The organism is Nocardioides donggukensis (genome assembly GCF_014842875.1).
Lineage (GTDB): Bacteria > Actinomycetota > Actinomycetes > Propionibacteriales > Nocardioidaceae > Nocardioides > Nocardioides donggukensis.
The window spans coordinates 564,571-620,217 of the sequence record NZ_JACYXZ010000003.1 but is presented as its reverse complement, the minus strand read 5'-3'; the positions used below and the strand labels follow the sequence as shown (position 1 = coordinate 620,217).

Sequence of the window (55,647 nt, the reverse complement as noted above, 5' to 3'; positions counted from 1 at the left end):
CGTCAGCGGGCTGCGGACGTGAACCTCTCCCCGGAGGACCTGGCGATCGTCAGACGCCGCGCGGCGGCCGGATGTGCGGTCCTCGGGCTGCGCTACCGCGACGACAAGGCGACCGGGACCCGTTTCGAGACCCTGCGCGAGGAGCTCGGCGAGCAGTTCCTGTCCGTGGAGTTCGGGGGCAAGGGGCACTCGGTCGTCACCGAGCACCGACAGCAGGAGGCCGTCGACCGGATCCTGGCGTTCTTCGACGAGCGTCTGCACCACTGAGCGGCGACCGAGGTAGCGCGCGCCTGCGTCGCGGCACCTGACCCGACCGGGCGTCCGGGAACCGGGGTCGCCCCCTAGTGCGGCGCCTTGGTGGTGCGGGGGATGCTCGAGGTGAGGGAGAGTCCTGGACGGGCGAGCGGCGGAGGGCCCTGATGACCGCAGACCACGACCCACGTCAGCTCGGCCGGGCGTTCCGGGCCGAGGCCATCGATGAGGCGACCCTCCAGCAGATGGTGCAGATCCTCGACGCCCAGGACGCGGCCCCGGCGATCCGCCGGCTCCGGGACTGGGCGCTCGCCGCGGCCGCCGTACGCCGCGGGGAGCGGGTCGTCGACGTCGGCTGCGGCACCGGGACGATCTGCCGGGCGCTCGCCGGACTGGTCGGCCAGAGCGGGCAGGTGGTCGGCGTCGACCCGAGCGCGCTCATGCGCGGCATCGCCGAGCAGCGGGCGTTCGAGGGCGCGGTCCGTGTGGAGTTCGTCGACGGCAGCGCCGGCGACCTGCCCCTGCCGGACGGCGGGACCGACCTGGTGTGGTGCGAGCGGGTGCTCCAGCACGTCGACGACCCGCAGGCCGCCCTCGTCGAGATCGCCAGGGTGCTCAGGCCCGGTGGTCGGGCGCTGGTCCTCGACGCCGACCACGAGACCCGGGTGCACTCCGACGTGGACCCCGATGTCGCCGCTGCGATCAACCGCTCGTTCATGGGGCAGGTCGCGAACCCGAGGTCCGCGCGGCGGGTCCCGCGATTGGCCATGACCGCCGGCCTCCTCGTCGACCCCGATGTCGGGTCGTCGGCCGTCGTGATCTCGCAGGAGATGCTGCTCGAGACCCCGCTGCTGCCGATGGTCGCCGACCAGGCGGTGGCCGACGGCGCGGTCAGCCGCGCCGAGGCGGACGCCGCGGTGGCCGCCCAGCACGAGGCGGCCCGCCAGGGTTGGGCGTTCGCGTCGGTGACCGTCTTCGCGTTCCTGCTCCGCAAGCCGGAGGGCGACTGAGCCGGACCCCGAACAGGCTGGTGCTCAGCCGAAGACCGCCTCCGCCCACTCCGGGTGGTCGATGAACGGGTTCCGATTGCCCTGCCAGGTCTCGAAGATCCGGTCGTTGCGGCGCATCTCGAACGGGCTCGGCGGGTCGCCGGCGTTCCATGCGAGTAGCACCGAGAGACGTCCCAGGTAGGGGGGAGAACCCTCGTCCTCCCCGGCCGACGGTCAGCCCAGGGCGGCCCGGCAGGCCTTCTCGAGCCGACGGTGGCGGCGCCACCGGGCCAGCACGCCGAGCGGCGGTGGGAGCCCCACCCGGGCCGGGGCGGAGTCGGCCGCGAACCGGGTGCCGTCCCACGTGCCCGGCCAGGACCACTGGCGCCACCGCTCGAGGTCCGGGAAGGACAGGTCCTGCCCGAACAGCACCGCCGGCCCGCCGCCCGGTGGGTCGGCGTCGACCGAGACCTCCGGGTCGGCCGACCCGATCAGGTCGGACACGCCGGCCACGGCGGCCGTCAGCGGCCCGTCCCCGACCACGAGCAGGTGGTCGGTGACCGTGGAGCGTGCCCGGAACGGGTGCGCGGCGGTCACGGAGAGGTCGACCAGCACCCGCGGCAGCCACCACCAGTGCTCGCGACGCAGCAGCGGTGAGTCCGCCAGCAGCCGGGACGGTGGGTAGCCGCGCAGCTCCTGGTCGAGGAGCTCGGAGCTGAACCGGAGCCCCTCCCGGTCCTCGGTCACGGTGGGCGTGCAGCGCAGCAGCATCGGCTCGAAGCCGGTGCCGGTCGAGCGCGGCTCGGTCAGCGTCAGCAGCACCTCGTCGGCGCCGCCGATCGAGCGGGCGACCGGCGCGTCGGCGTACGGGAAGGCCAGCACCGGCCCGGACCCGCCCACCAGCGGGACCACCCCGCGCACGTGGATCGTGCCGTCGGCGTCCCGCCACGCGACCTCGGCCACCGAGGCGGAGCGGACCGCGGTCAGGACGTCGGGCATGGGGTCAGGGTAGGGGCTCCGCCGCGCCCGCCGCGCTCACGGCTCGACCGGCGGGGTGGTCTCCGGACGCTCGCCGCGCGACCTCCTCGACCGCGGCGCGGTGGGGCGGGACCGCTCGTCGCGCCAGACCGACCGCCCGGCGCTCGGCCCGTTGCCAGCCGGTCGGCGGCGGGCGCACGATGGCCCCGGCGCGTCAGTCTCGGATGTGCACCGTGCCGCCCGTGCATCCTGATGTGCCGTGAGGAGTGCGACGTGCCCGCCATCGTCATCGCCGGCATCAGCGGAGTGCTGTTCTTCCTGGGCTACCGCTACTACTCGGCGTACCTCCAGACCCACGTCTACGGGTGCGACCCGGCCTACGTCACGCCGGCGCACCGGTTCACCGACGGGGTCGACTTCGTGCCGACGAACAAGCACGTGGTCTTCGGTCACCACTTCACCTCCGTCGCCGGGGCCGCGCCGATCGTCGGCCCCGCCATCGCCGCGTTCTGGGGCTGGGGGCCGGCGCTGGCGTGGATCCTGGTCGGCACCATCTTCGCGGCCGGCGTGCACGACATGGGGTCGCTGGCGGTCTCGGTGCGGCACGGTGCGAAGAACATCGGCACGATCGCGCACGACGTCATCAGCAAGCGGGCCCGCACCCTCTTCCTGCTGATCATCTTCTTCCTGCTGACGCTGGTGAACGCGGTCTTCGCGGTCGTCATCGGCAACCTGTTCGTCGCCAACCCGGGCGCGGTGATCCCGATCTTCGTGGAGATCCCGCTCGCGATCGGGATCGGGCAGTACATCTACCGCTCCCGCTCCGCGGCGCTGGTGCCGTCGCTGTTCGGGGTGGTCGGCCTCTACCTGCTGATCTGGGTCGGCCAGGAGGTGCCGATCGACCTGACCGGCTTCGCCGACGCGATCGGCGTCGACAACCCGCGCAACGTCTGGGTCGTGATCATGTTCGCCTACGCGTTCATCGCCTCCCGGCTCCCCGTGTGGATGCTGCTGCAGCCGCGGGACTACATCAACTCCCACCAGCTCTTCATCGCGCTCGGCGTGATCGGGCTGGGCATGCTGGTCGGCTGGAACACGATCGCGGCCCCGGTGGTCAACGACGTGCCGGAGGGCTCGCCGTCGATCTTCCCGTTCCTGTTCATCACGATCGCGTGCGGAGCCATCTCCGGCTTCCACTCCCTGGTGGCGTCCGGGACCACGGCCAAGCAGATCGACAAGGAGCAGGACGTCCGGCACGTCGGCTACCTCGGCGCGGTCGGCGAGGGCAGCCTGGCGGTCGGCGCTCTGCTCGCGGTCACCGCCGGCGTCGCCGCCACTCGCGCGGACTGGTCGAGCCTCTACCCGGACTTCGCCACCGCCTCGGACGGCGCGGTCGGCAACTTCGTCAACGGCGTCGGGGTCTTCGCCAACAACCTCGGCGTCCCGCTCGACCTGGCGGTGATCTTCGCCGCGGTCGTGGTGATCTCGTTCGCCGCGACCACCATGGACACCGGCGTCCGGCTGCAGCGCTACATCGTCCAGGAGATCGCCGAGATCGCCGGCTGGCAGAAGCTGGCCCGCAACCTCACCCTGGCCGGACTGGTCGCCGTCGCGGTGCCGCTGGCGATGGCTCTGCTGCCCGGCGGCGGCGATGCCGGCTACACGTTCGGCGTCCTGTGGCAGCTCTTCGGCACCACCAACCAGCTCACCGCCGGCCTGGCGCTGGCCGTGGTCGCGGTCTGGGTGACCCACCAGGGCCGGAACCCGATCGCCGTGCTGGTGCCGCTGACCTTCCTGCTGGTGATGACCTCGTGGGCGCTCATCGTGAACCTGAAGAACTTCGTCCAGGCAGACGAGTGGGTGCTGGCGCCGCTCGACGCGATCATCTTCGTGCTGGCCGTGTGGCTGATGGTCGAGGCGTTCCTCGCGCTGCGCCGCTCCTGGGGCACCGGCACACCGCTGGAGGGCGGCACCCCGTCCGACGACGCCGGCGCCGCGCGGGCCACGGGCTCCGGCGACCGGGCCGGCTGAGCGGCGGGCCGCGGTGACCCGGGTCGTGCTGGTCCGCCCGTGGGTCGACGCCCGGGCGGGCGGCGGCTGCTGCGGCGGCGAGGTGAGCGACGGCGTCTGCCTCGAGGGCACCCACGACACCGAGGCGGTGGCCTCCGACCCGGTCGGGGAGGCCTACCGACGACTACGGGCGGCCCTGCCCGACGTCGATGTGCAGGTGGTCGACGCCGGCAACACCGCCTGGCTCCTGCCCTCGACCTTCCGGGCGGTACGCCGCCGGGCCGGGGTCGCCGCCGGCCTCCGGGCCGCGGTCGGCTCCACCACGGCCGGCGCAGTGCTCGTCGACGGGGACCGGGTCGGTGACCTCGGCGACCTCGGGCCGGACGGCGTGGTCGCGGCCGTGCAGCGGGCGCTCGCGGCGACCGGTTGAGCAGCTCAGGTGCAGGCCCTCGGCACGCGGCTGCGGACGAGGGTGCTGGGGTCGCCGCCGTCGAGCCCGTCCACGCGGACCACCAGCCGGGCGCCGGGCCTCATGCCGCGGGTTCCTACGGTCAGCACCTGGCGCTGCTCGGCGGCCACGCTCAGCGACGTCCGGGCGCTGCCGACCCGGGTGCGGTAGTGGGAGGGAGTCGTGCTCCCGGAGTTGTCGAGCACCAGCCGGACCCGCCTGCGGTCGCAGCGGAGGCTCACGTCGCCGTCCGGGCGGTGCTGCAGGACCGTCGTGGGGCCGCTGCCCAGGACCACCTTCGGGTGCACGATGTCGCCGCGCTCGTCGATCTCGTGCTGCACCTGGGTGAACGCCTCCCACTCGATGTGGGCCAGGTCGGTGCTCCGGGTGACGGTCGACCCTGCCGGCAGCCAGATGCCGTTGGCGTCGGGGTCGCCGGTCGGCCCCCAGGTCAGAAGGAAGCCGTCGTCGTTGGGATTGGTCCAGGTCACCTGCCCGAGTGAGTCCTCGCCCTCGGCCGTCACCCGCTCGTAGATCTTGAACGTGGCCGTCGCCGTGTCCGTGAGGCCACCGGTGTCCTCGACCTGATAGGTCGTCGTCGTGGTTCCGATGAAGCCGGCCGGCGGCGAGAGCTCCACGACTCCCTCGAACCGGGACAGTGCGAAGTCGTGGGCTGGATCCGGCGGGCTCAGCACCGTCCATCGGAGGATGTCGTAGTAGTTGGCCTCGAGGGCGATCAGCTGGTGGCGGAAGTTCGTACCCGCCTCGACCCACAGCGTCGTGTTGAAGGTGAGGGGCGGGACGTTGTCACCTGGCTCCTCGGCGGACGCCGCGGCGGGGCCCAGGGGCGAGACGAGGACACACGCCAGGAAGGCGGCGAGCACGGCGCGGCTTCGGTGGGTCCGGGCAAGCGGATGCGGCGATGGCACGAGTGACCTCCCGGGACGGCGACGGCGGTGACGCCGATGCTAGGCAGGCCTGCCCCGGCGGCGCAGGGCTTCGGCAACCTTCGCCCGGCAGGGCCCGGGCCCGCTGCCGTACGGGATCGGTGGACCTCGGGTTGCACGGCCCCGATGGGACGTGCCGCCGCGACGGCCTCAGATCCGCTCCGCGAGCTCGACCAGGTCCGCGACCTCGAGGTCGGGCGCGGTGAAGGCGGAGGGATAGGGCAGTCCGTTCCGGTTCACCCAGGCCGAGCGCAGCCCGGCCCGGCTGGCTCCATCGGTGTCCCACGCGTGCACCGCGACCAGGACCGCCTCCTCCGCCGACACCCGGCAGGCGTCCAGCGCGTGCTGGTAGGCACGGGGGGCCGGCTTCCAGATCCCGGCGTCGTCCACCGACAGGAACCGCTCGAGGTGGTCGGTCAGCCCGGCCCGCTCCAGTAGGCCCTCGGCGACGCTCGCCGAGCCGTTGCTGAGGGTGACCAGCCGCAGCCCGCGTCCGGCCAGTGCGGCCAGCCCGTCGGCGACGTCGGGATGCACCTCGAGGCTCATGAACGTGTCCAGGACCGTGCCGGCGGCCTCGTCCGGGTCGGTGCCGACCCCGTGGGCGGCGAGCTGATGCCGCACCTGGTCGCCGACCAGGTCCGCGAACGCCGGCCGCTCGCCGTGCACGGTGAGGGCGAACCCGTCCCGCAGGATCGCCGCGAACCAGGCGTTCACGGCCGACCCCGGGAGCCCGACCTCCTCGAAGGCCCCCGCGAGCGGGGAGAGGTCGGAGAGGGTCTCGTTGACGTCGAAGATCACGACCTTGGTGCTCATCCACCCGACCGTAGCGCTCCGGGGGTGACCCGGGGAGTGCGGCGCGGGGTCAGTGCTGGGTCCAGGCCTCGGTCTGGGTCAGCCAGAGCAGGTAGGTCAGGGCCGGTACGACGATCACGCCGGCCAGCGCGACCACCACCAGCAGCCCCTGCAGGGTGGCCGCGGCACCGGCCGCCTCGACGATCGTGAGCTCGTCGACCAGCAGCCAGGGGTACTGCCCGGCGCCCCAGCCGAGGACGACCGCAGCGACGGCGGCCACCGCGGTGCCGCGCGCCACGGCGTACCGGCGCCGATGCACCAGCGCCAGGGTGGCCAGCCCGGCCACGGCGGAGACCACGATCAGCGGCAGCGCCCGTCCGGACAGGCCCGCGAAGAGGGTCGGCGCGTCCGAGCGCAGGGGGAGCAGCGCTGCGAACACGACGGCGCCGGTCACCACGCCGACCGCCAGGGTGCGGGTGCGCAGTGTCTCGGCGAGGGCCGGCCGCCCGGCCCGGTCCGCGTCGGCGAGGAGGAACGAGCCGGCGAGGAAGGCGCAGGTGCCGACCGCGATCAGGCCCCCGAACAGTGAGGCGGGGGTGAGCCACGACGCGAACAGGTCGCCCTGGCCCGAGGCCGGCACCCGCCCGGAGGCGATCGCGCCCGCGGCACAGCCGAGGAAGAACGGGGTCAGCACCGAGGACGAGGCGAACACCGCCCCGAACAGACGCGCCTGACCCAGCGTGGCGGCGTACTTGCGGAACGCGAAGCTCGCGCCCCGCAGCACGATGCCGAGCAGGGCCAGCACCATCGGCACGAAGAGCGTGCTCATCGTGGCCGCGAAGGCGGTCGGGAAGCCGGTCCAGAACATCACCAGCACGTAGATCAGCCAGACGTGGTTGGCCTCCCAGACCGGGCCGAGGCTGTGGTCCACCAGGGTGCGCAGCTCGGCGCCGCGACGGCTGCCGCCCGCGGTCAGGTCGAAGAAGCCCGAGCCGAAGTCCGCGCCGCCGAAGACGGCGTAGATCACGACCCCCGCGAAGAGGGCCGCGACCACCGCCAGCTCCAGGCTCATCGCCGGCCGTCCCCGGCCGGTGCGGTGAGGGCGTCCGGGCCGTACGGGCTCGGGAGGTCCGCCTCGCCGTCCCGCCAGCGGCGCGCCATGGAGCGGAGGACCACGTAGGCGGCGACCGTCATCGCCGTGTAGACCACGACGGTCCCGGCCAGGGTCCACCACAGGTACGGGTTGTCCGTCGCGGCGTCCTCGGTGCGCAGCACCTGCCAGACGACCCACGGCTGGCGGCCGACCTCGGTGGCGACCCAGCCGGCCTCCATGGCGATGATCGCCAGCGGGCCGGAGACCGCCACGAACCGCAGGAACCACCGGCTGCCGGTCAGGTCGCGGCGCCGCCAGCGGGCGACCCAGAACACGACGACGGCGAGCGCGAGCAGCGTCCCGATGCCGACCATCGACTGGAAGGCGAGGTGGGTGATGTTGACCGGCGGCACCTGGTCGGGCGGCACCTGGTCCAGCCCCGGCACCGGCTTGTCGAAGGAGTTGCGGGCGATCAGCGAGCCGATCTTGGGGATGTCGATCGCCCACCGCACCTCCCCGTCGATGAGGAGCCCGCCCAGGCGCAGGGGCGCCGGCTGCTCGGTGGTCTCGGCGAGCTCGAACGCCGCCAGCTTGGCCGGCTGGGCCTCCGCGACCCGCAGCCCCAACACGTGTCCGATCAACGGCTGGACCAGGGCCGCGACGGTCGCGAAGCCGAACGGGACGGTGAAGCCGAGCCGGTGGTGCCGGTCGGTGCGTCCGCGCAGCATCCCCACGGCGTACACCCCGGCCACGGTGAAGCCGACGACCATGAACGCGGCCACCCACATGTGCGCGAACATCAGGAACACGCCGTCGTTGAACATCGCCGCCCACGGGTCCACGTCGACGACCTCCCCGTCGACGATCCGGAAGCCGTCGGGGTTGTTCATCCAGGCATTCACCGAGAGCACCGAGAAGGTGCCGGCGACGCCGGCGAGGGCCATCGGCAGGATCGTCAGCAGGTGGGCGCGCGGGGGCATCCGTCCCCAGCCGTAGAGGTAGATGCCGAGGAAGATCGCCTCGACGAAGAACGAGAGCCCCTCGAAGGCGAACGGCAGGCCGAGCACGTCGCCGAACGGCCCCATGAGACCCGGCCACAACAGACCCATCTCGAAGCTGAGCACGGTGCCGGAGACCGCGCCGATCGCGAACAGCACCGCCGACGACTTGGCCCAGCGCTGGGCGAGGACCAGGGCCTCGGCGTCGCCCTTGACCACGCCGCGCCAGTGCAGCACGAAGATCATCGCCGGCAGGGCGACGCCGAAGCAGGCCAGGATGATGTGCCACCCCAGCGAGAGCGCCATCTGCTGCCGTGCGGGGAGCAGCCCGGACGGCGCTTCGCTCGCCAGGACTGTCAGGAGTTCCGGGGTCAGGCCCACGCCCCGAATCTACGCGCGTGGGCGCGGTCACACCCGGTCGGGGCGGTGCTCTCAGGAGGCCGTCGGTCCGAGGCGCCGGGCCCGCGGGTCCAGCGCCAGGACGGCGCCGAGCACCACGGCGACGCCTGCCGCGGCCTCGCTGACCGCCGCGCCACCACCTGCCACGAACACCGCGCCCAGCACCAGCAGGTCGCCCGTCAGCAGGGCGACCAGGGCCGCCAGCCGGGCCCGGCCGACCAGCAGGATCCGGAGCGCGCACAGGCCGACGACGACCGCTCCCGCCAGGGCCCGCCAGGTGCCGGTCTCGCCGCCGCCCGTCTGCGGGTAGACCAGCATCTGCGAGACGAAGAGCCAGACCGAGGCGGCCGCCAGTGCCACACCGCCCACGGGAGCCAGGGAGGCCCGGAGTCCGGGCTGCCCCGCGAGCGCCGTACGCCGCTCCGCCTCGGTCTCCTCCACGTCCTCACGGATCGTCGGGCCGGTGTAGTGGGCGTCCGGTCCGGGCGCCTGGACCTGCCGGCCGTGGACCACGTCGGCGGCGAGGTCGCCGGCCGAGCCGTGCCGGGTCGTGTCGTAGAGCAGGCCCCCGCGCAGGCCGGCGGCGGCGCCGACCGCGAGGACGACGGCGCCCACCACCGCCCAGGGCCAGGACAGGAGGACGACGCCGGCGCCGGCCAGCGCCAGGCCGACGACCATCGTGGCGAGGCCGGCCCACGTCCAGCGAGGTCGGACCCGGTGCGTGGGCCCGGTCAGGTGGGAGCGCTTGGTCGGGTCGGTCATGGTGGGTCCGGTACCCGTTTGCCGACCGACGGAACCGGTTACCGGATGGTCGGACGCGACGAAAGGAGCACCCACCGTGTCATCGAAGAAGCCGCTCAGCCCACGCCGTACCGCCGGACGCGTGCTCGGCGTGGCCCGCGACACCGCCTACTTCGGGCTGGGGGTGACCGCCCGGGTGGGTGCCTCGGCCGTGAACCGCGCCTCGGCCCTGCTGGGCCGCGAGGAGGTCACCGTCACCGCTCCACCCGTGGAGCCGATGCCGCCGGCTCCCGTGCCCACCCCGGGGCCGCCGCCGGCGCCCGGACCCGCTCCCGCTCCCGACCCGGGCCCTGAGCCGGGGCCGATGCCGGTGCCCGGCCCGGAGCCGGTGCCCGCACCCGACCCGGTGGGGGAGGCGCTGGCCGCGGAGGCGCGCGCCGCGTCCGCGTCCGCGTCCGCGTCGGACGACTCTGCCCTGGAGGGGGACCTTGAGGGGGACCTGGTGACCCCGGCCGGCATCCCGGCGGCGGACCCGGCCGTCAACCCCGACACCGCGGAGGCCGACTTCCACCAGCAGGACACCCCGCCGCTGCTGGACGCCTCCACGGTCAAGTCGGTCACCCACGAGTCGGACGTGCTTCGTCGCGCGGCGGATGCCGGTCGAGGCTGAGCGACCGGGCTCCACGGGCGAATAATCGCCGCACCCTCGGTGTTGCACCGGTGAGGGGTGGAGACCGTCCCCGCCCGGATGCGAGGTGTCTCCCATGGACATCGCACTGTGGGTGATCCAGATCCTGCTGGCCGGAGTCTTCGCCATGGCCGGCGGCATGAAGGTGTCGCAGCCCAGGCAGAAGCTGGCGTCGAGCCAGCCGTGGGTGGAGGACTTCTCCTCGCGCACGGTGCGCCTGATCGGCGTGGCCGAGCTGCTCGCCGCGATCGGGCTGGTGCTGCCGGCCGCCGTGGACGTCCTGCCGGTGCTCACGCCGTTGGCGGCGACCGGCCTGGCCGTGCTCATGCTGCTCGCCGCCAACACGCACCGTCGCCGGGGTGAGACCCCCAACATCGGCGTCAACGCGGTCCTGCTGGTGCTGGCCGTCATCGTCGCGTGGGGACGGTTCGGTCCGTACTCGTTCTGAGGCTCGGGTCTCCGGACCGTCCGGCAGCCCTGACACAATGACGCCGTGATCCTCATCGACCCGCCGCAGGTGCCCTGGCGGGGCCGGATGTGGTCGCACCTGGTCTCGGACACCTCTCACGAGGAGCTGCACGAGTTCGCCGCGGCCCTGGGTGCGCCGGCCCGCGGCTTCGACCGGGACCACTACGACATCCCGGAGGAGTACTACGACGCCGCGCTCGAGGCCGGTGCCGAGCCGGTGTCGAGCCGGGAGCTGGTGCGGCGGATCACCGAGGCCGGACTGCGGCGCCGCAAGACCCGCTGATCGGCCGAGGGGAGGACGTTGGCCGGCTCCTGCCCCTGTCCAAGAGCCGCAATTGCGGCCGTCTGACATGGAATCGCGTCGAAAACATGTCGAACGGCCGCAATTGCGGCTCTTCGGCGCGGCGGCGATCTCCACCGGAGCGCCGCGGCCGGCCGGGTCACGCCAGGTCGTGCTCGAACGCGTACGCCGCGGCGGCGGTCCGCGAGGTCACCTCCAGCTTCGTGAAGATGTTGCTGAGGTGGCGGGCGACCGTCTTCTCGCTGAGCACCAGCTCGGCGGCGATCCCGGCGTTGCTCCGGCCGGACGCGACCAGCCGCAGCACCTCGGCCTCACGGCTGGTCAGACCGCCGGGCAGGCCATCGGGGGTGAGCAGCCGGTCCACCTCGGCGAGGTCGGGCCGCGCCCCCAGCTCCACGAGGGCCCGCCGGGCGGTCGTCAGCTCGGCCCGGGCCGAATCCCGGTCGCCGAGCGCCTCCAGGGCTCGGCCCACCAGAACCCTCGCCCGGGCCAGCTCGAAGGGACTCCCGATCGAGGACCACGCGGTCGACGCCTTGCGCAGATAGGGCAGCGCCCCCGCGGGGTCGCCCTCGGCCAGCTCCACCGCCCCGTGCGCCGTGGCGGCCGCGGCCAGCAGACCCGAGCAGCCGAACGCCGCGGCGGTCTCGTCCAGCTCCTCGGCCAGGCCGCGTGCGACGCCCGGCTCCCCACAGGCGAGCAACGCCTCGATGGCGCCGGGCAGCAGTCGGGACCGGGGCACCGACCCGGCCGTCTCGCCGAGCAGCCGGAGGACGGCGGCGCGGGCAGCCGCTCGACGACCCCGGGCCACCCACAGCAGGGCCAGGCCGGGTTGCGGCTCGTAGCCGTGGTCGGCGGCCCGGTCGTAGCTGGCCTCGGCGGCCTCGAGGTCGCCCAGCAGTCGTTGTACGTCGCCCCGCTCGGCCAGCGCCAGCCCGGCCGCGTCTGCCGAGGGCGAGGCGAGGTACCGCTCGACGGCGAGGTCGAACTCCTCGATCGCCTCGCGCCAGGCGCCGTGCAGCCGCATGATCTGACCGCGGTGGACGGCGCATTGGCCGGTGAACAGCACCAGTCCCGGCTGCTCCAGGCACCACCGGGTCAGGGCTGAGGTCCACTCGGCGGCCCGGCCGAGGTCCGAGACCTCCTGACAGCCCTCGATCATGACGCAGTACACGTGGCCGGCGAAGACCGGTGACACCTCGCCGGAGGCGACTCCTACCATCGCCTCGTCGAAGAGCGACAGCCCCTCGGGCACTCGTCCGGAGAGCAGCGTGAACCGGCCGACCGATGCCAGCCCGGTGAACAGGAGGTCCGGGTCCCCGAACCGGCGGCCGTGCTCGGCGACCTGCTCGGCACACGTCATGGCCTCGGCGAACTCACCGGCCGTGAGGTGCCGATACATCCTCAGCAGCGCGACGTACCCGCGCTCCACGGTGTCTTCGTCCAGCTCCTCGAGCAGCCGCTCCGCGCGGCCGGCCCAGGCCCGCCCCAGGGTCGGGTCGCCTCCGGCCGAGAACACCATGCCGAGCCAGAACGCGCAGCGGACGGCGCCGGCCGTCTCGTGGGCCTCCGTCCGGGCGGCGAACAGCTCCTGCAGGGCCGCCACCGTCTCGTCGTACCGGCCGAGCAGGTGCGCCGCCGTCGCCAGACCGGTCAGGTCCTCGGGGTCGAGCCGGTCCGGGTCAGCCGCGGACCAGGCCTCGAACGCCGCCGCCCAGTCGCCGCGCTCGAAGGTCTGCCTGGCCCGCTGCAGATCGTCGAGCACGCCCATCGCGGCACCTCCCTCCCGCCGAGGATACGGCGGGCACGGCCTCATGCGGCCCGGTCGACGCGGCGCACGGCCGCAGGGTCGCGACCCGCGACGCGGTCGACGATGCGGTCGGCGACGTACGCCGCGTCCCGGCCGATGCCGGGCAGCATCATCGAACTGAACGAGTACTGGAAGGACAGGCCGCAGAAGTACAGGCCCGGCTGGCCCTCCACCTCCCCGCGCATCTCGACCGGCCAGCCGTCCTCACCGAGGATCGGGAGGTGGATCCAGTCGAACGTTTGGCGGAACCCGGTCGCCCAGACCACGTTCGCCACCTCGCGCGGCACGCCGGCCACCACCGGACGGCCGTCCACGACCTCCTCGACGCGGTCGGTGACCCGCTCGACACCGCGCCGGGCGAGGTCGGAGCGCTTGACCCGCACCATGGGGCCGCCGTGGACGCGGACCAGGGGCATCTCCTTGCGCCCGATCGGGGTGCGTCGGGTGAGCACGTGCCGCCAGGCGAAGACGATCAGGGGGAACACCAGCCGGGCGTGCAGCGTCTCGATCCGCAGCGGGATCTGGCCGCAGTCGCGTCCCGCCAGCGTCGTCCGGTGGGTCAGTGCCACCTCGTGGGCGATGTCGGTGCCCGAGTGGGAGGCGCCGACGACCAGCACCGGGCCGTCGCGGAGCTGACCGGGTCGCCGGTACTCACTGGAGTGCAGCTGCAGGATGTCGGGGTCGAGCCGCGTGGCCAGGTCCGGGATCGACGGGGTGCGTCCGAAGCTGCCGGTGGCGACGACGACGTTGCTGCAGCGGTAGGTGTCGCGGCTGGTGCTCACCTGGTAGCCGCCGTCGGGTGCCGGGTCCAGGCTCTCCACCCGGACGCCGAGCCGCACCGGGAGCGCGAAGTGGTGGGCGTAGTGCTCGAGGTAGTCGGCGAGCTCCTCCTTGCCGGGGAACGACCACGGCTTCGCGGGGAACCTCAGGCCGGGCAGGCCGTCGTACCGGGCGGGGGAGTAGAGCCGCAGCGAGTCCCACTGCTGCCGCCAGTTGTCGCCGATCCGGGTGTTGGCGTCGAGGATCACGAAGTCGCGGCCGAGCCGCTGCAGGTGGTGGCCGGTCGACAGGCCGGCCTGTCCGGCGCCGATGATCACGGTCTCGATGTGGGTCGTCATGGCTGCTCCTCGGAGGTGCGGGAGCAGTCACGCTAGGAGGGCCGGACGGGTCGTCGCGTCGGTCGCACGGCGCATCCACGGTGCGAGGGGATGGGTGGTTCTGCCCATGCCCGTGGGGTGGGGGTGGTGCGCGGCCGGCATCGGCCGAGCTGTCGAACGGCCGCAATTGCGGCCGTCTGACATGGAATCGCGGCAAAAACATGTCGAACGGCCGCAATTGCGGCTCTTTGGCAGAGGGAGGGGCGGGAGCAGCGGCCCTCAGCCAGCCTGTCGGCGCAGCTCCTCGAGCTCGCGGGCGAGGTTCGACCGCGCCGGCTGCTCCCAGTGCCGCTGCCCGTGTGCGGTGCGGAACAGCCGACCGTGCCCGAGCAGTTCCTCGAGGATCGCGGCCCGCCCGCGGGCGAAGTCGGCGTCGGGGATGTGCGCGTACTCCGCGCGCACCCCGGCGACGTACTCCGCGTACCGCTCGTCGCCCGCGGCCAGGATCGCCAGGTCCGCGTCGCACAGCGCCTCGCCGTCGGCGTCGCCCGGTGCCGGGTCGTGGGACTTCGTGAGCCTCACCAGGCGGGCGACCTCGGCCCCGTCGGCGCCGGTGCCGGCCAGCTGCTCCTGGGCGAGGCGGGCGCTGCGATCCTCGTTGTCCCCGGCTGCGTCGTAGACCGCGTCGTGGTACCAGGCGGCCAGGATCAGGTCGCGGTTCTCCGAGGCGCCCAGCTCGTGCAGACGGTCCAGGACCTCGCCGAGGTGCCGTACGTCGTGGTAGCCGCGGCCGCGCCGGTACGCCTCCAGCAGGCGATCCCTCAGGTCGGATCGGTCGGGCAGCGGCCAGGGCAACGGCATGGGGTCATTGTCCACAGATCCCGATCGGGGTCTTCCGCCACGCCGGAGCGGTTGCCTACGGTGTCAGGGACGCTGGGAGAGGGCGTCACCTCGGGAAGGTCAGCGCATGCGCGTACGTCGTTGGGGTGCCGGGCTGGTGTGGGTGCCGCTGGTCCTGCCGCTGATGCTGTCCGGCTGCTCGGACGCCGACGGCTCATCAAGCCCGAGTACGCCGTCGTCCCCCTCGCAGCAGTCGTCACCGTCACCCGACGCAACCCCGACCGACGAGGGGCTGTCGATACCGTCCGAGGCCGTGGGGACGGACGAGGCGAGTGCCAAGGCGTTCGTGCGCTACTGGTTCGAGGTGTTGTCAGAAGCCATGACGACGGGCGATACGAAGGCAGCCCTGGCGTTGTCAACGAAGCAGTGTCAGTCGTGCCAGTCGATCACAGGTCGCATCGACAACGTCTACAACAAGGGCGGGCGCCTGAAAACTGACGGGTGGTTCGCGGACCGATTCGTTCCCGACTCACCCTCGAAGCTGAAGACGCCCGCTTATTTCATCCGAGTTCGACAATCTCCGAGAGCTCTCATCAACAGCGACGGTGAAGTGGTAGATCGAACAATGCGAGAGGCGACTGCGATGAGGATCGTCCTGAAGCGGTCAAGCGGTGCGTGGCGTGTTAGCCGGCTGGACGTCATCCGATGAAGCGGCCAGTTCTCTGTTTCGCGATGACAACGGCACTGCTTGGTTTCGCATCGAACGCCATGGCGGACCCTGACGTCACAGCCCCCGACAACAACCTTCTGGTCAACGCCTCGGAAGTCGTCCCCGGTGCGACGACGATAGGCGCGCCGGGCGTCTCCCCGGTCTCGGATGCCGCCGTCCCGTGCACCCAGACGGTCAGCCCGACCTGCCAGACGTCAACCGCCTGCATCGCCGATGACACCTCGCCGACGGGCGGATTCGTCTTGTCAGCGACGTCGGACATCCAAGCGATCCTCGGCACCTGCACCCCCGCCGACCCCACGGCCGCCCCACCCGCCCCACCCCAGGTCACCGAGCCGATCGTCCGCCGAGCCCTCCGCCGCATCCCCCTCCCCGGCTCCTCGATCGTCGTCCAGCCCCCGGGCGGCCGGACGCTGGTCAACTTCGACACCCTCTTCCGGACCGAGGCCGCGCCACTCCAGCGCACGGTGCGCCTCCTGGGCCGCCGGGTGGACCTGGAGATCTGGGCGTCGTCGTTCACCTGGCGGCACGGCGACGGCACCCAGCAGGTGTCGACCTCGCCGGGTCGGGCGTTCGCGGAGGGAGTGTCGATGGACGAGTACGTCTCCCACCGCTATGCCGACGCGCAGGTGACCGTCCGCCCGGCCGTGGACACGACGTACTCCGCACGGTTCCGGGTCGATGGCGGCCCGTGGCAGGACGTGGTCGGCACCGTCACGATCGCCGGCGAGCCCGTCGAGCTGAGCGTGGTCGAGGGCCGCCCGACCTTGGTGGCGTCGTACTGACCGCGCGGCCCGGCCCTCGCGTCGTCGTCATGGGCGTCTCGGGCTCCGGCAAGTCGACGGTGGGGGCCGCCGTGGCCGACGCGCTGGGCGTGCCGTTCGAGGAGGGCGACGACCTGCACCCGGAGGCCAACGTCCGCGCCATGAGCGCGGGGACACCCCTCACCGACGAGAGCCGCGCCGGCTGGCTGGACGAGGTCGGGCGCTGGCTCGCCTCCCACCCGGCCGGTGGCGTGATCAGCTGCTCGGCGCTGAAGCGCAGCTACCGGGACCGGCTGCGGCGGCACGCGCCCGACGTGGTGTTCCTCCACCTCGCCGGGAGCCCCGAGCTCGTCGCCCGGCGACAGGCCGAGCGGACGGGGCACTTCATGCCCGCCCGACTCCTGCCCTCTCAATACGCCGACCTGGAGCCCCTCGAGGCGGACGAGGCCGGGTACGTCGTCGACGTGGCTGCCGGGCCGGAGGAGGTGGTCGAGGCCGCGGTCACGGCGCTCACGTCGGCCGGCTGAGCGCCTGGGGCTCGGTGCGGCCCGCCTTGGAGCGCTGGGGCACGATGACCCCGTGCACCTCCAGCCCCGACTGATCCCGACCCACGTGCCCGAGCACCCCGAGGGCGCGGTGCTGCTCCTGCACGGTGGCGCGGCGCGCGAGGGGCGGATGGCGGTCAGCCCGACCCAGCTCTCGGTGCTGCGGATGATCCCCATCGCCCGTCGCATCGCCAAGGCCGGCCGGGGACGGCTCGCGGTCTATCGGCTGCTCAACTCGGTGCGAGGGTGGGACCACGAGTTCACCCCGGTCCGGGATGTCGAGTGGGCGCTGGACTCGGTGCAGCAGCAGCACGGCGAGCTCGGCACCTGCCTCGTCGGGCACTCCCTCGGCGGCCGGGCGGCCCTGATGGCCGGCGGCCACACGGGCGTCCGCAGCGTGGTCGCGCTCAACCCCTGGGTCTACCCGACCGACGACACGGACCTGGCCGGGCGCCGGGTCCTGTTCGTGCACGGCACCGAGGACCGGATCGCCGACCCGGCCCGCGCGGAGACGGTGGCGCGGCGGGTCGCGCGGCGCACCGACGTGGGCTTCATCCAGGTCCCCGGCGGCAAGCACGCCATGCTGCGCCAGGGCGGCGTCTTCGAGCAGGCGGCTGCCGACTGGGCGCTGGCGACGCTGCTGGGCGAGCAGGTGCCGGCGCCGGTCGGGAGGGTCCTCGCCGGGGAGCCCTGGCTCACCCTCTGAGAACGGCGCTACGGTGGCCGGCATGGAACCCCGTCACCTGCTGGCCGACGCCTTCGGCCGCATCGAGGAGCTGTACGCCGACCTGGCGCAGGGCCTCGACGACACGACGCTGCACCACCGCCCCCGCGGCACCGGCAACTCGGTGGGATGGCTGCTCTGGCACCTCGCCCGCGTCCAGGACGACCACATCGCCGGGCTCGCCGGCGACAAGCAGGCCTGGCAGGACGGCTGGCGGGAGCGGTTCGACCTGCCGTTCGGCGACGACATCGGCTACGGGCACACCAGCGAGCAGGTCGACGCCTGTCGGATCGAGGACCCCGCCCTGCTCGCCGGCTACCACGCGGAGGTGCACCGCCGGACGATGGCGTACGTCGACGGGCTGGCCGCCGACGACCTCGACCGGGTGGTCGACGAGGCGTGGGACCCGCCGGTGACGGTCGCCGTCCGGCTGGTCAGCGTCGAGGGCGACTGCCTCCAGCACCTCGGCCAGGCGGCGTACCTCAAGGGCCTGCACAGCTGAGGGGGGTCGAGTGCTCAGGTGGTCGCCAGAGCCACCACCTGAGCACTCGACCGCACGTCAGCGCGCGCGGCTCCGCAGCGCCGCGCGCACCAGACCCGGCGGCGGGTTGGTGTGCGGCTCGCCGTCGATGACCACGGTCGGCACGGTCTCGTCGCCGCCGTTGACGCTGCGGACGTACGCCGCGGCGTCGGGGTCCCGCCAGATGTTCACCCACGACGCCTTGCCACCCTGACCGGCCAGCCCGACGCGCAGGGTCAGGCAGAACGGGCAGCCCGGACGCCAGTAGATCGCCACCCCGTTCTCGGCAGCGGCCCGGGCCTCGGCGAACGGCACCGAGGGCCGGCCGCGCAGCCGATCGAGCACGCTCACGGCAGCGGATCCGCCTCCGCGTAGCCGCCGACGGCCGAGGAGAGGGCGGCGAGGTGGTGGTTGCCGTCGCCGAGGAGGTGGTCGAGCGCGGTCAGGTGGCTGGTGTAGCTGCCGATCGAGTACTCCGCGGTCATGCCGATCCCGCCGTGCAGCTGGATCGCCTCCTGCCCGATGTGCCGACCGGCGCGGCTCACCTGCAGGCCGGCCCGCGCGGCCGCCTTCTGGGCGGACGCCGGGTCCGCGTCGAGCACCATCGACGCCCACAGCGCCACGCTCTGCGCGAGCTCGAGGGAGACGTACATGTCCGCGGCCCGGAAGCTCAGCGACTGGAAGGTGTTCAGCGGCACGCCGAACTGCTTGCGGCTGGTGAGGTACTCCGTCGTCGTGGGCAGCGCCACCTGCATCGCGCCCACCGCCTCGTTGGCGGCCGCGATCACGGCCGCCGCCGTGGCCGACTCGATGTGCGCCGTGGCGTCGCCGCCAACACCCAACGGGGTCGCCGGTGTGGCGTCGAAGCTGATCCGGGCGGCCCGGCCGCCGTCGTGGGTGGGGTAGCCGTCCCGGGCCACGCCCTCGGGGGAGACCAGGAACAGGCCGGTGCCCCCGTCCGGGAGCGCGGCGCTGACCACGAGCAGGTCGGCGCGGGCGCCGTGCGGCACCGGCTCCTTGACGCCGGTCAGCGTCCAGGAGTCCTCCGACTGCGTGGCGGAGACCGCGGTCGCGCTCGCCTCCCAGCGCGAGCCCGGCTCGGCGTGGGCGAACGCGAGCACGCTCTCGCCCGCCGACAGCGCGCCGAGCACCTCCGCCCGCTGCTCGGCGGACCCGGCCGCGGCGACCAGGCCCCCGGCGAGCACCACGGAGGTCAGGAACGGCTCGGGTGCCAGCACCCGGCCGAGCTCCTGGGCGACGATGCCGACCTCGATCGGCCCGGCCCCCATCCCGCCGTCGTCCTCGGCGAAGGGCAGACCCAGCACGCCCATCTCGGCGAGCCGGCCCCACAGCGCCTCGTCGAAGCCGGGGTCCCGCTTCACGGTCTGCCGGCGCTGCTCGAAGTCGGCGTACGCCTTGCCGACCAGGCCGCGCACGGCCTCCCGTAGGGCTTCCTGCTCGTCGTCGTAGGTGAAGTCCATGTCGTCGCCTCTCAGAGCCCGAGGATCGTCTTCGCGATGATCTGCCGCTGGATCTCGTTGGACCCGCCGTAGATCGACGCCTTGCGGAGGTTGAGGTACGCCGGGGTGGCGCGGTGCTGCCACTGCTCCAGCGACGAGCCGTCCCCGGCGCCGGAGGCCAGCGAGGCCGGACCGGCCAGGTCGACCACCAGCTCGCTCACGGCCTGCTGCAGCTCACTGCCCTTGAGCTTGAGCACCGAGCTGGCCGGGTGCGGCTTGCCGTCCGCGGAGTTGGCCACCACCCGCAGCGCCGTCAGCTCGAGCGCGAGCAGCTCGTTCTCCAGCTCCGCGATCCGGCTGGCGGTCATCGGGTCGTCGAGCAGGGACCCCCCGGCGTACGACGTGGCGCGCGCCCACTCCTTGGCCTGCGCGAGCACCCGCTTCGTGGAGCCGACCGGTGCGACGCCGACGCGTTCGTTGCCGAGGAGGAACTTGGCGTAGTCCCAGCCGTGGTTCTCCTCGCCGACGAGGTTCTCCGCCGGCACCCGCACGTCCTCGAACCAGACCTCGTTGACCTCGACCCCGCCGTCGATCAGCTCGATCGGGCGGACGGTGAGGCCCGGGCTGGTCATGTCGATGAGCAGGAACGAGATGCCGCGCTGCTTCTTGGCGTCCGGGTCGGTGCGGACCAGGCAGAAGATCCAGTCGCCGTGCTGGCCGAGCGTCGTCCAGGTCTTCTGGCCGTTCACCACGTAGTCGTCGCCGTCGCGGACCGCGGTCGTGCGCAACGAGGCGAGGTCGGAGCCGGCGTCGGGCTCGGAGAATCCCTGGGACCACCAGATGTCGAGGTTCGCCGTGGGCGGCAGGAACCGCTCCTTCTGCTCCTGCGAGCCGAAGGCCGCGATCACCGGCCCGACCATCGAGGCGTTGAACGCCAGCGGCAGCGGCACACCGGCGCGCTGCATCTCCTCGTGCCAGATGTGCCGGCGCAGCGGCGACCAGTCCTGGCCGCCCCACTCGGTGGGCCAGTGCGGCACGGCGAGCCCGTGCTTGTTGAGGATCCGCTGGCTCTCGACGATCTGGTCCTTCGAGAGCTCCTGGCGGCTGGCGACGGCGTCGCGGATCGCCTGGGGCACCTCGGTGGTGAAGAACGTGCGCATCTCGTCGCGGAACGCCGCGTCCTCCGGGGACAGCTCCAACTGCATCGCGGACTCCTGGGTCGGGGTGGGCAGTCCATCCCATCCTTCCCGATGCCGCAAGGCCGCCCCGGCGCGGCTCCCGGGGCGGCCACGACGGGCAGGTCGACCCGGCGACACAAGCAACGGGTCGGCGGTCGTGAGCACGACACTAGCGACGGGTCGGCGCTCCTGAGCACGACACAAGCGACGGGTCGGCGGAATGAGGGGGAGGGGCAGCGGTGTTGAGGGCAGCATGAGTCAGCTCTTCACGCCGATCACGCTGCGCGACATCACCATCCGGAACCGGGCCTGGGTCTCCCCGATGTGCCAGTACTCCGCCACCGACGGGGTGCCGAACGACTGGCACCTGGTCCACCTCGGGTCGTTCGCCAGCGGCGGCGCGGGGCTGGTGTTCACCGAGGCCACCGCCGTCGTCCCCGAGGGCCGGATCTCGCCCGCCGACACCGGGCTGTGGAACGACGAGCAGCAGGCCGCCTGGACCCGGATCGTCGACTTCCTCCACGCCCGCGGCGCGACCGCCGGCATCCAGCTCGCGCACGCGGGCCGCAAGGCCTCCAGCAAGGCACCCTGGGAGGGCCGCGGAGCCGTGCCCGACGAGGACGGCGGCTGGGAGCCGGTCGCACCGTCCGCTGTGCCGTTCCCCGGCCTGCGCGAGCCGCGGGCCCTCGACCGGGCCGGCATCGACGCGGTCGTCGAGGCGTTCGGGCGCTCCGCCGAGCGGGCAGTCGAGGCCGGCTTCGACGTGATCGAGGTGCACGCGGCTCACGGGTACCTGCTCCACGAGTTCCTCTCGCCGCTGTCCAACCACCGCGAGGACGAGTACGGCGGCGGGTTCGACGACCGGGCCCGGCTGCTGCTGGACGTCGTCCGCGAGGTGCGGCGCCGGGTGCCGTCCGGGACACCGGTCGTGGTCCGGATCTCCGGCACCGACTGGACCGACGGTGGCTGGGACCTGCCCGACTCGGTCCGGCTCGCGGGCCGGCTCGCCGAGGAGGGCGTCGACCTGGTCGACGTCTCCAGCGGCGGCAACGTGCTCGCCGAGATCCCGGTCGGCCCGGGCTACCAGGTGCCGCTGGCCCGTGAGGTCCGCACCGCCGGGCTCCCGGTCGGTGCGGTCGGGATGATCACCGAGCCCAAGCAGGCCGAGGAGATCCTGGCAACCGACTCGGCCGACGTGGTGCTGCTCGCCCGGGTGATGCTGCGCGAGCCGCACTGGCCGCTCCGGGCCGCGCACGAGCTCGGCGTCGCCGTGGGCGAGGGGGTCGCCTGGCCGCAGCAGTACCTCCGCGCCGCCCTGGACTGACCCGCGCCGCCCAGGACTGACCCGCGCCGCCCAGACCCGACCCGGGACGCTCAGGCCTCGGGCGGGGTCCGCAGCCGCTCCAGGCGGGTCCGCAGCAGCGGCACCCGGTGCGCGTTGCCGTGCAGCTCGACGTACCGCTCGCCGAACACCGCGAGCAGGGCGTCGTCGAGCCGGCGGACCGCCCCGGCGGGGTAGCGGTACCCCATCCGGGCGTGGATCGCGGTGCTGTCCACCGAGGCCAGCAGCGCGGCCAGCTCGTCGAGCGAGACGATCGCCAACTCCAGCAGCAGCCCCGAGATCCAGGCGTAGTGGTCGGTGCGCGACCAGCCGGCGTCGGCGTACTGCCCGGCCAGGAACGTCGCCAGCTCCTGGGCGCTGATCCGCGGGTCGACGGCGTCCGGCTCCGGGTGCTGGCCGGTCATCGACTCCTGCAGGCGGTCCCGGATCGCGGAGAACTCCCGGTCGGCGAGCTCGAGCAGCCCGGCCGCCAGGGTGAACCGCCGGTCCAGGTCGGGTGCGTGCTCGGCGGGGATGGTGCCCTTGTAGCGGATGTCGTGCTCGAACTCGGCCCACGCGTGCTGCAGCACGGTGCGCACCTGGACCGAGGCGGTCAGCTCGCGCATCCGCCCGGTGGCGGCCGGGGTGGGTCGCTCCGGGTCCAGCGCCACCAGGACGTGCCGACTGGCGTAGCCGAAGCGCCCCTCCCGGGCTGTCTCCTCCCCGAGGTCCCGGTCGTCGAGGATCCGCAGCTGGTCGGCGAAGACGTCGGCCACGGCGGCCACGTCGCTGTGCAGGTAGGTGACCACCCGGACCCCGACCTGGTCGGTGATGCCGGTCAGCGGGTCGGGGTAGAGCCGCACCCCGTCCACCCGGCGCTCGGCCTTCGCCGCGAACGAGGCCACGCTCTTCGCCCGGCCGGTCACGCTCAGGTAGTTGATGCCGGCGTCGTCGAGCAGCGTGGTCACCAGCCCGACGAACCCCTCCGTCGCCTCCTGCAGGGCCGGGTGCCGCTCGGCGTAGGTCCGCACCGCCCGGCGCACCGGCTCGGCCGTCGCCGGGTCCGTGACCACGCCGGACCCCGGGGCAGCGGCCTCCGTGCGGTGCGCGTCGCCCTCGCCGGCCCCCTCGCTCGTGGGAGCCTCCCGACCGCGGGGGACCCGCACGGTCGGCACGTGCCCGGCCGGGAGGGTCGGGGTGACCACGTAGCCGGTGGCCAGGTCGCCGTACGTCGTGGTGGCGTCGGGCCGCAGGTGCGCGAACCGGGCGACGTAGGCGCACACCACGGCGTCGACCTGGTCCTCGACGCGGCGCAGGTCGCTCTTGCGCTCGGCGACCTCGACCGCCTCGACCAGCGCCCGCCAGTCGGGGTTGCCGGCCAGTGCCATCGAGGGCTCCGCGGTGCCCAGCTGCTCGAGGAGCGTGGTCAGCCGGAGCAGCTCGGCCCGCAGCGCGGCCACCGACCGGCCCTGCTTCTGCTTGTACTTCAGGGTCCGGCCGAGCCGGAAGAGCGCCACCGTCGCCGGGTGCGGGTAGACCTCGACGGCCCGCCGCGCCGCGGTGGAGTCCGGGTCGAGGTCCAGGCCGAGGTCGGCGGCGAGCAGGGCGCCACGGGGTGTCCCGGCGAACTCCGGCTTGCCCGTGTTCGAGGGGTGCGCCCCCGCGTCGAAGCGGGCGAAGTCGCGGTTGAGCTCGGCCTCGCACACCCGGTTGCCGGTCGGGTTCGTCACCACCAGCGGGGCGTCGATGGCCACCACCACGGGACCGGCCGTCCACGGCCGGAGGACGGCCAGGATCTCCTCGTCGGTCCGCGCGGCCGAGACGTGCACGAGGGTGCCGGCGTCGTCGAGGACCGCCAGGCCGGTGGGGCTGCGGTGTCCCCAGGCGAGGTCCACGCCGACGTAGTGCATGCGCCCACCCTGCCCTGCCGCCGGGACGCACGCACGTCGCCGGTCCGCCGCCGCGCCGGAGGATGCGGCACAATGGGCTGCCGTGATCCCAGAAGACAACCGGTTCGAGAGCGACCCCGAAGAGCTGCTGCCCGAGGACCCGGGTCTCCCGGCGGACTGGGAGGTCGGGGTGCCCGACCCGGGCGACCCCGCCGACGTGGCCCGGCTGACCGACCTGCTGCGGGCGCACGAGAAGTCCGGGCGCGGCTGGGCCGACGCCTCCGAGGTCGACGTCCTGGTCGAGGTCTCCGAGCGCGGCCTGCGGATGCGGGAGAACGTCCTGGTCCGCGACGGGGACGGCGTGATCCGGGCCTGGGGCGGCGTCCACGACCGGTCGGTGGGGCGGATGCTCTACGTCCACGTCGTCGACCGCACCCTTCCCGACGACCTCGCCTCGCGCTGCTCGGAGGTGCTGTTCGCCTGGGCCGAGGGGCAGGCCCGTGAGGTGGGCTCGGCCCGCGGGCTCGACGTGCAGCAGATCGACACCGGTGCCTTCGCCGACGACGAGCGACAGCACCGCTGGCTGGAGGGTGCCGCCTACAAGCGGGTCCGGACCTGGTGGCAGATGAGCCGCCCGGTCACCCCCGACGAGGCCGACCTGGTGCCCTCTCCGGAGCGCTGGGAGCGCGAGGGCGTGGTGTTCCGGCAGGTACGCCGCGACGGTGGCGTCGGCATGCCGGACGAGGACGACCTGCGCGCCGTCCACGAGGTCCTCGAGAGCGCCTTCACCGATCACTTCAACTCCTCGGAGGAGACCTTCGAGGAGTTCGTGCACCGGGTCCGGGAGGACCCCGGCCACCGGTGGGACCACTGGTGGATCGCCGAGATCGTCGACGGCGACGAGCCGGAGCCGGCCGGCGCCCTGGTCGGGACCGTGCTCGACGGCAGCGACGGCCCGGACGGGTCCTACGTCTCCTACCTCGGGGTGCTGGAGTCGGCCCGCGGCCGGGGCGTGGCCAAGGGGCTGCTCAACACGATCATCGCCGACGCCGCCGGCCGGGGCCGGGACCGCGTGGGGCTCGAGGTCGATGCCGACTCGCCCACCGGGGCCGAGGGGCTCTACGTCGCGATGGGCTGGAGGACCAAGTACGTCACGGAGTCCTGGCACCGCGACGTGCCCCTCACCGACTGACGCTCGCGGCGGCGGGGGTCAGAAGCAGTCGCCGCGGCCGAGGCGGGAGAGGCCGGCCAGGTCGCCCGGCCCCCAGGTGAGCTGGCCGCTGTTCTCGGCGTGCATCAGCTCGCCGCGGTCGGCGACGTGGTCGAGCCCGACCAGGTGCCCGAACTCGTGGTCGATGATCGCCTGCAGCTGGGCGACGCCGCCGGGCCGGGTGAGCAGCCGGTCCGTGCTGGCGGTGTCGATGGTGACCGCCCCGGTGACGTACCGGGAGCGGCCGAGCTCGGTGACCGTCGCGCTCCCGCCCAGGCCGGCGACGTCCCCGGCCAGCCCGGGCATCTCCGAGGCGTCCGCCCAGGCGACCAGGACCGGCGAGAAGCCGCTGCCGTAGCGACCCGGGTCGCGGGTGCGGCGACGCTCCGTGGGGCGCTCGGTTGTCTCGTCGACCAGGGCGAACTGCAGGCCGCTGGCCTCGCTGACCGACCGCATGGCGGCCCGGACCAGGTCGAGGTGGCCGTCGGGTGCGCCGTCGGGGTTCACCGCCACCTCGATCGTGCGGCACGGGTCGTAGGCGACCGGGGCCTTGTCGCTGCCGGGCTGGGTGGCCAGGAAGGCGTAGCTGCCGTCCCCCTCGTCCAGCAGCGGCACCTCGACCAGCGGCGCCGGGCCCAGCCCGACCAGGGACCGGGCCTGCTGGGCGTCGGGGTGGACGGCGAGCACGCCGAGGACCAGCAGGCCGGTCGCCGCCATCGCCAGGAGGGAGCCTCGGCGTCGGCTCCGCTCACGCTGTCGTCGGGACCGCGGCGCCGTGCCCTCGGGCCGGGTCGCGCCGAGGCCGTACATCTCGTCGAGCCGGTCCAGCTCCTCGAGCCGGCGCAGCATCTCCCGCTTCCGGCGGGCCCTGGCCCACGACTCGAAGGGTCCCCGTCCGGAGCCCCGTCCCGAGCCCCCACCCGAGCCCCGTCCCGACCACATGGCGTCCATCGTGCCGCACGCGTCCGCACCGCGCGGCACCCGGCGGCGGATAGATTGGCCCCATGGTCAACGTCGGCAGGGCAGCGAAGGCGGTCGGCACCGGCACCCGGCTGGTGGTGAAGTACGGGCCGCAGGCCAAGATCGCCTGGGACAACGGCGGCCGCAAGGCGGCCGAGGCCACGGCGCGCAGGGCGAGGAGCCTGACCGCTCGACGCAAGGCGTTCACCCACGCCGCCACCGTGGTCGACGGCGCGGTGCTGCGGATCGCGCCGGGCGGCAGCACGGCGTACGCCGTCCTCAGCGGCGACCAGCCCGTGGCGGTCTACCCGCCGCAGGAGGAGTCGCTCGACACCCTCCTGGCGCACGCCGACCTGAGCCGCCGGGAGCTGCCGCGCGAGCCCGGTCGACCCGCCCTGAGGGGACGCAGCCGGGGTGACTGAGGCGTCGCTCCCGGGCACCGCGACGAACCTGTTCCTGGAGGGCGACAACCTCGACGTGCTGCCCACGCTGCCGCCGGGCAGCGTCGACGTGGCCTACCTCGACCCGCCCTACAACACCGGCAACGACTTCGCCTACCGCGACCGGCACGGCTCCGGGGCCGGCCGCCACGAGGCCTGGACCGCGATGATGCGGCCGAGACTGGTCGCCGTCCGGGAGCTGCTCGACGCGCGCGGGGCGGTGTTCTGCTCGATCGACGACAACGAGGTGGCCCACCTGCGGCTGCTGCTCGACGAGGTCTTCGGGGAGCGCAACTTCGTCGCCCAGGTCGTGGTCAACCTCAACCCGAAGGGCCGCCAGCTCGGCACGTTCTTCGCCACCTCCCACGAGTACCTCCTCGTCTACGCCCGGGACGCCGTGCGCTGCCGGCTGGACCCGACCTCGCCGCACACGGTCCTCGAGGCGGACTTCCCGCTGACCCTCGACGACGGCCGCCGGTTCCGGCACCTGCCGCTGCGCAACACCAACAAGAAGTTCAACCCGGCGACCGCCGGCACCCTGCACTACCCGCTGTGGGGTGACCCGGACACCGGCGCCGTGGGCACCGAGCCGTTTCCCGCCGCGCACGAGGTCTGGCCGGTGTTCGGCGACGGTCGGCCGGCCGTCTGGCGGTGGTCGGCGCCCCGGGTGCAGGCCCGGCCCGACGACCTGGTCTGCCGTCGGGTCGCCGGCCGGCTGGGGGAGCGGGTCGACGTCTTCCAGCGGGACTGGCTGCACGCCGGCCGCCGCAAGAAGCTCTCGACGATCTGGCTGGCCGAGGAGGTCGGCTCCACCGACACGGCGGTCGCCGAGCTCAAGGCGGTGGTCGGCCACGTCTTCGAGTCACCCAAGCCCACGGGGCTGCTGCGTCGGATCCTCGACTGCTACCCCGACGACGCGGTGGTGCTGGACTGCTTCGCCGGCAGCGGGACGACCGGGCACGCGACCGCCCTCGCCAACGCCGCCGACGGGGGCACCCGCCGGTGCATCTCGGTGAACTCCGCCGAGCCGACCCGGGCCGGCTCGAACGCCCACACCGCCGGCCTGCTGACGGTCAGCGCGATCACCCGGGCCCGGCTGGTCGCCGTCGCCGAGACCGTCGGCGGCGGGCTCGAGCTCGGGCGACGGCCCGGGTAGGGCTCAGGCCCGGGCGACGGCCCGGGCGAGGGTCAGGCGACCCCCGCCGCCCGCTCCAGGGCGCGCAGCTCGTCGTCGAGGTGGCCGAGCAGCCGCTGCAGGTGCGGGACGGTCCGCCGGCAGCCGGTGAGGCCGAAGCCCATCATCCCGTCGTACGACGTGCAGGTGATGTTGAGCGCCATCCCGTGGATCGGGATCGAGAGCGGGTACTGGCCGACCTGCCGCATGCCGTTGAAGTACTGCGTGGTCCGCGGCCCCGGCACGTTGGAGATGATCAGGTTGAACGGCGGCCGGATCAGGCCCTGCATCCGGAACAGCGGGGTCAGGATCGCCGGCGCCATGCCGACCGCGCTCATGGCCAGGATCTGCACCGGCGTCATCGACGACAGCGCCTCCTTGCCGTCCTTCATCGAGGTGTGGATCGAGCGCAGCCGGTCCCCGGGGTCGGCGAGGTGGGTGCCCAGCTTGACCATGACCGCGCCCACCGCGTTGCCGCCCTCCGCGGAGGCGACCTGCGACTGCTTGGCGTTCAGGCCGACCGGGACCATCGAGACCAGCGGCGTGTCCGGCAGGGCGTCCAGCTCCAGCAGGTAGGAGCGCACGGCGCCGCTGCACATCGCCAGGACCACGTCGTTGATCGTGGTGCCGGTCGCCTTGCCGATGCCGCGCATCCGCTCGATCGGCCAGTCCTGGGCGGCGAACCGCCGCGAGCCGGTGATCTGCTGGTTGAACAGGGTCCGCGGCGCGTAGAGCGACAGCGCCGAGGTCTCGTTGCGCACCCCGCGCCGGATCGTGCGGACCAGGGCGCTGGGCAGGCCGGCGGCCTCGGCGGTGAGGCCGAGTGCCCCGCGCAGCGCGTGCACCGGCACCCCGGCCAGGCTCGCCTCCGCCTCGGCGCGGACCCGGGCGGCCTTCGCGGTCCCGGGCCGGGCCGCCCACGGCGCCCGCACGGAACGGTCGTCGGGGTCGGTCGTCATCGTGCTCTGGAGCAGGCGCATCGCGGAGACGCCGTCGACCAGCGCGTGGTGCATCTTGGTGTAGATCGCCACCCGGCCGTCGCGCAGCCCCTCGATGTAGTGCGCCTCCCAGAGCGGCCGCTCCCGGGCCAGCCGGGTCCCGTGCAGGCGCGAGCACAGGTCCAGCAGCTCACGCACCCGGCCCGGCTTCGGCAGCGCGCTGTGCCGCACGTGGTGGTCGATGTCGAACAGCTCGTCCTCGACCCAGACGAACTGACCGGCGGTGCGGGCCGACCGGTGCGGGCGTCGCAGGAACAGCGGGGCGATCTCGTCCACCGCCCGGGTCTGCTCGTAGAGCTCCTGCACGAAGCTGCGGCCCGCGCCCTCCGGCTTCTTGAACAGCTGGAGGCCACCGACGTGCATCGGCATCTGCCGGTTCTCTGCGAGCAGGAACCCGACAGCCGTCGGGTCGATGGGCAGGACCACGTGGTGCCACCTCTTTCAGGTCGGTGCGGCGATCCTGCCCTCCGGAGCCGGTGATGTCGAGGGAATCCCCTCTTCCCCTGCGGGTCGGGAGCCGGTTGGCTTCGCAGCGACCGCCCACCACTCCTCGGGAGACCACATGAGCCACCTCCTCCGACGCACCCGCGCCGGTCTCGCCGCCGTACCGCTCGCCCTCGCCCTGTCCGTCGGCCTCGTGGGTCCGACCCCGGCCGTCGCCGCCGCCGGCGACTCCTACTCGGCCCCGCTCGACACGGCCATCGGCGACCTCAGGGTGGCCGCCGAGGTGCGCACCGGCTACAGCCGCAGCCTGTTCCCGCACTGGGTCGACGACGACGGGGACGGGTGCCACACCCGCAACGAGGTGCTGCTGGCCGAGGCCGACGACCCGCCGACGGTCACCGGCACCTGCACGATCACCGGCGGCCGCTGGTTCAGCTACTACGACCGGGTGTCGTGGTACCAGACCTCCGACGTCGACATCGACCACATGGTGCCGCTCGCCGAGGCGTGGGACTCCGGGGCCCGGTCGTGGACCACCAGCACGCGGCGCGCCTTCGCCAACGACCTCGGGGACTACCGGTCGCTGGTCGGGGTGACCGACAACGTCAACCAGGCCAAGGGCGACAAGGACATCGCCGGCTGGCTCCCCACCTACGACCGCTGCCGCTACCTGCGCGAGTTCGTGGCGGTGAAGCTGCGCTGGCGGCTCGACGTCGACACCGCCGAGCTGGCCGCGATGCGCGACCTGGCCGGCTCCTGCACGAACAGCACGATCACGGTGACCCGGGCGCGGTAGCCGGCGCCCGCAGGGCCGGGTCGTCTGGCAGGCTGGGGCCGGAGGAGGCCCGATGGAGGTGCGCACGGCAGGTCAGCCGCTGGACCGTGCCTGGAACCGGGGCCGGACCTCGATGTCCGGCCGGCTCAAGCGGCTGCGGGCCAAGTCCTTCCAGATCGTCCAGTGCGCGGTCGCGGCCGGGCTGGCCTGGTTCATCGCCGCCGACCTCCTGGGGCACCCGACGCCGTTCTTCGCCCCGATCGCGGCGGTGGTCAGCCTCGGCACCTCCTACGGCCAGCGGCTGCGACGGGTCGCCGAGGTGACGCTGGGCGTGGCGATCGGGGTCCTGGTCGGCGACCTGCTGGTGGCGCAGATCGGCAGCGGCTGGTGGCAGCTGATGCTGATCGTCGGGCTGGCCATGTCCTCGGCGTTCCTCCTCGACGGCGGCCAGCTCTTCGTCACCCAGGCGGCGGTCCAGTCCATCGTGATCAGCACGCTGATGCCGGACCCGGACGCGGGCTTCGTGCGGTGGACCGATGCGCTGATCGGGGGCGCGGTCGCCCTCGTCGCCGCGACCGTCGTGCCCGCGGCGCCGCTGCGGCGGCCCCGGGAGCAGGCGGCGATCGTGGTCCGCAAGATCGCCACCCTGCTGCGCACCGCCGCCGACGTCATGGTCGACGGCGAGGTGGACCCGGCGCTCGACCTGCTGGCCGACGCGCGCGGCACCGACTACCTGATCCGGGAGCTGCAGTCCGCGGCGGACGAGGGGCTCTCGGTGGTGGCCTCCTCGCCGTTCCGGGTCCGGCACAAGGGCGGGCTGCGCCGGATGGTCGAGCTGGTCGACCCGCTCGACCGCGCGCTGCGCAGCACCCGGGTGCTGGTGCGGCACACCGCGGTCTGCGCCTACCGGCGCCGTCCGATCCCGCAGTCCTATGCCCGGCTCGCCGTCGACCTGGCCGCCGCCTGCGAGGAGGTGGCCGACGAGCTGGACGCCAACCGGATGGCCTCCGCCGCGCAGGGGGCGCTGCTGGCGGTCGGCCGGGCCACCGCAGAGGTGGAGCGCACCGACGAGCTCTCCGCCGAGGTGGTGCTGGCGCAGCTGCGCTCGGTCGTCGTCGACCTGCTCCAGCTCACCGGCCTGGACTCGCTGGAGTCGACCGACGCCCTGCCGCCGCCCCGACACTGAGCCCGCCGTGGACTGGGTGCTGCACGTCGACCTCGACGAGTTCATCGCCGCGGTCGAGATCCTCCGCCACCCGGAGCTGGCCGCCGTGCCGGTCGTGGTCGGCGGTCGCGGCGACCCGACCGAGCGAGGGGTGGTCGCGACCGCCTCCTACGTCGCCCGGGAGTACGGCGTCCGGTCCGGGATGCCGCTGCGGCTGGCGGCCCGCAAGTGTCCGGACGCGGTGTTCCTGCCGACCGACCACGCGGCGTACGACGCGGCGTCCGTGCGGGTGATGGACACCCTCCGGTCGGCCTCGTGGGGCGGGATGCCGGTGCTCGTGGAGGTGCTCGGCTGGGACGAGGCGTTCCTCGCACCCGGGCCCGGGCACGGGGAGCTGGGCGAGCCGGAGGAGTTCGCGGACCGGCTCCGCGCCGCGGTGCTGGCCGCCACCGACCTGCACTGCTCGGTCGGGATCGGCGACAACAGGCTGCGGGCCAAGATCGCCACCGAGTTCGGCAAGCCGCGCGGCAGCTTCCGGCTCACCGGGGCGGACTGGTTCGAGGTGATGGGGGACCGGCCCACCGACGCCCTGTGGGGCATCGGTCGCAGGACGGCCGCCAAGCTGGCCGTGCTCGGGCTGACCACGGTCCGCGAGCTCGCCGACGCCGACCCGGAGGTGCTGGCCGCGGAGCTCGGGCCGACCATGGGGCCGTGGTACCGCCGGCTGGGCCGCGGCGTCGACACCAGCCCGGTGGACCCGACGCCGTGGGTGCCACGCGCGCACGGCCGGGAGACGACGTTCCAGGCCGACCTCGAGGACTGGGGTCGGGTCGCCGAGGAGGTGCGGGTGCTCACCGCGCGGGTGCTGGCCGACATCGACGCGGAGGGCCGCCCGGCGGCCCGGGTCGGCATCAAGGTGCGGTTCCGGCCGTTCGTGACGCTCACCCGCAGCCTGACCCTGCCGGAGCCGAGCAACGACCCGGAGGTGCTGGCCGACGCCGCCGTCTCCCTGCTGGACCGGCTGGAGCCGGGGCGGCCGGTGCGGCTGCTCGGCGTCCGCCTCGAGATGACCCCGCCGGCCTGAGCGCCCCCGCCGACGGTGACCGGCGCGGGCGCCGCGGCTACGGCAGACCGAGCGAGTCGCGCAGCTCGGCGACGACCGTGTCGACCACCGCCACCAGGTCGCCCCGGGTGCGCTCGGCGACGGCCCGCTGGCGCTGGTACGACGCGCCGCGGGCCGGGATGTCGGCGACCGCGCGCAGCTCGGCCTCGCAGTCGAGCCGGCGGGCGACCGGCGTCAACCGCTCCAGCAGGTCGTCCAGGTCGTCGGTGACCAGCCGTTCGTGCGAGGCGGCGTCGAGGATGATCACCGCGTCCAGGCCGTAGCGGGCGGCCCGCCACTTGTTCTCCTGCACGTGCCACGGCGGCATCGTCGGCAGCTCCTCGCCGGCGGCGAGCCGGTCGTCCAGGTCGACCACGAGGCAGTGCATGAGGGCCACCAGGGCCGCCATCTCGTGCTGGGTCGAGACGCCGTCGCACACCCGGTTCTCGAGCGTGCCGAGGTTCGCCGCCGGGCGCACGTCCCACCGGATCTCGTCCAGCTCCTCGACGACGCCGGTGACCAGCTGGTCGTGGACGAAGGCCTCGTACTCCGCCCAGGTGGTGAACTGGAACGGCAGGCCGGCGGTCGGCAGCTGCTGGAACATCAGCGCCCGGTTCGAGGCGTAGCCGGTGTCGGTGCCGGCCCACACGGGCGAGGAGGCCGACAGCGCCTGGAGGTGCGGGTAGGAGTTCAGCAGGGCCGACAGCACCGGCATCACCCGCTCCACCGACGGCAGGCCGACGTGCACGTGCACGCCCCAGATCAGCATCTGCCGGCCCCACCACTGGGTCCGGTTGATCAGCTCGGCGTACCGGTGCCCCTCGGTCAGGTGCTGGGCGGACCAGGAGGCGAACGGGTGGGCACCGGCTCCGAACAGGTCCACCCCGATCTCGCGGGCGGCCGGCAGCACCACCGCGAGGGTCTCGCGCAGGTCCGCCATCGCCTCCGGGACCGACTCGCACACGCCGGTCACCACCTCGACGGTGTTGCGGAGCAGCTCCCGGTGCAGCCGGCCCGGATCGGCGAGCCGGGGACCGGCCGTGGCGAACAGGTCGGAGGCGCAGTTGGCCAGGTCCCGGGTCTGCGCGTCGACGAGGGCGAACTCCCACTCCACCCCCAGGGTGTGACGCGCGGAACTGCGGAAGTCGATGCGCACGACACCAGCGAACCACACCCCGGGGCCCGTGGAACCATTGCCGCCATGCCCGACGCACGTGCCATCAACCTCACCATGGACCTGTGCCTGCGCATCGGTGAGCTGCTGCTGTCCTCCGGTGCCGGCGCGGCCGACGTCACCGCGACGATGGGCTCGATCGCGCGCCACTACGGGCTCCGCAACCCCGAGATCGACGTCACCTTCACCTCACTCTCGATGGGCTACCAGGTGGAGCCCGACGAGCCGCCGGTCACGCTGCTGCGCCAGGTCGTCCAGCGCGACATCGACTACGAGGACCTGACCCGGGTCGACCACCTGGTGCGCGACGTGCTCCGGGACGAGGTCGACCTCGCTGCGGCGCGCGCCACCGTGGCCCGGGTCAGCTCGTCGGGGCACCTGCGTCCGCGCTGGGCGGTCACCCTTGGCTGGGGGGCGATGAGCGCCGGGGTGGCGCTGATGCTCGGCGGCGGCGCGGTGGTGATGCTGATCGCGTCGTTCTCGGCGATGTGCATCGACCGGCTCCAGCTCGTCATGTCCCGACGCCGCCTGCCGCAGTTCTACCTGCAGGTGGCCGGCGGCGGCGTCGCCACGCTGCTCGCGGTGGCGGCCACGGCGCTCGACCTGGCCGTCGAGCCGTCGCTGGTGGTCACGGCGAACATCATCATGCTGCTCTCGGGCATCGGCTTCATGGGAGCGTTGCAGGACTGCCTGTCCGGGTTCTACGTCACCGGCGGCGCCCGGATCATCGAGGCGATGCTGGCGACGTCGGGGATCATCGCCGGCGTCAGCGGCGGCCTCGCGGTGGGCGAGCTGGCCGGGGTGGACGTCGGCCGGCTCGAGCCCGGGGCGCTCGACCTCAAGACCGCCGGCACGATGGCGCTGGGAGCCGCGATCTGCTCGGCGGCGTTCGCCTTCTCCGCCTACTCGCCGAAGCGGGTGATGCTGCCGATCGGCGTCATCGGCGGCACCGCGATGGTGATCGCCAACGCCGTCGAGCAGAACGGCTTCGGGCGCACCTGGGCGGTGGCCTTCGCTGCGCTGTTCATCGGCCTGGTCGCCTACGCGGCGGCCGGCAGCGTCCGCGTGCCCCCGCTCGTCGTGGTCGTCTCGACGATCGTGCCGCTGCTGCCCGGCCTCTCGATCTACCGCGGCCTCTCGCTGCTGGCCGAGGGTGGCGCGTCCTCCAGCGCCGGGATCCTGGCGATGGTGACCGCCGCGTCGGTGGCGATCGCGCTGGCGTCCGGAGTGATCCTGGGGGAGTACATCGCGCAGCCGATCAAGCGCGAGGCACGGCGCCTGGAGTCCCGGCTGGCCGGGCCCCGGCTGGTCGGACCGCTGCGGATGCGGTCGGTGCGCCGGCCTCGGCGCGCCCCGTGAGCCGTCCCTGACGTCGACCCGTCGTCAGTGTCGGGGCTCCGGCCTCGACCCGTCGTCAGTGTCGGTGGCTCAGGCCTCGACCCGTCGTCAGTGTCGGGGGCTCCGGCCTCAGGTCGCCGGCGCGGTGACCTGCGCCAGCCAGGCGGCCGCCGTGCCGTCGTACGGCGCGGCCCCGCGGGCGACGTCGGTGTGCACCCGGGCGCAGGAGCGGGTGGCGTGCACGACGACGGTGGCGGGGTAGCCGAGCTCGGTGCGGTGCGCGGCGAACTCGTCCTCGTCGTCGACCCAGACCCGGCCGGTGGTGCCGCGGACCACGTCCAGGTCGAGGTCGACCGCCCGCAGCACGTGGCCGTCCCACACCGGCGGTGTGGTGATGTCGACGTAGACCGCGACCGGTCCGCCCGCGGCGTGGAAGGTGGCCAGGTGGCCGCGGTCGGTGCCCGAGTCCCGGCCCGGCACGAGCACCACCTGGGCCACCGGGGCGACGTACTCGGCGCCGGGTCGCTCGAAGCGGGTGCCGGCCGCGACCCCGAGCCAGTCGCCGTGCGGGTCGCTGCCGAGGTAGCGGGTCGGGAACTCCCAGTGCGGCCGGTCCCGCCACTTCGTCATCACGACCTCGATCGGCGTCCCCGGCTCCATCCCCCCAGTCTGCCGACCCGTCGCTCGTATCGGCCTGAAACGCGCCGACCCGTCGCCAGTGTCGGGTCGGGGGCCGACACAAGCGACGGGTCGAGGTCAGCGGGCGGGTGGGAGCAGCCTCTTGCTGAGCCGGGCGACGACGTCCTGGTAGCGGGAGCCGGCCAGCTTGGCCGCGTGGTGGATGAGGTGCGCGTCGATCCCGACCAGGACCCGCGCCCGGTCGGCGGTGAATCCCCGGACGATGATCTCGGCCGCGCGGGACGGCTCCATCCGGGCCAGCCTCCGCTCGAAGAGCGCGTCCACCGCGGCGCCGTCCTGGCTCGCGGTCTTGCGCCCGTTGCGGGAGATCCCGGTCCTGATGCCCCCGGGGTGCACACAGGTGACACCGACGGGGTGGCCGGCGACCAGCATCTCCTCGCGGAGCGCCTCGGTGAAGCCGCGGACGGCGTACTTCGAGGCGTTGTACGACGACTGGCCGGGCATGCTGACCAGCCCGAAGAGCGAGGAGATGTTGACCACGTGCCCGTCGCCGGACTCGATCAGGTGCGGCAGGAACTCCTTCGTGCCGGTGACCACGCCCCAGAAGTTGATCGACATGATCCACTCGAACTGCTCGTAGGTCAGCTCCTCGAAGTCGCCGGTCATCGTGACCCCGGCGTTGTTGACGATCACGTTGACCCGGCCGAAGTGCTCGCGCACCGCCGCGGCGTACGACGCGAACGCCGGCCGGTCGGCGACGTCGAGGCGGTCCGAGCGCACCTCGTGGGCGCCGGCGGCCTTGACCAGGTCGACGGTCTCGGCCAGCCCGGCCTCGTCGACGTCGGAGATCGCGACGGCGGCGCCGCGACCGGCCACCTCCACGGCGACCGCCCGCCCGATGCCGGAGCCGGCGCCGGTGACGACGACGACCTTGTCCCTCAGGGTTCTCATGCGGGGGCTCCTTCTCGCTCGCGGACGGGGGCGGTGACCTCGTAGGCGGCGACGTCGAAGGCCGACAGCAGGCTGCGGAACGCGAACGTCGTGCGCGGCCACAGGGTGGTGTTGCGACCGTGCTCGTCGAGGTACCAGCTCGAGCAGCCCCCGGTGTGCCAGACGGTACGCCGCATCCGGCGCTGGAGGTCGTCGTTCCAGCGCTGCTGCGCGTCGCGACGGGGCTCGACGGTGGCGTACTCGTGGCGTCGCATCGTGCGCACGGCGTCGCGGAGGTACTCCACCTGCGCCTCGATCATGAACACCATGCTCGAGTGCCCGAGCCCGGTGTTCGGGCCGACGACCTGGAACAGGTTGGGGAAGCCGTGCACGGTGGTGCCCTTGTAGCCGGCCATCCCGCTGTCACGCCAGGTCTCGGCGAGGCTGCGCCCCTCGCGGCCCACGATGCGCTCGGCGATCGGCAGCTCCGTGGTGAAGAAGCCGGTCGCCACGACCAGCACGTCGACCGGGTGCTCGACGCCGTCGGCGGTGACCACCGCGTCGCCGGTGATCCGGCTGATCGGGTCGGTGACCAGGTCGACGTTGTCGGCGTCGAGGGCCGGGTAGTAGGTGTTGGAGATCAGGATCCGCTTGCACCCGATCTCGTACGTCGGGGTGACCTTCTCGCGCAGGTCCGGGTCGCTGATGCCCTTGGCGATGTTGGCCAGCGCCATCCTCTTGGCCGGCCAGGCCAGCCGCGGCTGCAGCGTGAACCCGGGCACGTAGCACTCGCGGCCCCAGTAGATCGCGGTCCGGTAGGCCCGCTGGACGAACGGCAGGTGCCGGAACGCCAGTCGCTCGAGCCGGGTGTAGGTGCGGTCGTTGCGGGGGAGGACGTACGGCGCGGTGCGCTGGTAGACGTCGAGGTGTGCCGCGATCCTCTGCACCTCGGGCACGATCTGGATCGACGAGGCGCCGGTGCCGATGACCGCCACCCGCTTGCCGGTGAGGTCGGCGTCGTGGTTCCACTGCGCGGAGTGGAAGATCTCGCCGCGGAAGTCGCCGATCCCGTCGATGTCGGGGAGTCGCGGTGCCGAGAGCCCGCCGGCGCCGGAGACGAGGATGCTCGCGGTGACGGTCTCGCCCGTGGAGAGGTCCACGCGCCAGTGCTGCGCGGCCTCGTCCCAGACGGCGGCCTCGACGGCGGTGTGGAAGCGGAACCGGTCGAGCACGCCGGCGTCCTCGGCCACCCGGCGGATGTAGGCCTGGATCTCCGGCTGGGGGGAGAACGACATCGACCAGTCCGGGTTGGGCGCGAACGAGTAGGAGTAGAGCTGGCTCGGCACGTCGCAGGCCGCACCCGGGTAGGTGTTGTCGCGCCAGGTGCCGCCGACCTCGGCCCCCTTCTCGATGACGAGGAAGTCCCGCTCGCCGTCCTCCTGCAGCCGGATCGCCGTGGCGAGCCCGGCGAAGCCGGCGCCGATGACGAGCTGCTCGACGTGGGTCTTCGACGATGTGGCCATGGGCTCACCGTAGGCAGGGTGTTGAACAAGCGTCAATAGGCTGTTGTACACAGATTCAGTAAGGTGGGCCACATGACCGCCGTCCCACGTGTCCGGATGGCTCCGGGCGACCGCCGCGAGCAGCTGCTCACGCTGGGGGTCACCCTGCTCGCCACCCGGTCCCTCGACGAGCTCTCGATCGACCTGCTGGCCGAGGAGGCCGGGATCTCGCGCGGGCTGCTCTACCACTACTTCGGCAACAAGCACGACTTCCACGAGGCGGTCATGCGCCGGGCCGCCGACGACCTGATCGCCCAGACCGCCCCGCCCACGGCCGGGGAGCCGCTCGAGCGGCTGCTGGCCTCCGTGGCGGCGTACGTCGACTACGTGGAGGCCAACTACGAGGGGTACCTCTCCCTCGTCAAGGGCGCGGCCGGCGGCAACCAGCAGATGCGGCAGATCTACGACGAGGCGCGCGGGGCGCTCACCGACCGGGTCTTCCGGGAGGACGCCCAGGGCTCGGTCGTCCCGGACACCCGGGCCGCCCGGCTGATGGTCCGGGCCTGGTCGGCGATGGCCGAGGACCTGGTGCTGGCCTGGGTCCGCGACCCGGAGGGCGTCACCCGCGAGGAGCTGCTGGCCGCGCTCGCGGCGTCGCTGCCCGCCCTGGTCGAGATCCTGCACTGACGCCACCCTCCGCCCGCCGACCCGACGACGGGTCAGGGGCGACGGAAGATCCAGACCCGCATGGCCACGAACCGCATCAGCGTCACGAGCAGGTTGGCCGCGGTCAGCACCAGCACCTCCACCCCGAGATGCGGCGAGGTGGACCAGCGGTGGAGGACGAGCAGCGCGCCGCTGGTGGTGGCCAGACCGGCACCGAACACGGCCAGCCCCTGCAGCTGGTGCCGCAGCCTGTGCCGCGAGCCGCGGACGCCGAAGGTGAGCCGGCGGTTGGCGGCGGTGTTGCCGATCGCGGTCAGCAGCAGTGCCAGCAGGTTCGCGACCTGGCCTCCGGTGACCACGCGCAGCAGCAGGTAGAGCACGGCGTAGGCGGCCGTCGAGGCCACGCCGACCAGGGCGAAGATCGTCAGCTGCGAGGCGGTCCGGCCGGCCGCCGCCGAGGCCTGGGCCCGCCCCAGCTCCGCGGACACCGCCGTGAGCGGCAGCCGTCCGCGCAGCAGCGACCAGCCGAGCCGGCGGATGCCCCGCAGGTCGTCGAGCGCGGTGCGCAGCACGTCGACCCGGGAGTCGGGGTCGTCGACCCAGTCCACCGGCACCTCGTGGATGCGCAGCCCGGACCGCTCGGCGAGCACCAGCAGCTCGGTGTCGAAGAACCAGGTGTCGTCCTCCACCAGCGGCAGCAGCGCCTGCGCCACCGGTCGCCGGATCGCCTTGAACCCGCACTGGGCGTCGCTGAACCTCGCCCGCAGGGTCGAGCGCAGCAGCACGTTGTAGCCGCGGGAGACCAGCTCCCGGCGCGGCCCGCGGACGACGTTGGACCCGCGGGTCAGCCGCGACCCGATGGCCAGGTCGGAGTGTCCGCTCAGCAGGGGCGCCACGAGCGGGAGCAGCGCGTTGAGGTCGGTCGACAGGTCGACGTCCATGTACACCAGCACCTCGGCGTCGGAGTCGGACCACACCCGCTTCAGCGCCCGGCCCCGGCCCTTCTCCGGCAGCGTGACGACGCGGACCCCCGGCACCTCGCGTGCCAGTCGTCGCGCCACCAGGGGGGTGGCGTCGTTGCTGGCGTTGTCGGCGATGGTCACCCGCCAGGTCCAGGGCAGCCGCGCGAGGTGCCCGGTGAGCCGGTGCACGGTCTCGGCCAGGGCGACCTCCTCGTTGTAGACCGGGATCACCACGTCCAGCAGGGGTGCCGGCTCGACCAGCGGCTCAACGGCGCTCATCGCACACCGTCCGAGAGGTCGTAGACGGTCACGCCGTCCACGGTCCGGGCGGTGAAGGTCTCGCTCACCCAGGTCGCGATCTCGGAGTCCCCGCCGCCCCCGGGGCCGCCGGCACCACCGCGGCCACCGAACCCGCCGCCGCCGGAGATGAAGTAGTGGATCTCGCCGTCGGCGACGTACTCCTGGAACTCGGCCAGGGTGGGGCTCGGGTCGCTGCCGTTGAAGCCGCCCAGTGCCAGCACCGGCTCGCCGCTTGCCAGCTGGTAGCCGGCCGCGGAGTTGGCGCCGACCACGGCCGCGGACCACGTCCAGGCGTCCGCGTCCTGCTGGAGGAGCGCCGTCAGCTCGGCGGTCGAGGTCGACCCGGTGAGCAGGCCGCCCACCCCGCCGTCGGTCCCGGCGCCTGTCCCGCCGCCTGCCCCGTCGCCAGCCCCGTCGCCTGCCCCACCGGCGGCCCCGCGCGGGTCGGCACCCGCTGCGGCACCAGACGAGGGGCCCGCGGTCGGGATCGAGCCGGTGTGCGGGGTCGCGGCGGTCGCCAGGGAGTACGCCGCAGGGCCGGCCAGGGCGGCCAGCAGGGCGGCGGTCGCGACGACGGTGCCGACCGGGCGCGGCAGGTGCCGGATGCCGGCGAGCATCAGCGCGGCGGCGAGCCCGACGGTGACGACGGCGTACTTCAGCCAGGGCTGCCAGTCCGAGCGGTCCAGCAGCATGAACGCCCAGGCGCTCGTGAAGGCGGTGGTGAAGGCCAGCGTCGCCGCGGCGGCGTAGGCGGCCCGCTGCCGCCACAGCACCCAGCCGCCGAGGGCGACGAGCGCGGCGATCGCCGGGGCCAGCGCGACCGTGTAGTAGGCGTGGAAGATGCCGGCCATGAAGCTGAACGTCACCACCGTGACGGCCAGCCAGCCGAGCCAGAGGGTGAGGGCGGCCTGGACGAGCCGTCGGTGTGCCAGGCCGCGCGCGAACCACAGCCCGGCGATCCCGAGCACGACGGCCGCCGGCAGCAGCCAGGCGATCTGGCTGCCGATCTCGGAGTCGAACATCCGCCAGGGCCCGGTCGCGCCCCAGCCTCCGCCACCGCCCACGGAGCCGGTCTGCTCGCCGGTCAGCCGGCCCAGGCCGTTGTAGCCGAGGGTGAGCTCGAGGATGCTGTCGCCCTGCGAGCCACCGATGTAGGGCCTCGACGAGGCGGGCCACAGCTCGACGATCGCGATCCACCAGCCGGATGCCGCCACCATGGCGCCGAACGCCGCCAGCAGCGGCAGGACCCGCTTGGCGAGCGGGATCCCGGCGAAGATTGCGAACGTCAGGGCGAGGGCGGGCAGCACCAGGAAGGCCTGCAGCATCTTGGTGAGGAAGCCCAGCCCGACCAGGGCCCCGCCGAGCACCAGCCAGCGGGTCCCGCTGCTGGTGCCGTCCTGGGTCGCCTCGACCGCGCGGAGCGTCGCGGAGGCGGCGCCGACCAGCAGCAGCACCAGGAGCGCGTCCGGGTTGTTGAAGCGGAACATCAGCGTCGCGACGGGCGTGAGCGCGAGCACGCTGCCGGCGAGCAGCCCGGCGGCCGGCGAGCCCGTCGCCCGCCGCACGCCTCCGTGCAGCAGGGCGACCGCGGCCACACCCATGAGGGCCTGGGGGACCAGGATCGCCCACGACGACAGGCCGAAGAGCCGCACGGACAGGGCCATGGGCCAGAGGCTCAGCGGGGTCTTGTCGACGGTGATCGCGTTGGCGGCGTCGAAGGAGCCGAAGAAGAACGCCTTCCACGACTCCGAGCCGGCCTGCGCGGCCGCGGAGTAGTAGGAGTTCGCCCAGCCGGAGGCACCCAGTCCCCAGAGGTAGAGCAGCGCGGTGCCGAGCAGCAGTCCTGCCAGCGGCAGGTGACGGCGCAGGGCCGCGGCGTCGGGCCGGCCCCAGCGGGCGCGGGGCCCGCCGCGGGGGCTGCTCCGGGTCCGGGTCGGGTCGACCCCGGAGGGGGCCTGGGCCTGGGCCTGGGCTGGGGAGTCGGGGGAGGAGGCCGCCGTTCGGGCGGTGGTGGTGAGGCTCATGTCCTCACCGTGGCCGCCCGGTCTGGGTACGCCGTGGGGTCGGCCTGTCAGTCCCCTGTGAGCCGCTCGGTCTCGCCCGGCAGCGTGATCTCGAAGCGGGTCTCGCCGGGTCGGCTGCTCAGGTGCACGGTGCCGCCGTGGGCCGACACGATCGCACGGACCAGCGAGAGTCCCAGGCCCGCGCCTCCGGGGTGGGCGTCCCGGGTGCGGGCGCTGTCGCCGCGGGTGAACCGCTCGAACGCCTGCCCGACCAGGGCCGCGTCGAACCCGGGGCCGTCGTCGCTCACGGTCAGCCGGGCGCCCCCGTCGCGGCCCGGGGTGACGCCGACCGTCACCGTGCTGCCCGGCGGGGTGTGCCGCCGGGCGTTGCCGAGCAGGTTCGTGACCACCTGGTGCAGCCGGGCCTCGTCGCCGACCACCTCGACCGCCTCCTCGGGAAGCGACAGCCGCCACCGGTGGTCGGGAGCCAGGACCCGGGCGTCCGAGACCGTCTCGAGCAGCAGCCGGGTGAGGTCGACCGGCGACCGCTCCAGCGGCCGGCCGGCGTCCAGCCGGGCGAGCAGCAGCAGGTCGTCGACCAGCGACGACATCCGGCCGGCCTCGGACTCGACCTTCGCCAGCGCGGCCAGCAGGGCGGCCGCGTCGTCGGGCGTGCGCCGGGACAGCTCGGCGTACCCCTTGATGGTGGCCAGCGGGGTCCGCAGCTCGTGGGAGGCGTCGGCGACGAACTGGCGCACCTGCTGCTCACTGGCGTGCCGGGCGGTCAGCGAGGTCTCGACGTGACTGAGCAGGGTGTTCAGGGCGGCGCCGACCTGGCCCACCTCGGTGAGCTCGTCGGTGAGCCGCTCCGGGACCCGGGGCGAGAGGTCGATCGCGCCCTCCGACAGCGGCAGCGCGCTCACCTCGTGGGCGGTGGCCGCCACCTCGCGCAGTGGCCGCAGCTGCCGCCGGACCAGGATCGAGCCGGCCGTCGCGGCCGCGGCCACGACGGCGAGGGAGAGCAGGATCTCCAGCCAGATCAGTGAGCCGACCAGGTCGTCGACGCTCGAGGTGGGCAGCCCGGTGACCACGACGCCCTCCGGGGTCCCGATGGCGGCGACCCGGTAGCTGCCGACGCCGGGCAGCTCGACGGTGTGCCCCCGACGGTCGACCGGCACCTCGCCGAGCCGGTCCAGCGCCTCGGAGCCGAGCGGCCTCACGTCGTCGTCGGTGAGGACCTCGGCCTGGTCGTCGGTGGAGTCGATGGTGGCCGTCAGCGTGCCGACCCGCTGGCGGGCGATCGGCCCGAACCTGTCGCCGTTCCCGCCACGATCGCCCCGGGTGATCGGCGGCAGGCCCGGCCGACCCTCGCCGGAGGCGCCGGAGGCCCGCTCGAGTGCGGCGGCCACCTCGCGGTCGAGCTGGTCGGTCAGGTAGGCGCGCATCGCGACCGTGGTGGCGAGCCCGAGCAGCAGCGCGGCCAGCGCCACCAGCGACACCGCCGTGAGCACCAGCCGGGAGGACAGCGAGGCGGGGAGTCTCATGGCTTCAGCACGTATCCCGCGCCCCGCATCGTGTGGATCATCGGCGGGCGGCCCGCGTCGATCTTCTTGCGCAGGTAGGAGATGTAGAGCTCGACGACATTGGCCTGGCCTCCGAAGTCGTAGTTCCAGACCCGGTCGAGGATCTGCGCCTTGGACAGCACCCGGCGCGGGTTGCGCATCAGGAAGCGGAGCAGCTCGAACTCGGTGGCGGTGAGCGTGATCTCGTCGGCACCGCGGCGCACCTCGCGACTGTCCTCGTCGAGGGTCAGGTCGCCGACGGTGAGCACCGGCTCCTCACGGGCCGCGCGGGCCCCCGCCCGGCGCAGCAGTCCGCGCAGCCGGGCGACCAGCTCCTCGAGGCTGAACGGCTTGGTCACGTAGTCGTCGCCGCCGGCGGTGAGGCCGGCGACCCGGTCCTCGACGGAGTCGCGTGCGGTGAGGAACACCACGGGTACGTCGGGGGTGAGGCCGCGCAGCCGCCGCAGCACCTCCAGGCCGTCGAAGTCGGGCAGCATCATGTCGAGCACCACCGCGTCGGGCCGGAAGTCCTTGGCCGCGGCCACCGCCCTGGAGCCGGTGTGCGCCTGCTGGGTCTCGAAGCCCTCGTAGCGCAGCGCCATGCTGATGAGCTCGGCGATGTTCTGCTCGTCGTCGACGACGAGCACCCTCAGCGGGCTGCCGTCGGGGCGGATCAGGTCGTCCATGGGCCTCACCCTGTCGTGCGTGTGTGCCGCCAGCCTGTCAGATTCCTGTGAGCCGCCTGTGAGGGACAGTGGTCCCGGCGGACGTGGCGCCGGCACAGACCGGCCACAGCCCCGGCACAGGGGGCCGCCGGAGGCTGAGCGCATGAGCGAAGAGACGAACGACCGAGCCCACGACCAGCCCGACCAGCACGGCCAGCACGGCCAGACCGACCAGCCCGACCAGCCCGACCAGCCCGACACCGGCCCGCGGCTGCGTGACCGGGCGCTCGGCATGCGCGCCGTCGCCGGGGTGGCGCTGGCCTCGGTGATCCTCGGTGCCGCCGGGGGCGCGGCCCTCGGCGCGGTCAGCGCCGGCGCCGATGACGGTGCGGGCGGTGGCCCCGGCCGGAACGGCGGCCAGGCTCCCGGCCAGGCTCCCGGTGGGGTGCCCGGCCAGGTGCCCGGCCAGCTGGGCGACGGCCAGCAGCAGCTGCCTCCCGCCGGCGGGCCCGGGCAGCTGCCTCCCGGGACCGCGCCCGACGACACCGCGCCCGGCGGCACCGGGCCCGACGCCACCACGCCCGACGCCACCACGCCCGACGCCACCACGTCCGACGCCACCACGTCGCTGTGACTTCGGGGCTCGGGCACAATGACTCGCGTTGTGTCCGAGCCCCTGAAGATCGCCTACCCGCCGCAGCTGCCGGTCAGCGAGCGCCGCGACGACATCGCCGCGGCGATCCGGGACCACCAGGTCGTGATCGTCGCCGGTGAGACCGGCTCCGGCAAGACCACGCAGCTGCCCAAGATCTGCCTCGAGCTCGGTCGTGGCGCGGCGGGCGCCGGCGGCCGGCTGATCGGGCACACCCAGCCCCGGCGGATCGCGGCCCGCGCGGTCGCCGAGCGGATCGCCGAGGAGCTCGGCACCGAGCTGGGCGACGTGATCGGCTACCAGGTCCGGTTCACCGACCGCACCTCCCGCGCCAGCCGGGTCAAGCTGATGACCGACGGGATCCTGCTCGCCGAGCTGCAACGCGACCGCCGGCTGGAGAGGTACGACACGATCATCATCGACGAGGCCCACGAGCGGAGCCTCAACATCGACTTCATCCTCGGCTACCTCAAGCGCCTGCTGCCACAGCGGCCCGACCTCAAGGTCGTGATCACCTCCGCGACGATCGACCCGGAGCGCTTCGCGGAGCACTTCTGCGACCGGGACGGCCGGCCGGCGCCGATCATCGAGGTCTCCGGCCGCACCTACCCGGTCGAGGTGCGCTACCGCCCGCTGGTCGCCCTGCCCGACGACGTCGACGCGGGAGGCGACGACGTCGACGACGAGGGCGAGCCGGTCGTCCGGGACCAGACCGAGGCGGTCGTCGATGCGGTCCGCGAGCTCTCCGGCGAGGGACCCGGCGACATCCTGGTCTTCCTGCCCGGTGAGCGGGAGATCCGCGACACCGCAGAGGCCCTGGCCGGGCTGGGCGACGTACGCCGCCCGCTCGAGGTGCTGCCGCTCTACTCCCGGCTGTCCTCGGCCGAGCAGCACCGGGTCTTCTCGCCGGGCGGCTCCGGCCGCCGCGTCGTGCTCGCCACCAACGTCGCGGAGACCTCGCTGACGGTCCCCGGCATCCGGTACGTCGTGGACACCGGGCTGGCGCGCATCTCGCGGTACTCGGTGCGCACCAAGGTGCAGCGGCTGCCGATCGAGGCGATCAGCCAGGCCTCGGCCGCCCAGCGCTCCGGCCGCTGCGGTCGGGTCGAGGCCGGGATCGCGATCCGGCTCTACGCCGAGGAGGACTTCGACTCCCGACCGGAGTTCACCGACCCCGAGATCCTGCGCACGAACCTGGCCAGCGTGATCCTGCAGATGACCTCCCTGGGGCTCGGGGACGTGGCCCGGTTCCCGTTCGTCGAGCCGCCCGACCGGCGCAACGTCACCGCCGGCACCCAGCTGCTCGAGGAGCTGGGGGCGCTGAGCGCCGGCGGGGGGCAGCGCCGCCGGGAGCCGAGGCAGCAGTCGCGGGAGCAGTCCGGCCAGCAGTCGGGGCAGCAGTCGGGGCGGGCCCGGCTGACCAAGCTCGGCCGTCGGCTCGCCCGGCTGCCGATCGACCCCCGGCTGGGCCGGATGATCCTGGAGGCCGAGCGGCTCGGCTGCGTGCGTGAGGTGGTGGTGATCGCGGCCGCGCTGTCGCTGCAGGACCCGCGCGAGCGGCCGGCCGAGAAGCAGGCCCAGGCCGACCAGGCGCACGCCCGGTTCAAGGACCCGACCTCGGACTTCCTGACCTGGCTCAACCTGTGGCGCCATCTGCGTGAGCAGCAGCGCGAGCTGTCCGGGAGCGCCTTCCGCCGGATGTGCCGGCGCGAGTTCCTGAACTACCTGCGGGTGCGCGAGTGGCAGGACTTCGAGTCGCAGCTGCGGCGGGTCGCCAGGGAGATGGGCATCAAGGCCGGCACCGAGGCCGACACCCCGGACGCCGACGGGATCCACCAGGCCCTGCTCTCGGGCCTGCTCTCGCACATCGGCGCCCTGGAGGAGCGGGACCGCAAGGAGGGCCGCCCGCGCGGTCCCCGGGAGTACCTCGGCGCCCGCGGCACCCGGTTCGCGATCTTCCCCGGCTCCGCCCTCAAGGGGCAGAACCCCGGCTTCGTGATGGCCGGCGAGCTGGTCGAGACCTCCCGGCTCTGGGGCCGACAGAACGCCGCGATCCGCCCCGAGTGGGCCGAGCGTGCGGGCGCGCACCTGGTCAAGCGCACCTACTCCGAGCCGCATTGGTCGCGCAAGCGGGCGGCGGTGATGGCCCACGAGCGGGTGACGCTGTACGGCGTCCCGCTGGTCGCCGACCGGCTGGTCAACTACGGCACCGTCGACCCCGAGGTGGCACGCGAGCTGTTCATCCGGCACGCGCTGGTCCATGGCGAGTGGACCCCGGCGCACCAGGGCAGGCACCGGTTCTTCACCGAGAACCTGCGGCTGCTCGAGGAGGCCGAGGAGCTCGAGCACCGGGCCCGGCGCCGCGACATCGTCGTCGACGAGCACACGCTGTTCGACTTCTACGACGCCCGGGTGGGGGCCGAGGTGGTCAGCGGCGCCCACTTCGACCAGTGGTGGAAGAAGGAGCGCCGCGAGCGGCCGGGGCTGCTGACCTTCGACCCGGAGATGCTGACCCACGCCACCGCGGTCGAGGTGCGCGCCCAGGACTACCCCGACCTGTGGCAGCACGGCGACGGGAACGACGGAGCCGACGGGTCACCCGGGCTGTCGTTCCCGATCCGCTACCACTTCGAGCCCGGCGCCGCCGAGGACGGGCTGACGATCGAGGTGCCCGTGGCCACCCTGAACCGGGTGGAGGCGGAGGCGTTCAGCTGGAACGTCCCCGGCCTGCGCGAGGAGCTGGTCACCGCCCTGATCCGCTCGCTCCCCAAGAACCTGAGGGTCAGCTTCGTGCCGGCCCCGGACAAGGCGCGCGACTTCCTGGCCGCGGTCCCGGCCGGCGAGGAGCCGCTGCTCGAGGCGCTGTCCCGGTGGCTGCGCTCGACCACGGGCGTGGTCGTGCCGGCGGATGCGTGGGACTGGAGCCGGGTGCCCGAGCACCTGCGGCCGACGTTCCGGGTGGTCGACGAGGCCGGTCGCGAGCAGGCGCGCGGCAAGGACCTCGAGGCCCTGAAGGAGCCGCTGCGGCCGAGGTTCGATGAGGCCATCGCGGCCGTGGCCGCCGACTCGGGGATCGCGGTGACCGGCCAGACCGGCTGGACCTTCGGCGCGATCGAGCGCTCCTTCACCACCACCCGCGCCGGCCACGAGGTCCGCGGCTTCCCGGCCCTCGACGTCGAGCCGGCGGGCACCGTCGGGCTGTCGGTCGTCGGGTCCGCCGACGAGGCCGAGGCCCGGCACCGCCTCGGCGTGGGCCGGCTCCTCCGGCTCGGGGTCCGGTCGCCGGTCAAGGAGATCGTCCGGGGTCTCGGCAACGCCGACAAGCTGGCGCTGGCCGGGTCGCCGTACCCCACCGTCGCCGAGCTGCTCGACGACTGCCTCGCCGCCGTGCTGCAGCAGGCCGTGGACGCCAGGCCCCCGGTGCGCACCGAGGAGGAGTACGCCGCGCTGCTGGCCGCCGCCGGCAGCGAGCTGGACGCCCGGGTCCGCGGCGTGCTGCCCAGTGTCTTCGCGACCCTGGAGGTGTGGCGCCGGGTCGACCGGCTGCTGACCGGACGGGCCGAGCTGACCACCCTCCCGGCGCTGACCGACATGCGGGCCCAGCTGGACCGCCTGGTGCGGCGGGGCTTCGTCGCCGACGCCGGGGTGGAGCAGTTGCGCGAGCTGCCGCGCTACCTGGCCGCCTTGGAGTACCGCCGGGAGCGGCTCGAGGGCCAGGTCGGCCGCGACCGGCAGCTCATGGACCAGGTCGCCGCGCTGCAGGACGCCTGGCTGCACGGGGTGGCCGCGCTGCCGGAGGGCCGGCCGCCCGGGGAGTCGCTGCGGCGGGTGCGCTGGATGCTCGAGGAGCTCCGGGTTTCCCTGTGGGCCCAGCACCTGGGGACGGCGTACCCGGTCAGCGACGCCCGGATCCGCAAGCTCCTGCCCTGATCAGCCCGCTCGCAGGTCGGGTCGTGTGCCTGAGACCGCGCTATGGCACGTCCTCGGGCACACGACCCTGATGGCTGTTGCGCAGTCGGTGGGACCACTCCTCGCCTAGGGTCGGAGCATGACCGAGCGCAGGCATCACCGGCCGGCCGCCCCCGGAGCGCCGTTCTTCGAGAGCCTCGTCGGCGGCACCGACCCGGCCCTGGTCTCCGAGGCCGCCGACCGGGCGGCGTCGCTGATCGTGCGCGGCGCGCACGACTCCGCCGACGCCGAGGTGGCCCGACGCCTGCAGACCCTGGCCGAGACCGAGGGCCTCGAGACCCTGGCGGACCTCTGGGCCGGTGCCCCGGCGGACTCCCTGGCCGGCTGCCTGTGGCGGCTCTACGTGCTGCGCGCCTGGGTGTACGCCGACCCGGTGCTGGCCGCCCGCGAGTTCGAGGCCGGCCGGCGGACCGCCCAGGTGGCCCGGGTGGTGGCCGGGGTGGCCGACCCTCCCGGGCCGGACGGGCTGCGGCTGATGGTCGACGAGGTGCTCGCGGGGATCGCCTCCGGGGAGTTCGCCGACGTGCTCTTCCGGGCTTCGGCCTTCGCCCGTGTCGTCGCGGTCGGCCGGGCGCACCTGGCGAGTGCGGACGCGCCCCGGATGCTCGGCCTGGCCGAGCAGCTGGAGGCCGCCGGCCACCTGGAGCTGCAGGGCGACCTTGCCTGAGCCCCGCCGAGGCCCCCGGGAGTGCCGTAAAGGTGCCGTAGGAGTGCCGCAGAGCTGCCGTAGGGGGGTGGTGTGCCGGACCGGGAGCGCCTCACGGCGCGTGGCCGCTCGTAGCGGCTTATTTCGGGACCCGGGGCTGCCGCGGCCCGGCACACCGCGGCCCAGTCTAGGTCAGTGCGGGCGCGGATCAACCGGCATCGGACGCTCTCGCCGGGCGGATGTGGGTACGGTCACCCCATGAGACGTCGCCGCATCGGGGAACGCACCGTCAGCGCGATCGGGCTCGGCGCCATGCCGCTGTCCCGGCCCCGGACCAGCACCGGCGAGCTGCCGCCCCGCGCCGAGGCGATCGCGACCGTGCACGCCGCCCTCGATGCCGGCATCGACCTCATCGACACCGCGGACTGCTACGCGCCCGACGACACCGGGTTGGGCCACAACGAGGTGCTGGTCGGAGCCGCCCTCAGGGCCGCCGGCAGCCCGGACGTGCTCGTGGCCACCAAGGGCGGCATCCGGCGGGACGGCTCCGCGTGGCCGGTCTCCGGCCGTCCGGAGTGGATCCGCAAGGCACTCGAGGGCTCCCTGTCCCGGCTCCGGGTCGAGGCCATCGGCCTCTACCAGAGCCACCGACCCGACCCGGAGGTCCCGTACGCCGAGACCATGGGGGCGTTCCGCCAGGCCTACGACGACGGGCTGGTCGAGCGGGTAGGGATCTCGAACGCCGACCCGGCCCAGATCCGCGAGGCGCGCAGCGTCCTGGGCGACGCCCTGGTCAGCGTCCAGAACGAGTACAGCCCGCGGTTCCGCTCCTCCGAGGAGGAGATCGACCTGTGCGAGCAGCTGGACCTCGCCTTCCTCCCGTGGAGCCCCCTGGGCGGGATGCGCGAGGGCCGGGAGCTCGGTGCTCGGCACCAGCCGTTCGCCGACGTGGCGCAGGCGCACGGCGTCAGCCCGCACCAGGTGTGCCTGGCCTGGATGCTGGCCCGCTCTCCCGTGCTGGTGCCGATCCCCGGGGCCAGCCGGCCGGCCTCGATCACCGACTGCGCGGCCGCGGTCCACCTGCGGCTGACCGACGAGGAGCTGGCCCGGCTGAACGGGAGTGACGGGCCGGAGGGCTCCTAGGGCCCCGACGGCCCCGACGGCCCGACGGCTCAGAGCAGTAGCGCGGCGGCCGCGGCGGCCCGGGCGCCGGGCTCCTCGCCTGCCGGGTAGTTGTAGTCCTGCCCGACGGTCGCGATCCTCAGCACGCTGAGCCAGCGCCCTCGGCGGGCCAGGGCGATGTCGGAGAACGTCTGCAGCTCGGCCCCGGACGCGCCGTAGCGGAGCAGGTAGCGCTCGGCCGAGCCGACCTCGGTGGGCACCGGAGTCCGGTTGCCGACCCGGACGTCCCCGGCGTCGAGCTCCTGCGCGCAGCCCTCGTGCCAGGTGTGCAGGACCGCGAGGGCGCGCTCGGCCGAGGCGGCGTCGGCGAAGCGCGCGACCACCTGACTGGCCTCGGACTCACCCGGACCCGTGTGGTCGCGGACCACGGAGCGGAGGGCGCCGATGTCGACCAGCGAGAACCGGTGGCACTCGACCGCGGGGTCGGCGCCCTCCGGCCCGGCACCCTCGCCGACGGTCTCCCACCCGGTCTCGTCGTTCAGCCCGGGCAGCTCGGCCGAGGTGAGCAGCCGACCGGCGATCCCCGCCGCTCGCGTCGGCTCGACCCCGGGCTCCGCGGTGGGGTCGGCCTCGTCCGTGGGGTCGGCCGGGTCGGTGGCGGACGGCGTCCCGGCCGCCGAGGTCTCCGGCCCACCCACCGTGTCGTCCTCCGCGGTGGACTGCTCGCCGCACCCCGAGAGCGTCGCGAGCAGGACCAGCAGGCCGAGCAGGGCTGCGGGGACGGCTGGGACCATCCGGACCCGTGAGAGCGGCATGGGCGTCAGCGTAGGCCCCGCGGGCGACCCAGCAGGTCCCTCCGAGGGCGTGTCCGCACATCCCCGATATTGTGGCCGGGCACAGGGTGGACGAGGGGAAGGCAGCCGGGGCGTGAGGACACAGGCGGCGTGCGCGGTCGCGATGGTGCTGATCGCGGGTTTCGGGACCGCCTGCGAGGGCGACGCGACCGATCCCGGCGCCGAGCCGACGGGCGCCAGCGGCGAGAGCGTCGAGCTGGAGTTCCTCGCCTACGGGGCCGACGACGAGGTCGCGGCGTACGAGTCGATGGTGCAGCGCTTCAACGACGACAACCCCGGGGTCGAGGTGCGGCTGGAGACGGCTGCGAACCAGGACGAGGCCCGCAGGGTGCTGGCCTCCGGCGACGTGCCCGACGTCTTCCTCGCCTCGCGGCGGGACCTGGTCGGGATCGCGGAGGCCGGGATCAACCAGCCCCTCGACGAGCTGCTCGACAGCCGCGGCGTGGACTTCGGCGACCTCTACAAGCGCGACGCGCTGCTGGCGTTCTCGCTCGACAGCCGGCTCCAGTGCATGCCGTACGGCGCCTCGCCGATGGTGATGTACTACAACACCGACCTGGTCGACTTCGAGGAGATGGCGGCCCAGGAGCTGCCCGTGTCGGGCAACCCGCTGCGCTGGAACTTCGACCAGTTCGCCGCCGCGGCCGAGTTCGCCGCCCGGCGCGGCACCAAGGGCGTGCACATCGACCCGACGCTGCAGGGCCTGGCGCCGTTCGTGTACTCCGGCGGCGGCGAGCTCTTCGACGACCCCCGCCAGCCCACCACGCTGACGCTCACGGACGAGGCGACCCAGGGGGCGCTCGGGCGGACCATGCAGCTGCTGCGGCGGGGCCGGATCACGCTGAGCCCCCGCCAGCTGCGCCAGGAGTCCGCGCTGCGCCGGTTCAAGGACGGCCGGCTCGGCATGATCGCGGGCTTCCGGGGGCTGGTGCCCGAGCTGCGGGAGGTCGAGGGCCTCTCGTTCGACGTGATGCCGATGCCGGTGCTCGAGAGCGAGACCACCGTGGGTGACGTCTCCGGGATCTGCCTCGCCGCGGACTCCGCCAGCACCTCGGCCGCCGCGGACTTCGTGGTGCACGCGATCTCCGCCGAGTCGGTCGCCGAGGTGACCGAGGCCGGGTACCTCGTCCCCGCCAGCAACGAGGTGGCCGAGTCCGAGGCGTTCCTGCAGCGGGACCGGCTCCCGGCGCACGCCGAGGTCTTCAACCGCAGCGTCCGCGACATCGTGATCCCGCCGCTGCTCGAGTCGCTGCCGGCCCTCGAGAAGGCCGTGCACGACGACCTGTACCGGCTCTTCTACGCCCGGGTGATCGCCATCGACGAGATCGCGGCGGCGATCGACGAGGCCTCCCGGGTCGTCATCGACCCGGAGGCGGCCGCCGAGCAGGACGCCGAGCAGGATTCTGAGTCGGGGGAGACCCCGACCGACGAGTCCAGCTGACCGGCCGGAGCGGCCGGAGCGGCTCTAGCGGGCGCGCGCAGGCGGGTCAGGCGGGGTCCGGCGGCGGCTCGACGTCCCCGGCCAGGATCGCCTCGGTCAGCAGCGGCGCGGTGAGCTCCACCTGCCAGGGCCGGGCGCCGAGGGAGACCAGGGCGTCCTCCACCTCGCCCCGCAGGGCCGTGGCCTCGCGGGCCTGCGGAGGGGTCCACAGCAGCCGGCGCAGGTAGTCGGGGGTGAGGATGTTCTCCACCGGCACCTGCCACTGCTCGGACAGCGCCTGCATGGCGGTGCGGGCATGGGCCAGCCGGCGGGCCGCGACCGGGTCCTTCTCGGCCCAGGCCCGGGGCACCGGCGGGCCGTCGCCGCGCGGCCCGCGCTGGGGCAGCTCGCTCTCGGGCAGCTCCCGGGCCTCGGCCAGGGCCGCCACCCAGCGGTTCGCGTAGCGGCCGGCGCCCCGGCCGTGGAACCCCTTGGTGGCCAGCAGCGCCGCCTTGTCCCTCGGCAGCGCGAGGGCGGCCTCGATGATCGCCGAGTCCGGCAGGATCCGTCCGGGAGTGACGTCCCGCTCGGCCGCGATCCGGTCCCGGGTCTCCCACAGGGCCCGGACGGCCGCGAGCGCGCGGCGGCCTCGGACCCGGTGCAGCTGCGAGGTGCGCCGCCAGGGCTCGGCGCGGACGGTCGGGGTGAAGTCGAGCAGGTGGTCGAACTCCTGTCGGGCCCACTCCGCCTTGCCGCCCCTCTCGAGCTCGGCCAGCATCACCTCGCGCAGCTCGACGAGCGCCTCGACGTCGAGGGCGGCGTACTCCAGCCAGGGCTCGGGCAGCGGTCGCTGGGACCAGTCGACCGCGGAGTGCTCCTTGCGCAGGCGCTGACCCAGGGTGGTCTCCACGAGCGTGGCCAGCCCGACCCGGGGGTAGCCGAGGAGACGCCCCGCGAGCTCGGTGTCGAAGAGCCGCCCGGGCCGCAGGCCGACCTCGGCCAGGCACCCGAGGTCCTGGCTCGCCGCGTGCAGGATCCACTCGGTGCCGTCCAGGGCCTCGGCCAGGACCTTGAGGTCGTCGAACGCGATCGGGTCCACCAGCGCGGTGCCGGACCCGGTGCGCCGCAGCTGGATCAGGTAGGCGCGGGAGGAGTACCGGTAGCCGCTGGCCCGCTCGGCGTCGATCGCGACCGGCCCGGTGCCGGCGGCGATCCGCTCGGCCACGGACTGGAGGCCCGCGACGTCCTCGGTGATCCCGGGCAGACCGTCGCGGAGCTCGAGCAGCGGGGTCGGCTGGGCCTCGGGGGAGTCGGGGGCCTCGGGGTGATCTGCGGCCTCGGGGGTGCGGGCCCCGTCCGACGGCGGCGTGTCGTCGGGCGGCGGCGGACGGTCCTCAGCCACGCTGGCCGCGCCGGCTGGGCATCGCGGTCACGCCCTCCGGCACCGGTGGCAGCCCGACCGCGGTGCACAGGAGCTCGCCCCAGGCCTCCACGTGCGGGGCGATCTCGAGCGTGGTGGGCGTCCACGACGCCCGGATCTCGAGCTGGGCGCCGGCCTCCTCGTCGGCCATGCCGCCGAAGCTCTCGGTGGACACGCAGGTGACGGTCCCCGAGGGGGCGGTGAACTCGGCCCCGTGCGCCTCGAGCGCCTCCATCAGCCAGGACCAGCCGACCGCGGCCAGCATCGGGTCGGCGGCCAGCTCCGGGTCGATCTCGGCCCGGGTGTAGGCCACGCAGCGGAAGGTCCCCGCCCAGGCGTCGTTGCCGGCCGGGTCGTGCAGGAGGATGATCCGGCCGGTGCCGACGTCGGTGTCGTCCACGGTCACGTCGGCGGACAGGGCGCTGGCGTACGGCGCGATCCGCTGCGGCGCGGGCATCTGCTCGCAGAGCACCTCGGGCCGCAGGCGGGCCGCGCCCATGCTCTCGACCGCGACCCGGAAGTCGTCCGGGTACGCACCCGCACCCGACCCCGGGTGGGTCTCGCGTCGCGCCACCATGCCCCCACAGTAGGCCGGTGCCCCCGGTCCGGTGCACCGCCACGCCGCCTGTCCTGCGAGGATTGTCCGGTGAACGCATCGCTCGCTCCGGCCCTCGCCGACCCGGTCCTCCAGGACTCCGCCCTCCTGCGCGCCGCCCGCGGGGAGAGCGTCCCGCACACGCCGGTCTGGTACATGCGCCAGGCCGGCCGGTCCCTGCCGGAGTACCTCGCCCTCCGCGAGGGGGTCGGGATGCTCGAGGCGTGCATGGACGCCGAGCTGGTCACCGAGATCACCCTGCAGCCGGTCCGCCGGTACGGCGTCGACGCGGCGATCTTCTTCTCCGACATCGTGCTGCCGCTCAAGGCCGTGGGGGTGGACCTCGACATCAAGCCGGGTGTCGGGCCGGTCGTCGCGCAGCCGGTCCGCACCCTCGCCGACGTCGAGGCGATCCCCGACCTCACCCCCGAGCACGTCCCGTTCATCACCGAGGCGGTGCGGACGCTGGTCGCGGAGCTGGGGGCGACCCCGCTGATCGGCTTCGCCGGGGCGCCGTTCACGGTGGCCTCCTACCTCGTCGAGGGCGGGCCGTCGAAGGAGCACGCGAAGACCAAGGCGATGATGTTCGGGGCGCCCGAGGTCTGGGACGCTCTCATGCGCAAGATCGCCGGCATCGCCTCGGCGTACCTCCAGGTCCAGGTCGGCGCCGGCGCCGCGGCCGTGCAGCTCTTCGACTCGTGGGCCGGGGCGCTCACCCCGGCCGACTACCGCGAGCACGTGATGCCGCACTCGGCCGGCGTGCTCGAGGCGGCCGGTCGGCTCGGCGTGCCGCGGATCCACTTCGGGGTCGGCACCACCAACCTGCTGTCGCTCATGGGCGACGCCGGCGCCGACGTGGTCGGCGTGGACTGGCGTACGCCGCTCGCGGCCGGGATCCCGCTGGTCGGGGACCGGGCCGTCCAGGGCAACCTCGACCCGACGCTGGTGTTCGCGCCGACCGAGGTGATGACCGCCCGGGCG

At 73.8% G+C, this 55,647-nt stretch carries 55 protein-coding genes (2 of these 55 cut by a window edge); 27 read left to right on the top strand and 28 right to left on the bottom strand.

Translation table 11 applies throughout. The features are described from left to right. Both IE331_RS13190 and IE331_RS13185 read left to right on the top strand, forming a co-directional pair. Positions 1-267, top strand: the end of a protein-coding gene (locus IE331_RS13190; RefSeq protein ID WP_192143867.1) for a dienelactone hydrolase family protein. Its footprint begins 465 nt before the window's first position; the window shows 267 of its 732 coding nt (coding positions 466-732); its start codon lies off the left edge, out of view; its stop codon occupies positions 265-267. A gap of 152 nt (positions 268-419) precedes the next feature. Then, a complete protein-coding gene (locus IE331_RS13185; RefSeq protein WP_192143866.1) occupies positions 420-1,262 on the top strand; it encodes a methyltransferase domain-containing protein in 843 nt (280 codons plus the stop codon). A 24-nt stretch (positions 1,263-1,286) separates the two neighbouring features. On the opposite strand, the gene IE331_RS13180 is transcribed toward IE331_RS13185, so the two are convergent. Beyond that, complete coding sequence (locus IE331_RS13180) at positions 1,287-1,424, bottom strand: endonuclease (RefSeq protein WP_318646823.1); 138 nt, start codon at positions 1,422-1,424, stop codon at positions 1,287-1,289. Positions 1,425-1,475: 51 nt separating this feature from the next. Next, positions 1,476-2,240, bottom strand: a complete 765-nt coding sequence (locus tag IE331_RS13175) for a pyridoxamine 5'-phosphate oxidase family protein (RefSeq protein WP_192143865.1) — start codon at positions 2,238-2,240, stop codon at positions 1,476-1,478. A 252-nt stretch (positions 2,241-2,492) separates the two neighbouring features. On the opposite strand from IE331_RS13175, the gene IE331_RS13170 reads away from it, so the two are divergent. Both IE331_RS13170 and IE331_RS13165 read left to right on the top strand, forming a co-directional pair. Further along, the gene (locus IE331_RS13170; RefSeq protein ID WP_192143864.1) at positions 2,493-4,250 is read left to right on the top strand and encodes a carbon starvation CstA family protein; all 1,758 of its coding nucleotides are present in this window, start codon (positions 2,493-2,495) and stop codon (positions 4,248-4,250) included. Positions 4,251-4,263: 13 nt separating this feature from the next. Then, the gene (locus IE331_RS13165) at positions 4,264-4,659 is read left to right on the top strand and encodes a hypothetical protein (protein WP_192143863.1); all 396 of its coding nucleotides are present in this window, start codon (positions 4,264-4,266) and stop codon (positions 4,657-4,659) included. A 5-nt stretch (positions 4,660-4,664) separates the two neighbouring features. Here IE331_RS13165 and IE331_RS13160 read toward each other — a convergent pair whose 3' ends face one another. From IE331_RS13160 to IE331_RS13140, 5 genes are all read right to left on the bottom strand, one after another. Then, complete coding sequence (locus tag IE331_RS13160; protein WP_192143862.1) at positions 4,665-5,561, bottom strand: Ig-like domain-containing protein; 897 nt, start codon at positions 5,559-5,561, stop codon at positions 4,665-4,667. A 213-nt stretch (positions 5,562-5,774) separates the two neighbouring features. After that, a complete protein-coding gene (locus tag IE331_RS13155) occupies positions 5,775-6,437 on the bottom strand; it encodes a haloacid dehalogenase type II (RefSeq protein ID WP_192143861.1) in 663 nt (220 codons plus the stop codon). A gap of 49 nt (positions 6,438-6,486) precedes the next feature. Continuing rightward, on the bottom strand, positions 6,487-7,488 hold the full coding sequence (locus IE331_RS13150; RefSeq protein WP_192143860.1) for a cytochrome d ubiquinol oxidase subunit II: 1,002 nt from the start codon (positions 7,486-7,488) through the stop codon (positions 6,487-6,489). Further along, positions 7,485-8,888, bottom strand: coding sequence for a cytochrome ubiquinol oxidase subunit I (locus tag IE331_RS13145; protein WP_201931766.1), 1,404 nt, complete (start codon positions 8,886-8,888; stop codon positions 7,485-7,487). The genes IE331_RS13150 and IE331_RS13145 overlap by 4 nt, the downstream gene beginning before the upstream one ends. A 51-nt stretch (positions 8,889-8,939) precedes the next feature. After that, the gene (locus IE331_RS13140; protein WP_192143859.1) at positions 8,940-9,668 is read right to left on the bottom strand and encodes a hypothetical protein; all 729 of its coding nucleotides are present in this window, start codon (positions 9,666-9,668) and stop codon (positions 8,940-8,942) included. 76 nt (positions 9,669-9,744) lie between these two features. Between IE331_RS13140 and IE331_RS13135 the strand changes: the two genes are divergently transcribed. From IE331_RS13135 to IE331_RS13125, 3 genes are all read left to right on the top strand, one after another. Next, positions 9,745-10,317 (top strand): hypothetical protein, encoded by a 573-nt coding sequence (locus tag IE331_RS13135; RefSeq protein WP_192143858.1) that lies wholly within the window; start codon positions 9,745-9,747, stop codon positions 10,315-10,317. A gap of 94 nt (positions 10,318-10,411) precedes the next feature. Then, on the top strand, positions 10,412-10,783 hold the full coding sequence (locus IE331_RS13130) for a DoxX family protein (RefSeq protein ID WP_192143857.1): 372 nt from the start codon (positions 10,412-10,414) through the stop codon (positions 10,781-10,783). 45 nt (positions 10,784-10,828) lie between these two features. Further along, on the top strand, positions 10,829-11,086 hold the full coding sequence (locus IE331_RS13125; protein ID WP_192143856.1) for a DUF4031 domain-containing protein: 258 nt from the start codon (positions 10,829-10,831) through the stop codon (positions 11,084-11,086). Between the two features lie 157 nt (positions 11,087-11,243). Here the strand turns inward: IE331_RS13125 and IE331_RS17020 are convergent, their stop codons facing one another. From IE331_RS17020 to IE331_RS13110, 3 genes are all read right to left on the bottom strand, one after another. Then, a complete protein-coding gene (locus tag IE331_RS17020; RefSeq protein ID WP_192143855.1) occupies positions 11,244-12,872 on the bottom strand; it encodes a LuxR C-terminal-related transcriptional regulator in 1,629 nt (542 codons plus the stop codon). Between the two features lie 41 nt (positions 12,873-12,913). Beyond that, complete coding sequence (locus IE331_RS13115; protein ID WP_192143854.1) at positions 12,914-14,029, bottom strand: flavin-containing monooxygenase; 1,116 nt, start codon at positions 14,027-14,029, stop codon at positions 12,914-12,916. Positions 14,030-14,287: 258 nt separating this feature from the next. Further along, complete coding sequence (locus tag IE331_RS13110) at positions 14,288-14,869, bottom strand: HD domain-containing protein (protein WP_192143853.1); 582 nt, start codon at positions 14,867-14,869, stop codon at positions 14,288-14,290. 106 nt (positions 14,870-14,975) lie between these two features. Here IE331_RS13110 and IE331_RS13105 point away from each other — a divergent pair, with 106 nt between their 5' ends. Further along, a complete protein-coding gene (locus IE331_RS13105; protein ID WP_192143852.1) occupies positions 14,976-15,557 on the top strand; it encodes a DUF6318 family protein in 582 nt (193 codons plus the stop codon). Here the strand turns inward: IE331_RS13105 and IE331_RS13100 are convergent. Next, positions 15,547-15,840: a hypothetical protein gene (locus IE331_RS13100; RefSeq protein ID WP_192143851.1), complete on the bottom strand. Its 294-nt coding sequence runs from the start codon at positions 15,838-15,840 to the stop codon at positions 15,547-15,549. The genes IE331_RS13105 and IE331_RS13100 overlap by 11 nt on opposite strands. Between IE331_RS13100 and IE331_RS13095 the strand changes: the two genes are divergently transcribed. From IE331_RS13095 to IE331_RS13080, 4 genes are read left to right on the top strand one after another with little or no spacing between them, the layout of a single operon-like run. Continuing rightward, on the top strand, positions 15,821-16,363 hold the full coding sequence (locus IE331_RS13095; protein WP_192143850.1) for a hypothetical protein: 543 nt from the start codon (positions 15,821-15,823) through the stop codon (positions 16,361-16,363). The two genes, IE331_RS13100 and IE331_RS13095, sit on opposite strands and share 20 nt — an antisense overlap. Positions 16,364-16,392: 29 nt before the next feature. Then, positions 16,393-16,869, top strand: coding sequence for a gluconokinase (locus IE331_RS13090; RefSeq protein WP_192143849.1), 477 nt, complete (start codon positions 16,393-16,395; stop codon positions 16,867-16,869). Between the two features lie 52 nt (positions 16,870-16,921). Next, complete coding sequence (locus IE331_RS13085) at positions 16,922-17,593, top strand: alpha/beta hydrolase (protein ID WP_201931765.1); 672 nt, start codon at positions 16,922-16,924, stop codon at positions 17,591-17,593. A 22-nt stretch (positions 17,594-17,615) separates the two neighbouring features. Next, entirely contained in the window at positions 17,616-18,113 is a 498-nt protein-coding gene (locus IE331_RS13080) for a mycothiol transferase (protein WP_192143848.1), read from the top strand. A gap of 57 nt (positions 18,114-18,170) precedes the next feature. Here the strand turns inward: IE331_RS13080 and IE331_RS13075 are convergent, their stop codons facing one another. Genes IE331_RS13075 through IE331_RS13065 form a run of 3 tightly spaced genes read right to left on the bottom strand, consistent with a single transcriptional unit; the run spans position 18,171 to position 20,796 of the window. Continuing rightward, positions 18,171-18,482, bottom strand: a complete 312-nt coding sequence (locus IE331_RS13075) for a glutaredoxin domain-containing protein (RefSeq protein ID WP_192143847.1) — start codon at positions 18,480-18,482, stop codon at positions 18,171-18,173. Continuing rightward, a complete protein-coding gene (locus tag IE331_RS13070) occupies positions 18,479-19,612 on the bottom strand; it encodes an acyl-CoA dehydrogenase family protein (protein WP_192143846.1) in 1,134 nt (377 codons plus the stop codon). Before IE331_RS13070 ends, IE331_RS13075 begins: the two co-directional genes overlap by 4 nt. Positions 19,613-19,623: 11 nt before the next feature. Continuing rightward, positions 19,624-20,796 carry an acyl-CoA dehydrogenase family protein gene (locus IE331_RS13065; RefSeq protein WP_192143845.1) on the bottom strand — a complete coding sequence of 391 codons (1,173 nt, stop codon included), beginning with the start codon at positions 20,794-20,796 and terminating at the stop codon, positions 19,624-19,626. A 226-nt stretch (positions 20,797-21,022) separates the two neighbouring features. Between IE331_RS13065 and IE331_RS13060 the strand changes: the two genes are divergently transcribed. After that, positions 21,023-22,093: an NADH:flavin oxidoreductase/NADH oxidase gene (locus IE331_RS13060; RefSeq protein ID WP_192143844.1), complete on the top strand. Its 1,071-nt coding sequence runs from the start codon at positions 21,023-21,025 to the stop codon at positions 22,091-22,093. A 50-nt stretch (positions 22,094-22,143) separates the two neighbouring features. Here the strand turns inward: IE331_RS13060 and IE331_RS13055 are convergent, their stop codons facing one another. Then, positions 22,144-24,000, bottom strand: coding sequence for a DUF429 domain-containing protein (locus tag IE331_RS13055; RefSeq protein WP_192143843.1), 1,857 nt, complete (start codon positions 23,998-24,000; stop codon positions 22,144-22,146). 82 nt (positions 24,001-24,082) lie between these two features. On the opposite strand from IE331_RS13055, the gene IE331_RS17015 reads away from it, so the two are divergent. Then, positions 24,083-25,171: a GNAT family N-acetyltransferase gene (locus IE331_RS17015; RefSeq protein ID WP_201931764.1), complete on the top strand. Its 1,089-nt coding sequence runs from the start codon at positions 24,083-24,085 to the stop codon at positions 25,169-25,171. 18 nt (positions 25,172-25,189) lie between these two features. Here the strand turns inward: IE331_RS17015 and IE331_RS13045 are convergent, their stop codons facing one another. Continuing rightward, the gene (locus tag IE331_RS13045) at positions 25,190-26,131 is read right to left on the bottom strand and encodes a zinc metalloprotease (protein WP_192143841.1); all 942 of its coding nucleotides are present in this window, start codon (positions 26,129-26,131) and stop codon (positions 25,190-25,192) included. Between the two features lie 62 nt (positions 26,132-26,193). Between IE331_RS13045 and IE331_RS13040 the strand changes: the two genes are divergently transcribed. Both IE331_RS13040 and IE331_RS13035 read left to right on the top strand, forming a co-directional pair. Then, positions 26,194-26,571 (top strand): hypothetical protein, encoded by a 378-nt coding sequence (locus IE331_RS13040; protein WP_192143840.1) that lies wholly within the window; start codon positions 26,194-26,196, stop codon positions 26,569-26,571. Continuing rightward, positions 26,564-27,745: a site-specific DNA-methyltransferase gene (locus IE331_RS13035; protein ID WP_192143839.1), complete on the top strand. Its 1,182-nt coding sequence runs from the start codon at positions 26,564-26,566 to the stop codon at positions 27,743-27,745. The genes IE331_RS13040 and IE331_RS13035 overlap by 8 nt, the downstream gene beginning before the upstream one ends. A gap of 32 nt (positions 27,746-27,777) precedes the next feature. Here the strand turns inward: IE331_RS13035 and IE331_RS13030 are convergent, their stop codons facing one another. Then, positions 27,778-29,187, bottom strand: a complete 1,410-nt coding sequence (locus IE331_RS13030) for a WS/DGAT/MGAT family O-acyltransferase (protein WP_192143838.1) — start codon at positions 29,185-29,187, stop codon at positions 27,778-27,780. A gap of 136 nt (positions 29,188-29,323) precedes the next feature. Here IE331_RS13030 and IE331_RS13025 point away from each other — a divergent pair, with 136 nt between their 5' ends. Genes IE331_RS13025 through IE331_RS13015 form a run of 3 tightly spaced genes read left to right on the top strand, consistent with a single transcriptional unit; the run spans position 29,324 to position 32,229 of the window. After that, a complete protein-coding gene (locus IE331_RS13025) occupies positions 29,324-30,001 on the top strand; it encodes an HNH endonuclease family protein (protein ID WP_192143837.1) in 678 nt (225 codons plus the stop codon). A 52-nt stretch (positions 30,002-30,053) separates the two neighbouring features. After that, the gene (locus IE331_RS13020) at positions 30,054-31,166 is read left to right on the top strand and encodes an FUSC family protein (protein ID WP_192143836.1); all 1,113 of its coding nucleotides are present in this window, start codon (positions 30,054-30,056) and stop codon (positions 31,164-31,166) included. A gap of 7 nt (positions 31,167-31,173) precedes the next feature. Then, a complete protein-coding gene (locus tag IE331_RS13015) occupies positions 31,174-32,229 on the top strand; it encodes a DNA polymerase IV (protein WP_201931763.1) in 1,056 nt (351 codons plus the stop codon). A 37-nt stretch (positions 32,230-32,266) separates the two neighbouring features. Here the strand turns inward: IE331_RS13015 and IE331_RS13010 are convergent, their stop codons facing one another. After that, positions 32,267-33,403 carry a glutamate--cysteine ligase gene (locus tag IE331_RS13010; protein WP_192143835.1) on the bottom strand — a complete coding sequence of 379 codons (1,137 nt, stop codon included), beginning with the start codon at positions 33,401-33,403 and terminating at the stop codon, positions 32,267-32,269. A 45-nt stretch (positions 33,404-33,448) separates the two neighbouring features. On the opposite strand from IE331_RS13010, the gene IE331_RS13005 reads away from it, so the two are divergent. Further along, positions 33,449-34,780, top strand: a complete 1,332-nt coding sequence (locus tag IE331_RS13005; protein WP_192143834.1) for a threonine/serine exporter family protein — start codon at positions 33,449-33,451, stop codon at positions 34,778-34,780. A gap of 108 nt (positions 34,781-34,888) precedes the next feature. On the opposite strand, the gene IE331_RS13000 is transcribed toward IE331_RS13005, so the two are convergent. The 3 genes from IE331_RS13000 to IE331_RS12990 form a co-directional block, all read right to left on the bottom strand. Beyond that, positions 34,889-35,419, bottom strand: coding sequence for a DUF402 domain-containing protein (locus IE331_RS13000; RefSeq protein ID WP_192143833.1), 531 nt, complete (start codon positions 35,417-35,419; stop codon positions 34,889-34,891). A 96-nt stretch (positions 35,420-35,515) separates the two neighbouring features. After that, positions 35,516-36,349 carry an SDR family NAD(P)-dependent oxidoreductase gene (locus IE331_RS12995; RefSeq protein WP_192143832.1) on the bottom strand — a complete coding sequence of 278 codons (834 nt, stop codon included), beginning with the start codon at positions 36,347-36,349 and terminating at the stop codon, positions 35,516-35,518. Further along, a complete protein-coding gene (locus IE331_RS12990; RefSeq protein WP_192143831.1) occupies positions 36,346-37,851 on the bottom strand; it encodes a flavin-containing monooxygenase in 1,506 nt (501 codons plus the stop codon). Before IE331_RS12990 ends, IE331_RS12995 begins: the two co-directional genes overlap by 4 nt. A 72-nt stretch (positions 37,852-37,923) precedes the next feature. On the opposite strand from IE331_RS12990, the gene IE331_RS12985 reads away from it, so the two are divergent. Next, entirely contained in the window at positions 37,924-38,517 is a 594-nt protein-coding gene (locus IE331_RS12985; RefSeq protein ID WP_192143830.1) for a TetR/AcrR family transcriptional regulator, read from the top strand. A 32-nt stretch (positions 38,518-38,549) separates the two neighbouring features. On the opposite strand, the gene IE331_RS12980 is transcribed toward IE331_RS12985, so the two are convergent. The 4 genes from IE331_RS12980 to IE331_RS12965 are packed head-to-tail and all read right to left on the bottom strand — an operon-like array spanning position 38,550 to position 44,009. After that, positions 38,550-39,737 carry a bifunctional glycosyltransferase family 2/GtrA family protein gene (locus IE331_RS12980; protein ID WP_192143829.1) on the bottom strand — a complete coding sequence of 396 codons (1,188 nt, stop codon included), beginning with the start codon at positions 39,735-39,737 and terminating at the stop codon, positions 38,550-38,552. Further along, entirely contained in the window at positions 39,734-41,782 is a 2,049-nt protein-coding gene (locus IE331_RS12975) for an ArnT family glycosyltransferase (RefSeq protein ID WP_192143828.1), read from the bottom strand. The genes IE331_RS12980 and IE331_RS12975 overlap by 4 nt, the downstream gene beginning before the upstream one ends. 47 nt (positions 41,783-41,829) lie before the next feature. Continuing rightward, positions 41,830-43,305 (bottom strand): sensor histidine kinase, encoded by a 1,476-nt coding sequence (locus IE331_RS12970; RefSeq protein ID WP_192143827.1) that lies wholly within the window; start codon positions 43,303-43,305, stop codon positions 41,830-41,832. After that, the gene (locus tag IE331_RS12965; RefSeq protein ID WP_192143826.1) at positions 43,302-44,009 is read right to left on the bottom strand and encodes a response regulator transcription factor; all 708 of its coding nucleotides are present in this window, start codon (positions 44,007-44,009) and stop codon (positions 43,302-43,304) included. The genes IE331_RS12970 and IE331_RS12965 overlap by 4 nt, the downstream gene beginning before the upstream one ends. A 142-nt stretch (positions 44,010-44,151) precedes the next feature. Here IE331_RS12965 and IE331_RS12960 point away from each other — a divergent pair, with 142 nt between their 5' ends. The 4 genes from IE331_RS12960 (at position 44,152) to IE331_RS12945 (ending at position 50,398) form a co-directional block, all read left to right on the top strand. Next, entirely contained in the window at positions 44,152-44,622 is a 471-nt protein-coding gene (locus tag IE331_RS12960) for a hypothetical protein (RefSeq protein ID WP_192143825.1), read from the top strand. Positions 44,623-44,640: 18 nt separating this feature from the next. Next, positions 44,641-48,570, top strand: a complete 3,930-nt coding sequence (gene hrpA, locus IE331_RS12955) for an ATP-dependent RNA helicase HrpA (RefSeq protein WP_192143824.1) — start codon at positions 44,641-44,643, stop codon at positions 48,568-48,570. A 118-nt stretch (positions 48,571-48,688) separates the two neighbouring features. Further along, on the top strand, positions 48,689-49,276 hold the full coding sequence (locus tag IE331_RS12950; protein ID WP_192143823.1) for a hypothetical protein: 588 nt from the start codon (positions 48,689-48,691) through the stop codon (positions 49,274-49,276). Between the two features lie 237 nt (positions 49,277-49,513). Further along, positions 49,514-50,398: an aldo/keto reductase gene (locus IE331_RS12945; protein ID WP_192143822.1), complete on the top strand. Its 885-nt coding sequence runs from the start codon at positions 49,514-49,516 to the stop codon at positions 50,396-50,398. A gap of 29 nt (positions 50,399-50,427) precedes the next feature. Here IE331_RS12945 and IE331_RS12940 read toward each other — a convergent pair whose 3' ends face one another. Next, positions 50,428-51,192: a hypothetical protein gene (locus IE331_RS12940; protein ID WP_192143821.1), complete on the bottom strand. Its 765-nt coding sequence runs from the start codon at positions 51,190-51,192 to the stop codon at positions 50,428-50,430. A 112-nt stretch (positions 51,193-51,304) separates the two neighbouring features. Here IE331_RS12940 and IE331_RS12935 point away from each other — a divergent pair, with 112 nt between their 5' ends. After that, positions 51,305-52,672 carry an ABC transporter substrate-binding protein gene (locus IE331_RS12935; RefSeq protein ID WP_192143820.1) on the top strand — a complete coding sequence of 456 codons (1,368 nt, stop codon included), beginning with the start codon at positions 51,305-51,307 and terminating at the stop codon, positions 52,670-52,672. Positions 52,673-52,718: 46 nt separating this feature from the next. On the opposite strand, the gene IE331_RS12930 is transcribed toward IE331_RS12935, so the two are convergent. Then, complete coding sequence (locus tag IE331_RS12930) at positions 52,719-54,053, bottom strand: ribonuclease D (protein ID WP_192143819.1); 1,335 nt, start codon at positions 54,051-54,053, stop codon at positions 52,719-52,721. Beyond that, positions 54,046-54,648, bottom strand: coding sequence for a DUF3000 domain-containing protein (locus IE331_RS12925; protein ID WP_192143818.1), 603 nt, complete (start codon positions 54,646-54,648; stop codon positions 54,046-54,048). The genes IE331_RS12930 and IE331_RS12925 overlap by 8 nt, the downstream gene beginning before the upstream one ends. 69 nt (positions 54,649-54,717) lie before the next feature. Here IE331_RS12925 and hemE point away from each other — a divergent pair, with 69 nt between their 5' ends. Then, on the top strand, positions 54,718-55,647 hold the 5' portion of the coding sequence (hemE, locus tag IE331_RS12920; protein WP_192143817.1) for a uroporphyrinogen decarboxylase. The gene runs 129 nt beyond the window's last position; 930 of the gene's 1,059 nt are visible here — the first part of the coding sequence; it begins with the start codon at positions 54,718-54,720; its stop codon lies beyond the right edge, outside the window.

Coding starts and splice junctions, on each gene's coding strand:
- IE331_RS13185 (WP_192143866.1), top strand. CDS start 420: ATGACCGCAGACCACGACCCACGTCAGCTCGGCCGGGCGTTCCGGGCC.
- IE331_RS13175 (WP_192143865.1), bottom strand. CDS start 2,240: ATGCCCGACGTCCTGACCGCGGTCCGCTCCGCCTCGGTGGCCGAGGTC.
- IE331_RS13155 (WP_192143861.1), bottom strand. CDS start 6,437: ATGAGCACCAAGGTCGTGATCTTCGACGTCAACGAGACCCTCTCCGAC.
- IE331_RS13150 (WP_192143860.1), bottom strand. CDS start 7,488: ATGAGCCTGGAGCTGGCGGTGGTCGCGGCCCTCTTCGCGGGGGTCGTG.
- IE331_RS13140 (WP_192143859.1), bottom strand. CDS start 9,668: ATGACCGACCCGACCAAGCGCTCCCACCTGACCGGGCCCACGCACCGG.
- IE331_RS13130 (WP_192143857.1), top strand. CDS start 10,412: ATGGACATCGCACTGTGGGTGATCCAGATCCTGCTGGCCGGAGTCTTC.
- IE331_RS17020 (WP_192143855.1), bottom strand. CDS start 12,872: ATGGGCGTGCTCGACGATCTGCAGCGGGCCAGGCAGACCTTCGAGCGC.
- IE331_RS13115 (WP_192143854.1), bottom strand. CDS start 14,029: ATGACGACCCACATCGAGACCGTGATCATCGGCGCCGGACAGGCCGGC.
- IE331_RS13110 (WP_192143853.1), bottom strand. CDS start 14,869: ATGCCGTTGCCCTGGCCGCTGCCCGACCGATCCGACCTGAGGGATCGC.
- IE331_RS13105 (WP_192143852.1), top strand. CDS start 14,976: ATGCGCGTACGTCGTTGGGGTGCCGGGCTGGTGTGGGTGCCGCTGGTC.
- IE331_RS13100 (WP_192143851.1), bottom strand. CDS start 15,840: ATGTCCGACGTCGCTGACAAGACGAATCCGCCCGTCGGCGAGGTGTCA.
- IE331_RS13090 (WP_192143849.1), top strand. CDS start 16,393: ATGGGCGTCTCGGGCTCCGGCAAGTCGACGGTGGGGGCCGCCGTGGCC.
- IE331_RS13080 (WP_192143848.1), top strand. CDS start 17,616: ATGGAACCCCGTCACCTGCTGGCCGACGCCTTCGGCCGCATCGAGGAG.
- IE331_RS13070 (WP_192143846.1), bottom strand. CDS start 19,612: ATGGACTTCACCTACGACGACGAGCAGGAAGCCCTACGGGAGGCCGTG.
- IE331_RS13065 (WP_192143845.1), bottom strand. CDS start 20,796: ATGCAGTTGGAGCTGTCCCCGGAGGACGCGGCGTTCCGCGACGAGATG.
- IE331_RS13060 (WP_192143844.1), top strand. CDS start 21,023: ATGAGTCAGCTCTTCACGCCGATCACGCTGCGCGACATCACCATCCGG.
- IE331_RS13055 (WP_192143843.1), bottom strand. CDS start 24,000: ATGCACTACGTCGGCGTGGACCTCGCCTGGGGACACCGCAGCCCCACC.
- IE331_RS13045 (WP_192143841.1), bottom strand. CDS start 26,131: ATGTGGTCGGGACGGGGCTCGGGTGGGGGCTCGGGACGGGGCTCCGGA.
- IE331_RS13040 (WP_192143840.1), top strand. CDS start 26,194: ATGGTCAACGTCGGCAGGGCAGCGAAGGCGGTCGGCACCGGCACCCGG.
- IE331_RS13025 (WP_192143837.1), top strand. CDS start 29,324: ATGAGCCACCTCCTCCGACGCACCCGCGCCGGTCTCGCCGCCGTACCG.
- IE331_RS13020 (WP_192143836.1), top strand. CDS start 30,054: ATGGAGGTGCGCACGGCAGGTCAGCCGCTGGACCGTGCCTGGAACCGG.
- IE331_RS13005 (WP_192143834.1), top strand. CDS start 33,449: ATGCCCGACGCACGTGCCATCAACCTCACCATGGACCTGTGCCTGCGC.
- IE331_RS13000 (WP_192143833.1), bottom strand. CDS start 35,419: ATGGAGCCGGGGACGCCGATCGAGGTCGTGATGACGAAGTGGCGGGAC.
- IE331_RS12995 (WP_192143832.1), bottom strand. CDS start 36,349: ATGAGAACCCTGAGGGACAAGGTCGTCGTCGTCACCGGCGCCGGCTCC.
- IE331_RS12990 (WP_192143831.1), bottom strand. CDS start 37,851: ATGGCCACATCGTCGAAGACCCACGTCGAGCAGCTCGTCATCGGCGCC.
- IE331_RS12985 (WP_192143830.1), top strand. CDS start 37,924: ATGACCGCCGTCCCACGTGTCCGGATGGCTCCGGGCGACCGCCGCGAG.
- IE331_RS12980 (WP_192143829.1), bottom strand. CDS start 39,737: ATGAGCGCCGTTGAGCCGCTGGTCGAGCCGGCACCCCTGCTGGACGTG.
- IE331_RS12975 (WP_192143828.1), bottom strand. CDS start 41,782: ATGAGCCTCACCACCACCGCCCGAACGGCGGCCTCCTCCCCCGACTCC.
- IE331_RS12970 (WP_192143827.1), bottom strand. CDS start 43,305: ATGAGACTCCCCGCCTCGCTGTCCTCCCGGCTGGTGCTCACGGCGGTG.
- IE331_RS12965 (WP_192143826.1), bottom strand. CDS start 44,009: ATGGACGACCTGATCCGCCCCGACGGCAGCCCGCTGAGGGTGCTCGTC.
- IE331_RS12960 (WP_192143825.1), top strand. CDS start 44,152: ATGAGCGAAGAGACGAACGACCGAGCCCACGACCAGCCCGACCAGCAC.
- hrpA (WP_192143824.1), top strand. CDS start 44,641: ATGACTCGCGTTGTGTCCGAGCCCCTGAAGATCGCCTACCCGCCGCAG.
- IE331_RS12950 (WP_192143823.1), top strand. CDS start 48,689: ATGACCGAGCGCAGGCATCACCGGCCGGCCGCCCCCGGAGCGCCGTTC.
- IE331_RS12945 (WP_192143822.1), top strand. CDS start 49,514: ATGAGACGTCGCCGCATCGGGGAACGCACCGTCAGCGCGATCGGGCTC.
- IE331_RS12940 (WP_192143821.1), bottom strand. CDS start 51,192: ATGCCGCTCTCACGGGTCCGGATGGTCCCAGCCGTCCCCGCAGCCCTG.
- IE331_RS12925 (WP_192143818.1), bottom strand. CDS start 54,648: ATGGTGGCGCGACGCGAGACCCACCCGGGGTCGGGTGCGGGTGCGTAC.